The organism is Enterococcus devriesei, assembly GCF_001885905.1.
Lineage (GTDB): Bacteria > Bacillota > Bacilli > Lactobacillales > Enterococcaceae > Enterococcus_A > Enterococcus_A devriesei.
This window is the reverse complement of the sequence record NZ_JXKM01000006.1, coordinates 115,344-173,014: the sequence shown is the minus strand read 5'-3', so window position 1 is coordinate 173,014 and position 57,671 is coordinate 115,344. Positions and strand designations below refer to the sequence as shown.

The window sequence follows — 57,671 nt, the reverse complement described above, 5'->3', positions numbered from 1 at the left end:
TGAAAAGCCTTAATCCGACAATTCCTGTTTTACACATTGGCGTCTTTCGACGTTTCTGCGCAATAGCCTATGTTTGTTTAGGAGCCTCACCTAACAAGTTTACTTATATTTACTTTCACAATCATCCTACTTTTTTTGTCATAAAATAGCAAAAATTTATATATAAAATCCGATTATCTTTAAATTTACTTATGAAATCTTTTACCAAAAATTTACTAGACAATCCTTTTTTCAACCATAAAGCTAGTTAAACCAGCCACGCACTAAAAAAAACTCTCAGCCGATTAAGCTGAAAGTTTTTTATAGATTGGATGTTAACCACTGCTGATAGAAAGACAGCTGTGTAGGCGTGTGAAAGAAATGCTCACCAGTTGCAAAGATCGTCAAATCGATCATTGACGGACGAGCAAATTTTTCAATGGTCTTTCGGCTCGTCAACTGATCCTTACCGCCATATAAAATTTTTGTTGAAACAGTCCATTGAATTGGATGCTCGACAACATAGCAATAATACTCCCACGCCAAGGTATTAAAAGGTGTTTTTATTCGTTTTTCACGTCGTAAATCGGCCGGCGTCAGTCGTGACCAATCCAATATATTTTCGATTAATTCCCGCATATCCACGATGGGCGATAAAAAAAGACTTTGCTGGATATTCTTGGCTTGTCCTGCCAGCATCGCAAAATAAGCTCCGATGCTACAGCCGAATAAAGTGATCTGCTGCGCTTGCTGGTGTTCAAAAAGGATTTTTTCGACATCCGCTACTACATTTGGCGGATTCAAAGCGTAGGGTTGGCCTTTTCGCTCACCATGTTCCGGCAGATCAAAGCTCCACACTTGATAGCCTTTGGGGACAGCGGCTTCAGCCAACAATTGAATGACCGTGTCTTCTTTATGAGATTGATCGCCATGAAAAGCTAAAACTATTTTGTCACTCGTCTCACCCCACCGAAGAATTGGGATTCCTTCAATCATGTCTTTTGCTTTTTCCATTTAGCCCTCCACGATCTCCAAGCCTAACCCTGCCGCAATCACCAGCGCTTGATAGGAATCGACTTTTAAGCCCTTCAACTGTTCCATTGAACAAGCGATTTTACTGAAAGAATTGCTGGTAAAGTCCAGACCAGCTAATTTGGTTCGCTGCCAATTACTATTTTCCAAATTATTTTTTTCTAAAAATAAATGTTTCCACGTCACTTCAAAAAACTCGCCATCAGACAGTTGACAGTTCTCAAACCAGACATTCTTCAAATTCGTTGCACTAAAGGAACCAAAATTGATTAATGAATCTTTAAAATGACAATCTCTAAGATAGCTCTCGGCAAAATTGCAACCCGTTAATTTACAATTTTCAAATACCACTTGATGAAAGCTGCCACCAATCCATTCTAAATTGGAAAAATCACAATTCTTAAAGACGACGTTTCCCGCTTCAAAACGAATTAGTTTCGTCCGTTGCATCGTAACCTTTTCTAGAATTGAATGGCGGATGACTAGATTTTCGCAAGTCAAATAGCTGAAATCCATTTCAAGTCCATGAACGGCTTCAAAGCTTGCTTCATCCTCTAAATAAAAATCCGACGCAAATCGTTGCGGCAAGATAGGTGCTGCTGGATAATTCTTTTTCATTTCATTGCTCCTCTGATATTTGATTGTCTCTAGTGTCCCATAATTGAAAAAAATTCTCCAGCCCCCTATAATATAACTAATTTTTATTAAAGGAGAAGCTAAAAAGAGCTTTTTATTTAGAAGCATGATAAACTGTAACATTGTGAGGTGAACTATGAACAGCAAATTAAAAGAATGGCTTCCAGTCATTATTATTGTTCTCTTGATTTTTTTGGCGCGGGCGTTTGTTTTCTCGCCAGTTAAAGTCGAAGGACACTCAATGGACCCGACATTGCATGACGGGCAGCGCTTGATCTCATCGAAAGTATCCAGTATCGATAGACAAGACATCATTACTACCAAAGAACCTGATAATACCAATCTTTACGTCGTCAAGCGTGTGATTGGGTTACCCGGTGACAAGATTGAAATGCAAGATAATGTTTTAACGATTAATGGAAAAGAATACAAAGAATCCTATCTAACGGATTATCAAAAGAAATTTAAAGAAGATAAACTATTCGATACCTATTCTTATAATTCAGCTTTCCAAGAGCAAGCAGCCAATGCGGACAGCTTTACGAATAATTTTTCCGTGACGGTTCCTAAAAATAGTTATTTTGTTTTAGGGGATAATCGCTTGATCTCTAAAGACAGCCGCATCTTCGGCTTTGTCGATAAGTCCTTAGTTCAAGGAAAAGTCGTGTTGCGATTTTGGCCGTTAAATAAGATTCAGCTCTTCTAATTTTTAAAGCCTTGGCAGGCCTGCCAAGGCTTTATTTATTTTAATCTTTTGGTGTGAGAATTTTTTTAGGACCTAATAGTTCCACATGATGGATTTGTTCTAGCTCAAAGCGCAGGACTCCACGCTCTTCTTCATTTAAAAAAATCTGCTGCTCTTTCTGCCCGCTGATCTTTCCTACCAGATCAGGGAAAAATTGACCTTCACTGTCTAACGCTTCTAGCTGGATCGCGACACGTTTATTTTGCAGATAGGCTACTTGCAAAAGCTCACCAATGGCTTCCATACTCATTTGACCTTTATCAAAATAAAGCTGTTTTCGCTGCTTTGATTCCTTATTTAACACCGCTGTATGATCGGACAAATAAAAACCAATCCACTTCATCATTCCGCGATCTTGATACACACGTTTTGCCTCCATAAAAAGTTGTTTCGCGCTTTCATCGTCATAAGACATCTCAATCCATTCCTTCCATCCCACCTGCGTGTCCACCAACAAGACCAGCTCGTTTAATCGCTGTTGCCCCTTCACTCAAGGAATGGGCCCGGACAATCGAAGTAAACTTGTAGCGATTCCGAATTTGGGCGATCACGTCATCGATTTGATCTTCTTTGATCGTCTGCCGCGGATCTTCAAACAGATTCAACTGTAAACTGCCGGCTGACTTCAGTGACGAAACGGTGATGGAAATATTACGGACCTCTGATTGATCCCAATATTTTTCAAATAGTAAACTTGCGGTACGGGTCAATGCTCGTCCTTGATTGGTGGGCGGTATCTTTAACTGATGATGAAAACCGCCCTTTCCCCCGCCGCGAAAAGCATAGCCGATCCCTAAGTGCAATGTACCGCCTAAAACACCCGCTTTTCTTAGTCGTTGCGCCACTTGTTCGCAGATCTCCGCAACCACTGTTAAGATTTCCCCTTTACGCGCGTAATTTTTCGGCAAGACTTGGGAATTGCCGATAGATTTTTCCTTGCTTGGATATAACTCTTTCTCCGCTAGAATCGAGCGATCAATGCCCCAAGCATGCATGTAATGCTGCATCCCCATCACACCAAAATGATTTTTCAACACAAAAGGATCATTATGGGCCAAATCCCCCATCGTTTGCATTCCCATCAATTGATAACGCCGCTCCATTCGACGACCGATCCCACAAAAATCACTAAGCTTGATTGGCCAAATTTTTTCCGGTACGTCCTGATAATGCCATTGGGCAAAACGATTTTTTTCATGCTTGGCTTCAATATCCATCGCGATTTTGGCCTGCAAGGGATTGTCCCCCATTCCCAAAGAAGTATAAATCCCCAGGTTCTCAATGACCTCTTTTTGGATCATCTGCCCGACTTCAGCTGAGCTATTGCCGAATAATTTCCAACTATGAGTTAGATCACCAAATTGTTCATCGATGCTATATGTATGAATATCTTCCTCCGCCATGTATTGCCGGAAAATCTCTTGGATGCGCATATGATACTGAATGTAAAGTGTCATTCGTGGCGGTACGATCTTCAAATCCGGATGATTGGGAATTTCAAATCCGCGGCTGACATTGCTGATCCCTAAAACTTTTTTTGCCATCGGACTGGCAGCTAACACTAAGCCCGCATTTTCACGATCACCGCTCATGACTACCAACAATGTTTTTAATGGATGCCAGCCATGCTCCACGCATTCAACGCTAGCGTAAAAACTTTTTGAGTCCATACAAAAAACATCTCTGACTGGCTCTCCTTCGTAAATATTCATCAAAATCACCTCTCTAAAAAACAAACATATGTTCGTTTTTAGTTTAAGTTGCTTTCTATTTTTTGTCAATGATTTACGTATAAAGATTGCATGAGAAACGAGCCTCCGAGATTTCTTTACTAAACCAATGAGGTTCGCTAAAATAAAAGATAGAAAGACTGTCCGTCCCTTGTTTTTAACACAATCGATTAGGAGGATTTCTCATGGCTCGACCTAAAAACAAAAATGAACTCATGGATGCAAGCAACTAATCCTATACCAAAATGATGGATCTATTAAACACGATTCCAGCAGAAAAATTAAATCAGACCTTTACATTCGATGTTGAAAAAGAAAAGCAAGCCCACTGGAAGCGAGATAAAAATTTAAGAGACGTATTGATCCATCTATACGAATGGCATCAATTACTGTTAGATTGGATCGAAGCAAATCAAGCAGGTACGCCTAAACAGTTTTTAAAAGAAGGCTATAATTGGAAAACTTACGGCGCGATGAATGTAGAATTCTGGGAAAAACATCAAGCTACCAGCTATGACGAAGCCTTGAAACTTCTTCAAACGACCCATGAAAAAGTAATCGACTTAGCCCAACAATTTTCAAATGATGAATTGTTTTCTAAAGGTGCCTTTTCGTGGGTCGGCGGAAGTACACTAGGCAGCTACTTTGTGTCAGCCACTTCCAGCCACTATGAATGGGCCATAAAAAAGATCAAGAAGTTTAATAAGAGCTTATAAATACGCAAAAAAAATTAGTTTTCTCCCTTCAAAACGTTAGTGGGAAAACTAATTTTTTTATTCGCAGCCGAATCCGAAATATTAGTCAAAAAACTAAGTAACTTGCGAAAAGCATAACTGAAAAAAATCCCGCAGCTAGCTGCTGCGAGATCACGTGTATAGCCTATGCTACTTTTTTATGAAGATGGCCTCCACGACACTGTAAAAAATTCCAGCCATGACAAAAATCATCCAGCTATAGCCCCACGAATGAGTCAAAAAGGACCAGCCAAAATAAATCATCGTAACCAGCGGCCAATAAATTCGTTCAAGGACATGTTTGGTGCGAGCTGAATCGCCATACTTTTCATACATCGCGTTAGGACCTGGTTTGTCCTCATCAACGACAAAATATTTTGCTGTGATGAACTTGTCAAAACTGGTGTAATTGATACTGCCGTAAATGATCAAGAAGACACCGACTGCCAAAAAGAGAAACATCATCGGAATGCCGTACTCCGCATAGGTAAACATCTGGAAAAAAAGGACCGGAGCCACGCATAAAACACAGATACAAATACCAAAGACCAAACTAATTTGAAAACTTTTCTGATAGCCTTGCTTCATGCGATTGGCTTCTTCGTTTAACGACGCCGATACATAGCGATCACTTAACTGAGCGCCGATTTTTGCAAACTGCATCCCATTATAAATAATCACACCCACACTCGCAGCTAAAATAATGAAAAAGAGCAGTACACCAAAGACCTGTGACCCAGTAACACTCAGTCCAATCAACGTTCCAACCGCCAACAAGCAGCCACTGATCCCCAGACTCAGTCCCAAAGCGATTTTTTTGCGCTCCGTAAGGTAATAATACATTTCCTCTTCTTCAATCCCATTTTCCGGTTCCCGTTCTCGCGTAGTGAACTGTAGCTCTTCTCGCAGTTCATCTACCGAGCCGAACTCACTGATCACTTGCCCAATCGCTTCATGTTCACTTTTTCCTTCGTCAAGCAACGCCAAATAATGGTCTTCCATAATAGATAGAATTTCCTGCTTCGCGCGCTGCACTTCTTGTGTATTGGGAAACTCAAGGAACAACGTCTCTATATAATTTCTAATCGTCTCCATTTTTTACCCTTCTTTCATAAATCGGTTCACAACTTTTTTAGTCTGCTGCCATTCCTCGCGCTTTTCCGCTAAAAAAGTCAGCCCTTTATCTGTGATTTGATAATACGTTCTCTTTTTCCCGTGGGTCACTTCTCCCGGATAGGAACGGATATAATCATTTTTTTCTAGCCGGTTGAAGGCGGAGTATAAAGTGGTTTCCTTAATGACGTAGATTGCTTGACTGATCTCGCGAATTTTTTGAGAGACCGCATACCCATAAGAATCCCCTTCCTTCAATACGGACAAAATGATTACATCATTGTAACCGCGAATCCCATCGCTTGAAATCATTTTGCCACCTCCTAAAGATTACTTCATCTGTCGTTGTAATCATTGTACGTCAATTACTACGACAGGTAAAGTAAAATATATCAGATTATTTGAAAAATTTTTTTTCTTATGGCAGAATCAACAGCAGAAAGAAGTGAAGTACGTGGAAAGAATCGCAATCATCGGCGGCGGCATCATCGGGATGACGCTGGCAAATTATTTAGACTTGAATAAATTTGACGTGACCTTATTTGACGAAGGCATTGGGCAAGCAACTTCTGCCAGTGCAGGGATTATTTCACCTTGGCTGTCTAAGCGCCGCAATCAAAAGTGGTATCAATTAGCTAAAGACGGAGCAGCCTTTTTTCCAAAACTCCGGCAAGACTATCAACTAGATCAAACGATTTATCAGCAAGCCGGCACGCTGATTATCCGACCAGAAAAACAGTTAGAAGAATTATTGGCCTTAGCTGCTGAACGAAAAAAAGACGCGCCAGAAATCGGCACGATTGAAAAATTATTACCGGAACAAACCAAAGCGGCCCTGCCACTATTAAAACCGGTACCAGCCATCAAAATCAGTGGCGGTGGTCGTCTAGACGGCAAGGCCTATTTGAAACGCTTGAAACAAACTGCCGAGGCAAAGGGCGTAAATTTTATCGCTAAACGAGTCACCCTAAGTGATTCTCAGACTATTTTGTTGGATAACCAATCGATCGCTTTCGATCAAATCATTATTACGGCAGGCCCCCACTTAAAAGAGTTATTAGCTCCTTTAGGCTACCAAGTGGATTTACGACCACAAAAAGGCCAGCTTCTAGTGTTTCAAACGATGATTGCTGACAGTGGGACTTTTCCTGTAGCGATGTTGGATGGTGAGGCGGATTTGATTCCCTTCATGGATGGCAAAATTTTACTTGGTGCTACCCATGAGAATGAGGCTGGCTGGGATTTAGCAGCAACACAGGAAGCTTTCCAACAGCTTACTTCCAGTGCCCACAAATTTTTAGCCGATCCACAGCAAATTTTTTCCGCACCAATGCAGTATCGCGTGGGAACTCGTGCTTATACATCAGACTTCGCGCCCTTTTTTGGTCGGTTAAGTCCGGAGCTATTGGTCGCTAGTGGGCTTGGTTCTTCCGGTTTGACGACAGGACCTTATATCGGCTATTTATTGGCCCAGCAGCTAAATACCGGTAATGAAAATGGCACGATCTATCAAAAGTCGCTTCAGCATTATATCAGTCATTAATTGATCGAAGATAAAAATGGACAGTCCTAGCAAGGACTGTCCATTTGCATTTACATCGGTTTTAAGTTCTGCTCTGTTCGTTCCATGATCCAAGTCAACCGTTTTTCTTTGCCCGCGGCTGTTTTTGCATCAAAATAAGCTCGAGTATAGGTTTTTTGGATCGAAGGCGACATTTCTTGAAAATTTTTATAGGCCGCTTGATTGACTTCAAGTAATTTTGCCAGTTGCGCGATTTGGTCTGGTGTGATATCTGACGGTCGCGTCGCTTTGTCCCATTGACCATTCTCCTTGGCTTCAACGATTTTTTCCCGACCCAACTCAGTCATCAATCCGGCTTTTTCCAGTTTTGCGACGAGGGTTTTATTTTTCTGGGACCATTTGCTGTTTTTGCGGCGCAGCGAAAAATATTTAAGATAAGAATCTTTATCAACTTTTTTCATCAAACCGTCGATCCAACCAAAGCAAAGTGCTTCTTCTAATGCTTCACTAGCTTTTAAAGTTTTAAGGCGTTTGGTCTTGCTAAAAGTCAGCCAAACCCCTTTACTGGTGGTCGCGTTTTTCCTCAACCACTTTCTAAAGGCCGCTCGTGTTTCAAAAATCAACGCTTCTTCCATTGCTATTGGTCCAATCCTAAGACAACAGGGGTTGATTTAAAGCCGATGCCCATCCGATCAATGCCTAGATCAATTAGTTCTAGAAAATGCTCTCGTGTGCGAATCCCACCGCTGCCTTTGATCTTGATCCGGCCTTGGCACTGATCCATCATCAGCTTGATGACCTCTGTCGTAGCCCCTTTGCTTTCATAGCCCGTAATAAAGCCGGTACTGGTTTTAACAAAGTCAGCCTCTGCCGCAATCGCGCATTCACAGGCTTGGCGAATTTGTTCTTCGTTTAACGTATCCGTTTCAAAAATAACCTTCACGGCAGTCCCATGAGCGTGGCACGCTTCCACTACGATCTTCAGCTCTCGCGTCACATCATCGTATTTTCCACTGCGTAGCCAACCAAAATTAGCCACGATATCTAATTCGTAAATATCTTCCCGCTGACAATAAGTCTCCGCCTGCAACACTTTAGAAGCGGTCGTACTCGTACCAAACGGAAAATCACAAACGACACAAATCTTCGTATTTGTCCCTTTTAGCATTTCCGCGGCAATATCCAAAGAAGCGGGATTGATACACACCGTCGCACAATGATAATCGATCCCTTCCTGGATATATTGGCGAATCTCTGTTTCCGTGAAATCTGGCTTCAACACCGACTGATCAATATAAGCCCCTAGTTCTTCGACCGTCATTTCGCTCGCTTTTTTCATGGGAGGTTCCTCCTAACTCATTCTAATTTAAGTATAGGGTATCCAAAAAACTTTGTAAACGCTCACTTTCCTAAGTGGCCCGGTTCACGAAGGCTTGTTGCTTTAATCGTTTCTTTATCTCATTTAAGGAGACATTAGTGAACTCATCATTTTCCATTCGTTTACGATATGCCGTGGCGGTCTCGCCAGTCATCTTTTTAAACATACGGCTAAAGACCACCAGACTATTGAAGCCCACTTCCTCCGCGATCTGCTCCACCGATCTGTCTGTCTGGGACAATAAAAACGCCCCACGATTAATCCGTACACCCAGAATATATTCTTTCAAGCTAATCGCCATATGATTGCGAAAAACGCGCGACAGGTGACTGCGATTGATTGCTAAGTGCTGGGCAATTCCTTCGACCGTTAAGGCCTCCCCATAATGAGCATCAATGTATTCCACCGCTTCCACTGCCAGTGGTGAATAATTTTTTTGCTCGCCTACTTGAATTTTTCCGCCATCTGCTAATAATACCCCTAGAAAACGGTAAGCCAGCTCACTCAAATGCACCTCATTTTCAATCGTCTCAGCTGCATAAGGAAAACAAGCCAAAATCACCTCAATGTATTTTTGAATGTCGGAAGAAACCATCGTATACTGATCCTCTTTAAACAGCGAATGGGAAACAAGCTCTGCGGCATCTGCCCCACTAAAAGAAAGCCAGCAATACATCCACGGATCTTCTCCATCCGCTAAATAAAACGTCGAATCACCGGGACGAATCAAAAAGAGATCCCCTTTTTTTAAGTGAAACTGCTGATTCTTGACTTGATAGGTTCCTTTGCCCTCCATCACGATATGTAAGATGTACTGTTGCCGAATCGCCGGACCAAAAGAATGGAAGGGCAGTGATTTCGAGAATCCGCAAAAATTAAATTGCAACCCATTTTTCAACTGATGCTGCTCCTTTTTTAAAAAAAGCGCCTGCTCCATTGGGACTCACTCCTTTTATTTTCAACTTTTATTATACAATAACTTCATCATAATACCTCCGCTGAATCAAAGACAATTTACTCAAGAGCCCAAATTTTTTTGCCGCTGGAAAATTTATTGATAAATCCAAAATTTCTTTTTTTTACGTGCTATGCTTAGCTTATCAAACACAAAGGATGCGAGGAATCATGAAGAATCGGCTCAAGCAAGCTGTGCAAACACTTCTAATTTGTTTAATCGTTCCCAGTACCTTACTGCTCCAGGAAAAACTTCCTTATCTCGATTTAAAAATACCCAATCATATAATTTTTCAACAAATTTTTTTCATTACACTTTTGGTAGCGACAATCTGGGTGTTAAAAGAACTCTGGTTTTTCTTTCATAAAAAATAGCTTTATCAACAGAGAATCGAGACGCGACTTTGTCTCGATTCTCTGTTTGGTATCCTATAACTGTCAATGATATTTTTAGAGGAGGCATCATACCTGATGGACCTTTATACGTTGCGACTGACCGGGTTTGTTGCTCTCCTATTTTGTTGCTTGATTATTTTGGACAACCACTTAATAAAATGCAACAAAAAGTTAAATAGTCGTCACAGAAATATATGTTTTCGAAAACGGTTTCTTGTTAGAGTAAGGATAGTGAACATGTTCTTTAACAGGCAGTCGGTTTTTTTCGATTCCCAGCTGAAATGAAAGCGGTGCGCTTGTCACTTTGGTTATTAATCGATAAACTGATATCAGGTATTATTTCCAGAAAAAACTGGTATAAAAGAACAATAAGAGAGGTTTTACACATGAAAATTAGCGAAAAAGATTTTGGAAAAGGGTATCACTTGATTACACTTGAAAATGAACACGGTTTCCGCCTATCTGTCTCTGACTTAGGTGCACGGATTGTTCGCCTAGGCAAGGATACTGAATTGATCCTAGGCTTTGATTCTGCTGAAGAATATTTGGAAAAAGATCCTTATATCGGCGCCTCAATCGGGCGGACAGCCGGCCGTATCCAGCATGGTCATTTCACACTTGCGGGAAAAAATTATCAAGTTGAGACGGACCCGGCGACTGGCCACACCTTACACGGCGGTCCAGCAAGTTTTGAAGCAAAGAAATGGGAATATACGATCGAAGACGGTGAAGAGGAAGCCTCAGTACTTTTCAAAACCCTCAGTCCTGATGGTGAGTATGGTTTTCCTGGCAATTTGACCGTTGAAGTTCGTTATACCTTGACGAAGGACAATGTTTGGCGTTTAACAACCAAAGGCACGACTGATCAGCTGACGCTCTTCAACCCAACCAATCATGTCTATTTCAATCTAACTGGTGATCCAGCTCAGTCCATCGACGAGCATACCCTTTGGTTAAACAGCGATCACTTTGCCCCTGTTGGCACCGATGTTTTGCCGACAGGAGAAATCGCAAAGAGCACAGGAAGCGCTTTTGATTTTCAAACGCCGCGAAAATTAGGCGATGCTTTTGCTGCTTCTGATGAACAAAAAGATCAATTCGGCGGCTTCGACCATCCCTTCTTCTTGAAAGAGCATACCTTAGAAAATCCTGCCGCAAAACTTACCAGCCCCGACGGTTCAGTGGAGGTTGAAATGAGTACGGATGCCCCAAGCGTGGTTATTTTCTCCGCTAATTTTGGTGAAGACGGCCCTGAAATGCGTGGCTCTAAGCTCGTTAATCATGGCGGAATCACCTTTGAAACACAGGTCGCACCAGGGGCCGAGCAGTTTCCTGACTTTGGCTCAATCGCGATAGCGCCGATGCAGCCTTTTGAATCAGCGACCGAATTTAAAATTAAATTGAAAGAAGCGAACTAAGATGGAAATCAAACAAGCGTTAAACACAAAATTTGCTGAAATTTTCGGCCCTAAAACAACGACTCATTATTTTTCTCCAGGCCGGATCAACTTGATCGGCGAACATACCGATTACAATGGTGGACACGTTTTCCCAGCCTCAATCACTTACGGAACATATGGCTTGGCAGCTCCTCGCGAAGACAACAAAGTCTTGGTTTATTCAACCAACTTCGATGAAATCGGCGTCATCACCTTTACACTGGATGACCTGACTTTCGATAAAAAAGACAACTGGGCAAACTACGTGAAAGGCATGGTTCTAAAATTGAAAGAAGCCGGTCATACGATCGACCACGGTTTTGAATTATTAGTTGAAGGAACGATTCCGAATGGAGCAGGGCTTTCTAGCAGTGCTTCGTTGGAATTATTAGTTGGCGTCATGCTTGAAGACATCTTCGCTTTAGATACTGATCGTCTTGAACTGGTGCAAACAGGGAAAAAAGTGGAAAATGAGTTTATCGGCGTCAATTCAGGCATTATGGATCAATTTGCCATCGGCTTTGGTGAAGTAGATAAAGCGATCTTATTAGATACCAATACATTGAAATATGAAATGGTACCAGTGAAATTAGGCGACTACGCAGTAGTGATCATGAATACTAACAAACGCCGTGAATTGGCTGATTCAAAATACAACGAACGCCGTAGCGAATGTGAAGAAGCCTTGGCTCGCTTGCAAAAGAAATTAGACATCCAAGCCTTAGGCGAATTGGATGAAGCAACCTTTGAAGCCAATACTGCTTTGATTGGTGATGATACCTTGATCCGTCGCGCTCGCCATGCCGTTACAGAAAATCAACGGACCTTGATCGCCAAAACAGAGTTAGAAAAAGGCAATTTAGCCGCCTTCGGAAAATTGCTGAACGCTTCTCATCATTCGCTACGATACGACTATGAAGTGACTGGCATCGAGTTAGATACACTGGTTGATGCTGCGCAAAAACAAGATGGCGTATTAGGCGCCCGAATGACTGGTGCCGGTTTTGGTGGCTGTGCGATCGCCTTAGTCAAAGAAGAAACCATTCCAGCTTTCAAAAATAATGTTTACGATGAATACCTTAACGTGGTTGGCTACGCGCCTGACTTTTACGTTGCCCATATCGGTAGCGGCACCACTAAAATCGACTAAAAATTGTTCTCGCAACTTCTCTGTCACTTACGGCAGAGAAGTTTTTATTTTGCTCAAAGAGAGAATCCATTTATGTTAGAATGAACACACGACATTGAATATAGTGCATGGCATTCATGCTTGAAGGAGGGCAAAATGAAAAAAGATTCGGGATTGTTATATGGCTTCAGCGCTTATATCATTTGGGGCATCCTACCCCTTTATTGGAAATTATTAGGCGAAGTCGGTTCGGTGGATGTGTTGTTTTATCGGATTTTTTGGTCATTGATTTTTATGACGCTCTACTTAATCGCTTTAAAAAAAATTCCGCTATTCATTCAAGAAGTCAAAGAGTTGCTAAAAAGTCGGCGCCACACCATCGCGATTATTTCAGCCGCTTTTCTGATTTCAATCAACTGGGGTGTCTTTATTTACACCGTATCCATCGGTCAAGTCCAGCAAGCCAGCCTAGGCTATTACATCAATCCGTTGTTAAATGTTTTAGCCGGCGCCTTTTATCTGAAAGAACCTTTATCAAGACAAGCCAAGCTAGCGAGTCTGGCCGCATTGACCGGCGTCGTTTTACTAACGATTCAAACTGGCGTCTTCCCTATCAACTCGCTGCTGCTAGCTACGAGCTTTTGTCTCTACGGCTTAACTAAGAAACAGCTGAATTTAAGTGCGGCGACCAGCATCACCTTAGAGACATTGATCATTGCACCAATCGGCTTAATCTATTTATTTTTCTTGTCAGATGTAGGCTTCATGAATTATTCATTGACGACAAATCTGCTGCTGATGGGGGCTGGGATCGTAACAGCGATTCCCTTATTACTATTCGCTACCGCGGTAAAAAAATTATCCTATATCACGATCGGCTTTTTACAATACATCAACCCTACGATTATGCTAATTATGGCGATCTTCCTATTTCATGAACCTTATCAGTTACCGCAATTTATTGCTTTCGCCTTTATTTGGCTAGGAATCATTATTTTTGTCGTTGGCAACCTAATTGACACACGCCATAAAAAAAGGATTCGCTCGTAAGCGGATCCTTTTTTATTAATAATTAAATTCGTTGACTAATTCGCCCAACTTTAAAATCTTACTCATTTTGACCCGTTCGTAATTGGTCGCACAGCACAATGCTTCGCGATAGGTCTTGAAATATTCTTCTATCCGCTCTCCCACCAATGTTTCTACCTGCACGATATAACGATACTCCAGTGCTTTCCCCATTTCTTTTTAATCGACGTGTTCTCATACATAGCAGCTTTTTTTAATCATAGCGGGTCTCAATTAAAAAAGCAATAACACATGTAAGGTTATATTACACGGAATAAAAATAATTTTGAAAAAGAAACAAAGTGTGTAACATCTCATAACATTTAGTTGGGAACTCAATTGAATTATTTATCCTTTAGTTTGAAAGACTTCGATGTTTTTTATTACTTTTTGCGCCAACCGCACTTTAGCCAGTGACGTCAAGCCCGCGTTGATTTTCCCCGTGAAAGCATTTGGTAAATCAATCACTTCTGCACCTAACCCAGCTTCCGTATCGCTGAAAGCAAAATTTCCCGGTTGCGCTAACCAGTTTTTCAAAGCTGATACCTCATGTGAAGGCGCGATCGAGACATTCATCAAAATTTTTCCATTACCGAATGTTGCAAAAGCCGCTTCATCAAGTAGCACCACATTTTTATTCAAACAAGTAATCAATATATCAACGTTTCCTAATAACTCAGCTAGCGGCAAATAATCCATGCCCAATTCCTTTTCAAGCTCAGGTTTGCGAGTTCGGCTGAAATAATTCACATCCATTCCAAAAAAATCCATTGTTCTGGCAAGTAAGCTGCCTACCGTTCCCATACCAATAATCCCAACTTTGACATCCGTCAATTCCAACGGCTCCTCTTTCCACATCGCGGGCCCCCGTCCTTGCAGCAGACGGACCAGCTCACTAATCGCATATTCCTTGACGCCTTCATCACCATAATCCCGCACGCCGGTCACTACGATACCCTTTTCATTGGCATACAAAATATCGACGTTGGCATTTTCCGGCGCATACAAACTGGCGCAAATTCCAATGTAGCGAATATTCGGACAAGCATCCAACACTTGACGATCAATAAAACTAGTAAAGCTCAGCATCACGCAATCCGTGTCGCCAATCCGCTCGATGATCGTTTGAGCATCTTGCGGGATATCAGTGTAAAAAATCGCTTCTTCCGCATACTCTTTCAATTTTTGATCCCACTCTGGCAGCAGCTTCGTTGGTTCGATCGCCACCATCTTCTTAAATTTTTTCATTTTGTCCTCCTAAAACTAGTTCTTTTTTTATGATAAGTTTTGTGAGATACGACGTCAATAACGATTATTGGCTAAAAAAGATGCTTGCAAAATTCTAGTAAGCATCTTTTTCAAATGTTTAATCTAAGAACAAATCATCATCCAAAATCGTGCCGGCAGCCACCATATTGGTATCACCGATCAAATAAAGTTCTTCAGCCACGACTTCAACTTGCAATGCACCGCCTAGTACTTCGATGGTGACTGGGTTTACTTGAGTCAATTCTTTTTTGTTTAAGACATAAGCAGTCGAGCCTGTTCCAGTTCCACAAGCTAAGGTGAAATCCTCCACTCCTCGCTCATACGTCCGTTCCACGACCGTTTGATCAGAAAGGATGTCATAAAAATTGACATTTGCCCCCTTTTCAAACGCTGGATGGTTACGTAGCTTCCGGGCTAAATCAAAAATGGTTTCGAGCTCCGTCATGGCTAAGTCCGGCTGATGGACAACTAGATGAGGAATTCCAGGGTCGCCTAGTTCGACATAATCAACGGTTAGCTCTTTGCCATCGACTTGGATTTTTTTATCCGCTTCAAAAACCGTTGGCGAATTTAGCTGTACGCGATATGTTCTAGTATTGATTCGCTCTGCTGGGACATTGCCGGCAATCGTTTCAATCACCATTTTTTCATCAGCCAAGCCTTGTTCATAGGCATAGCGGGCGACACAGCGAGCGCCGTTCCCGCACATTTCTGCCTCAGATCCGTCAGCGTTGAAGAAGCGAGCATAAAAATCCCCCGTCCCGCGTGATGCTTCAATCACGATCACGGTATCCGCACCGACTGAGACGCGACGAGTACAGACGCGAGCAGCAAATTTAGTTAGTACTTCCGTAGAAAATTGCAAAGCTTGATTGTCGATTAAAATGAAATCATTGCCTGCTCCTTGCATTTTATAAAAAGGAATCTCCATTTCATACCCTCATTTCAATTTTTACTGTAAAAAATCCGGGATCACTTCATTTTGGATGATTTGATCTAAACTTTGACGTTTGACGATGACTTCCGCCTTACCGGCTTTGGTTAAAACCACCGCTGGAATCGCCAATTTATTATAGTTATTGGCCATTGAATAGCCGTATGCTCCCGTTGAGAAGGTAGCGAAAATATCCCCCGCTTCAACCTTAGGCAGCTGGATATCTTTGACTAAAATATCGGTACTTTCACAGGCTTTGCCGGAAACAGTGACCGTTTCTGTCGCTGGTTGATCGGCTTGATTGGCTAAAACGCCGGTATACTCCGCTTGGTACAAGCCCGGTCGAATATTATCCGTCATCCCGCCGTCGATACTGACATATTTCCGCAAGCCCGGCAGTTCTTTGATTGCACCGATAGTATGCAAACTGATTCCCGCTTCAGCCACAATACTGCGGCCCGGCTCGATCACCACTGCCGGTTGAGGATAACTTTCTTTTTCGCAAAAAGCTAAGACAACCTTCATCATTGGATCCGTGAAATAGCTGAACGGCTTCGGCTGATCCGCATCGGTATAACGCACCCCAAAGCCGCCACCGAAATTCAGCTCCTCAATCACATAGTTATAACGTTCTTTGACCATTTTGACTAAATCCAGAGCAATCCCCACCGCCGCCAAGTGAGCTTGATTATCAAACAGCTGGCTGCCTACGTGAAAATGAAAGCCTAAAAAATTCACTTCGGGTGTGTCGATTGCTTTTTTTATTTGCGGAAATAAAATTTCTTCGTCAATTGGAATCCCGAATTTGGAATCCTTTTGGCCGGTGGAAATAAAAGAATGAGTGGTAACATTGACTTCGGGTGTGATCCGAAACAAAATGTTGACGACTTTTTGCTTTTCTTTGGCGATCGCCGCAATCAAATCTACTTCCTGCAAACTGTCGACAATGATTCGTCCAACGCCGTAATCGATCGCCATTTCTAATTCTTCAATCGATTTATTATTGCCATTCATCTCGATCTGCTCCGCTGGGAAATCTGCTTTGATCGCGGTATACAATTCGCCATCTGACACGACATCTAACGAAAACCCTTGCTGCTGAATGATCTTCAGCATGGCCAAAGTCGAGAAGGCTTTACTAGCAAAGGCCACACGAACCTTGTCATACTTTTCAACAAAGTCACGTTGCAGCTCCTGACATTTCTCTTCGATCATTGTTTGGGAAAAAACATACAGCGGTGTGCCGAATTTTTCTGCTAAAGCGACGGTATCGCAGCCATCCCAGATCAAGTGCCCATTCTTTGTTTCAAATTCCATAATTAGCCCCCTCTATTTTCGTTCAAACCAGCAATCAGATTGACATAGGTTTGGATGCCTAATAATAAATTCACTTCATCAAATTTCATTTTTCCACTATGAAGTGGATAAGTGTAGCCCTTAGCTTCATCGCGAATTCCTAAGAAGAAAAACATGCCAGGGATTTCTTGCTGATACCAAGAAAAGTCTTCCGCAATCAAATACGGTGGTGTCTCGTCATAATAATCAGCAGCGACCTGTTCCAAGACAGTGACCATTTCAGCGTCATTATCTACGACCCGATACATATGATTGAAGATGACTTCTGCTTCACAGCCGTAGCCTTTAGCAATTTCACCGGCTAATAATTCCACCCGCCGTACGACCTCATCATATACCTTGTCATCAAAAGCCCGCATCGTGCCATGCAAAACGACCTCTTTGGCGACGATATTCATCGCTTCGCCACCGTGGATCGTACCAAAGGTTAAAACGACATTGTCTAATGGGCTAATGTTTCTAGCTAAAATACTATTTAATCCAGAGATCACACCGCCGGCCGCCACGATGGCATCTTCGCCTAATTGCGGCTGAGCCCCATGTGTGCTGACGCCTTTGATCGTGATCGTTACTTCCGCATTTCGAGCCATCATTGGGCCCGGCCGACAAGCAATTTTCCCCGTTGGTAAATCAGGAAAGACGTGGAGTCCGACGATTTCTTCAACCCCTAGTTTTTGTAAAATGCCAGCCTTCATAATCAGCTCCGCCCCACCCGGACCTTCTTCCGCCGGTTGGAAAACAAAGACCAACGTCCCTTGAAGCGCTTCAGGATGTCGATGAAGATACGCGATAAAGCCAAGCAAGGTCGCCATGTGACCATCGTGCCCGCAGGCGTGCATTTTTCCCGGTGTCTTTGAGGCAAAATCATACCCTGTTTGTTCCTCTACCGGCAATGCATCGATGTCTGTGCGAAAGGCCAACGTCTTCCCAGCCTTTTCGCCCCGGAGAACGGCAATCGTGCCAGTTCCTAACACCTCATAAGTCTCGGTGACACCGAATGATCGTAATTTTTCGCGAATATAAGCCGCTGTCCGCACTTCCTCTAAACCTAATTCCGGCATCTGATGTAGCTCACGACGCATCGTCGTGACTAATTCTTCCAACTCTTTGACCTTCGTATCAATCATCGTCTCACTCATTTCCAGCTTATAATTATGTTCATTTGATTAAAAAACCATTGATAGTTTCTCATATTATAGTACAGAAAGTCGCTGAGGTCATTAATTTGTTTTCATAATTATTTGTCGAATTTCAGAAAATCGAACAGGAAGTTCTTTTCCTTTTTAATCTGCCTTAACAGCAGTACACTTTAAGTGAAATTCTTTTGGAGGGACATACGATGAAACTTTATAAAAACCAACAAACCGGTCTGATCTTATCCGAAGCCGATTTGAAAACCAACTTCACTCGCGAAGCACTCACGTTATGGGAAGATGATCGCAACGATTTTCCTGAGTACTATGAAACCTTTGAAACATTTTTGATCGACTATCAAAATCAGCAGCAAGCCAATTACCGATCCTTTGAGAAAGAAAACTTGGATAAATAGTAAAACAAACGGCGAAGACAATCAAAAGGTTGCCTTCGCCGTTTGTTTTTCTATTCTTCTATTATAAACCCATTATTATCAGCAACCGTTTTAAACCAATGACCTGATTTTTTGATGGTTCGTTTGCCTTCATTTTTGATATCCACAGAGATAAAGCCATAGCGATTTTTGTAAGCATTGGTCCACGACCAGTTATCCATGCAAGTCCACATATGATAGCCCAAACAGTTGGTGCCTTCTTGGATCGCTTGGTGGACATATTTCAGATGCTCGGTTACGAACTCGATTCGGTAATCATCATCGATCTGACCCTCAGCATTGATGTAGCGTTCTTCCCCTTCAACCCCCATCCCATTTTCGGAAATAAAGCAGCGAATGTTTCCATAATTTTCCCGCGTATTGGTTAAAATATCATAGATGCCCTTTTCATAGATTTCCCACCCGCGATAAGGATTGATTTTCTTGCCTGGCAGATCATAATAATCGAAATAATCATCTGGCATTGGTCCGTGAGTATGATCGATCGGTGTTTCTTTGGCCTTGATCCGGCGCGGCTGGTAATAATTGATGCCTAAGAGATCCACGGTATTATTTTTGATCAGCTCCAGATCGCCCTCTTGGATATCTGGTAAAATGTCCAATTCCTTGACTACCTCAATTAATGCTTGGGGAAATTCACCTTTGATGGCCGGGTCTAAAAAAGAACGATTAAAAAAGACATCGGCCATTTCTGCGGCCTTGACGTCCGCCGAATTTTGCTCATCTCGCGGATAGCTTGGTGTCAAATTTAAAATAATTCCAATCTCGCCGCCTAAGTTCATTTCATGATAGGCTTTGATCGCCTTTGCACTGGCCATATTTTCGTGATAGCCCACTGCGACCGCTTCTTTAAAGCTAATCTGATTTGGGTAATGGAATTGATACAAATAGCCGCCTTCAACTGGCACAATCGGTTCATTATGGGTGAACCATTTTTTTACGCGGTCGCCGAATAATTTGAAGCAGGTCTTAGCATAGCTCACATATGCATCGACTGTCTTACGATTGGTCCAACCGCCGATTTCTTGCAAAGCCATCGGCATATCAAAATGATAGAGATTCAAAAAAGGTTCGATATCATTAGCGAGCAGTTCATCGATATAATCGTTGTAAAATGTGACAGCTTTAGGATTCACCTCGCCTGTTCCATCGGGAATCAGTCGGCTCCACTGGATTGAGCTGCGAAAAGAATTATGCCCAATCTGTTTCATTAATTGAATATCTTCTTGATACTTCTGATAGACCCGTGAAGTTTTGTCTGGACCTACTTGGTCAAAGAATTTTTCCGGTTCTTCATGGTACCAATGATCCCAAATATTTTCTCCTTTACCGTCATCGTCGAAGCGACCTTCTGTTTGCGGCCCGCTTGCAGAAGAGCCCCACCAAAAATTTTCTGGAAATGTATACTTCATTTTTCTCATCCTCCTATTCTTTCATCACCATGATAAACAATTTAAAAATAAAAATCAATCATTAAAAATAAATGACTAGACATAGTTAAAAAATCGTGCTAAATTAAACTCGTAATCGATTACAAAAAAATATAGAGGTGAAGAAAATGAATGGGTTTATGGATAAACTAGCGGAAAAAATCATGCCTTTAGCCAATAAGCTTGGGCAAAATCGTTACTTGATGGTACTTAGAGACGCTTTCATGTTATCATTCCCGCTGACCATGTTTGGTTCGATCGTTGTTGTTATTAATAATCTGCCCTTTTTCAATGATGCGACGAAAGGCATTTTAACGAATCTTTTCGGTAATGGACAAAATGCTACGATGAGCATCATGTCCGTATTCGTCACATTTGGCATTGGCTATTATTTATCTGAATCGTATGAAGTAGAAGGAATTTTCGGTGGCGCTGTATCATTGGCCAGTTTCTTGATCTTGACGCCCTTCGTCATGACTTTAGAAAATGGCGAAGACATCAGCGGAGTCTTATCTTTAGACCGCTTAGGGGCTAAAGGGATGTTCATCGGAATGATCGCCGCCTTTATAGCTGCGGAAATTTATTGTCGCGTCACTAAAAAAGGATGGCAGATTAAAATGCCGGACGGAGTTCCGCCAGCAGTTACAAAATCATTTGCGGCTTTGATTCCTGCTGTGTTGACTTTGACTGTTTTCTTATTGATTAATGCACTTATGACCGGGGTTTTCCACGTCAATCTACATGATGTAATCTATGAAGTGATCCAAAAACCTTTGACTGGTCTTGGCAGTGGCTTGCCAGCAACCTTATTAGCGCTCTTTTTTGTTCAATTTCTATGGTTCTTTGGACTTCATGGTCAAATCATCGTCAATTCTGTAATGGACCCGATTTGGAATACCTTGATGCTAGATAACTTAGAAGCTTATAAAGCCGGAAACCCATTGCCTCATATTATTACAAAACCTTTTATGGAAACGTTCACAGTCGGTCTAGGCGGTTCCGGCATGACCTTGGCTGTTGTGTTGTTGATGGCTTTTGTTTTGAAGAAAAAACAATACCGCGATGTTGGTCGGTTAGCTTTAGCGCCGGGGATCTTCAACGTCAATGAACCGGCGATCTTTGGCTTACCGATCGTTTTGAACGCGACGATTATGATTCCATGGATCATCGCGCCCTTAGTTGTCACCACCTTGAATTATTTAGTTATGGCAGCCGGCATCGTGCCGCCGCCAACCGGAGTCTCCGTTCCTTGGACGGTTCCGATTATCGCCAGTGGTATTTTAGCGACCAACTCTTGGCTAGGCGGTGCGTTACAAGTCATTGATTTCATTATCGTTGGCTTGATTTGGTACCCATTCTTGCGGGTCCTTGATCGTCAACCAAATTTCGATGTAGAATAATAAAAAAGTTAAGGCAAACCCAAAAAGTTTGTCTTAACTTTTTTAGTCATTGTATAGACATTTAAACTTAGGTATAATCATATTGAGGTGGTCGAATTGCCAAAATACGAAGAAATTGCACATACCCTAAGAAATCGCATTAAAAGTGAGGCTTACCCTGCTGGCTCGCTTTTGCCAAAACAGATTGATCTCGTAAAAGAATTCTCTGTTAGCCGGATGACCGTTCAAAAAGCCTTAGAGATTCTAACGCTAGAAGGCTTGATTCTATCTAAAAAAGGTGTGGGAACGACGGTACTACCTCATCCCTTTTTAACGAAAGATACGTCCGTCCTATCCTATTACGAAGGCCTAAGCATGGAAATGAAAAAAGCCAAGCGAAAATTAGAAAGTCAGATTATTGAATTCAATGTCGAATTTCCCGACGAAACAATCCAAGAAAAACTGCATCTGACAGCGGAAGACCCGGTTTATAAAATCATTCGTCTACGTATTTTAGAAGATAAGCCTTTCATTTTAGAGCATACCTACATGCCGATCCAATCCGTTCCTAATTTGAAAAAAGAAGTTATTGAATCTTCCATCTATCAATATATTAAAAATGATTTAGGGATCAAAATCACTGGTGCCTATCGTACCATTCGCGCGGATAGAAGCTCAGAATATGATCAAACCTATTTGAATTGTTCAGAAAATGATCCCGTTTTAGAGATACGTCAGATTGCCTATCAGCAAGATGGGACGCCAATCGAGTATTCTCGCAGTCGCAATCGATTTGATGTCAGGGATTATTCTTATCTGGATATGAAAGGCTAAAAGATAATGAATCAAGAGCAATGGCTACGGTCATTGCTTCTTTTCTTTTATTGACTAAAATTTACATTAGATTTACATTGGCAGATACTCATAATTGAGCTATAATTCTACTATTAAGGACCTTTCCCGGTAGAAATCGTCTTTGAACGAAAATAAAAAATGAATGAAGGAGTTGTTTCTTTTGAGAATATTTGAAGGATCTGCAGTTGCGTTAATCACCCCAATGAAGGCCGATGGTGCGGTTGATTTCAAGAAGATCGACGAACTGGTCGAATGGCATATCAATGAAGGAACCGACGCGATCGTTGCTTGCGGAACGACAGGTGAAGCCTCTACTTTGGCAAACGCGGAACACATTGCCGTAATCGAAGCTGTAGTCAAAAAAGTCGCTAATCGGGTGCCGGTCATCGCCGGAACTGGTGTCAACGATACTCAACATGCCATCGAATTATCCACGGGTGCCGAAAAAGTCGGTGCTGACGCTCTATTGATCGTGACTCCTTATTACAATAAAGCTTCTGATGAAGGACTATTTTTACATTATCAAGAAATTGCGAAAAGCGTGAAACTGCCAATTATTTTATACTCAGTCGCCTCGCGAACCAACATGAATATTGAGCCATTGATGGTGAAACGTTTAGCGCAAATTCCGAATGTCGTTGCTATCAAAGAAGCCAGTGGCAATATTTCGCAAATCGCTGAAATTGCCCGTCTCTTACCGGAAGATTTTACGATCTACTCCGGCAACGACGATCAAGTCTTACCAATCATGGCGTTAGGTGGACGCGGCTCCATTTCGACAGTCGCCAACATCGCGCCAAAACAGACACACGAATTAACCCAAGCTGTTTTAGCTGGTGATTTTGCGCTTGCCAAAGAATTACAGTTGGCACAACTGCCTTTAATCCATGCGATTTTCTGTGAAGTCAACCCGATTCCAGTCAAAACCGCGGTAGGTTTATTAGGTAAGATTGAGCCAAATTTCCGTCTCCCGCTTTCTGCTGCTAAAGGCGAAACCGTTGAACGATTGAAAAAAGAAATGACTGCTTACGGATTGGAGGTCAACTAATGATCGACATCCTTTTAAGTGGCGCTAACGGTCGGATGGGTCAAGTTTTACAGACTATGATCGCTCAGCAATCAACTATGCAAGTCGTTGCCGGTGTGGATCGTGAAGCTTTTGAAGCCGACTTTCCCACCTATCAAGCCATTGCTGATTGTCAGGTGGCTGTTGATGTGATCATTGATTTCTCACACTACACCGCCGTACCAGCCGTTTTAGATTACGCCGTTGAAAAAAAAGTTCCCGTGGTGATCGCAACGACTGGTTTAACCGACGAAGTAAAGAATCAATTATTCGCTGCCAGTGAAAAAACCGCCGTCTTCTTCTCTGCTAATATGTCTTTAGGCATCAACTTGTTAGCCAAAGCAATCCGCGAGATCACACCCGTCTTAGAAGATGAATTCAATATCGAGATCGTGGAAAAACACCACAATCAGAAAAAAGATTCTCCTAGCGGAACGGCTTTATTGTTAGCAGATGCTGTCAACGATGCCGTAAGCGAAAAGAAAACGTATATCTATGGCCGTCACGGCAATGATCTAGAAAATCCTTTATCAGAACTTGGTATTCACGCCGTTCGCGGTGGAACCATCCTCGGAGAACACACTGTGATTTACGCAGGACCAGATGAAGTGATCGAATTAAATCACTTGGCCCTCTCTCGTAATGTTTTTGCCAGCGGTGCCGTTAAAGCCGCGAAATATGTCAGTACCAAAAATACTGGCTTATACGATATGGAAAAATTAATTGACGAGAAATAAAATGATTAAGTGATGAAACAATAGGTGCCATAATATGAGATAGGATCTCAGTCCAGCTTTTCGTAGTACCTCAGAAATAAAACGCAGAATCGATAGTTGTGCCAATCAATGAGCAAGCTGTTTAGCTGGATGATATACGTAACGAAAATAAAATCTATTTTTTCTGGGCTCTGAAAAAATAGTTACATTATTATGAGATAGGATCTCAGTCCAGCTTTTCGTAGTACCTCAGAAATAAAACGCAGAATCGATAGTTGTGCCAATCAATGAGCAAGCTGTTTAGCTGGATGATATACGTAACGAAAATAAAATCTATTTTTTCTGGGCTCTGAAAAAATAGTTACATTATTATGAGATAGGAGTAATTCAATGACTTTAACTGATCCTTATGAAATTGCAAAATATATTAAAAATGCCGAAAAAAAAACACCGGTCAAAGCCTATGTTCAAGGTGATCTGACAGGTATCACGAAAACGAATGTTCAATTTTTTGGCCAAGAAAAGACTTGGATCTTAATTGGTGAAAGTCAGGCAGTAGCAGAAGTTTTAAACGAACAACAAGACAAAATCAGTGCTGTACACCTTGAAAATGATCGGCGTAACTCAGCGATTCCGATGCTGGATATTACTTCAATCAACGCCCGAATCGAGCCAGGAGCGCTGATTCGTGAACGCGTGGAAATTGGCGACAAAGCGGTCATTATGATGGGCGCAATCATCAATATTGGCGCATCCATCGGAGAAAGTACCATGATCGACATGGGAGCAATTTTAGGCGCTCGCGCCACCGTCGGCAAGCATGCCCACATTGGAGCCGGTGCTGTTTTGGCTGGTGTTCTTGAACCGCCTAGTGCCTCCCCTGTGGTTGTTGAGGATAATGTTTTAGTAGGGGCAAACGCCGTAGTGCTAGAAGGGGTTCATATCGGCAAGGATGCCGTAGTCGCTGCTGGTGCGATCGTGACAAAAGATGTTCCCGCTGGTGCAGTCGTCGCAGGTGCTCCCGCTAAAATAATAAAGACAAAAGATGAAGTCGCTGCAAGTAAGACCGAATTTTTAGATGATTTAAGATAAACAGATGCTGTTACGAAAAACCGTTATAATTTTCGTAACAGCTTTTTTGTCTTTAAAATCGGCACTCTACTTCAAACCTGTCCGTCTTTTTATCATTCAAAAAATAAGAATTCAGCCCTCGACATCACGTCTTTTTTCTTATTCCTACTGCACTTTTCATGAAGTATGCTATAATACTAACGATTATAACAACTCTAAAATGAAAGTGACTGAAAAAATACTCGTGAATTTGAAAAGTATCAAGAAATCAATTAAAACTCGTAACAAACAAATCAGTAAAGCTTTTGCTCAAGTAGAAACTACTTTAGCTGACCACATTCATAGTGATGTTAAGCTTTATTTTGATAAGGCCGACAACTATCGGATTCATCTCGATGAAAAAACTCCTGAAGGTCAAGTCCGCCATGTTGAAAGCGCAGAGGGCGATCATTCTTTCAAAAATTTGATGGATACGTATTTGCAAAAACCTCAAACGGATACACTGAATCAGTTGACCAATAGCATTTATAATCTTTGGTCTGAGAGCTTCAAGAATACGGCGGTCAAAGTCAGCGCTGAAACAGAAAAAGCTAGCGAACTAGCACAAGATATTTTAGCTGACGTTGTGAAACAACCCGCCAACCCAGAAGTGGCTCCCGAACAAGCAGAAGCATTGAATCAAGCCTTAAAGGGCAAAGCAAACTACTCAGCTGAATGGTCAGATGTCGATCACGCCATTGAAGTTTTCTACAACCCACCAAAAAAAGACCGTCAATTATTAGCCACTATCGCTAAAGATCAAACGGTCACTTATACTGATGCCTTAAACACTAAGCGGGTCATGAAAAAGGAATTACCTGACATGATCGCAGCGGTATTAGCATAACTCAAAAACGACTTAGACGAGCTATTGTTCGTCTAAGTCGTCTTTTTATTTTTCCAAGATTCCGTAAAAAAAGAGTTCCATCGTTTTTTTCAAACTTGCGACTTTGATGGCTTCCGGCAGATCAAGATTGGCTGAAATCAATATGAACAGCTGCCGGACGGCGAAATCTGGTTCAACCGTTGCACGAATCCGTTGCTCTTGCGTAAATAATCCAAGAAACGGCTGCTTATAGGAATTCTCCCATAAACCAAATAATTTGTTCGCAATCTCTGGCTGAAGTGTGTGTTGAAGGTCGTGCATCATCATGAATAAACTGAAGGGATGGCGTTTTTGCAAATAAAAAGCCATCTGCAACAGCTTCTCATCAAAATCCCGTGTTTCGTCTGCAGCGATTTGGTTCAGGTTTTCCCCGACTTCTTTAGCTAGCCGTTGCATAACTTGGTAATAAATCTCTTCCTTATTTTTAAAATGATAATAAATATTTGGTTGCGTAATGTTTAAGATATTGGCGATCTGCCGTGTCGAAGTATCGTTATATCCTTGTTTCATAAACAATTCTTCCGCGGTATCTAAAATTTCTTCATACATTCGAAGGCCCCATTTTTATCGATTTGATTTCCAAATCCATTATACCTTGATTTCCAAGCTAAAAGCACGGCTCAACCAAGTAATTTATTCCGCCAGCTCCTCGGGATTTTCTTCTTCTTTCAAAGTACCATCTTTCATGACTAAGACGCGGTCACAATATTTCACCAGTCGGGTATCGTGGGTCACCATGATGGTCGCCTTATTTTTCTCTTTCGTTTCTTTGGCAAGGATCTTAACAACCTCATAGGCCTTCTCAGAATCCAGACTAGCGGTCGGTTCATCCGCTAAAATAATCGTTGGATCATGATACAGCGCACGGGCGATCGCCACCCGCTGCCGTTCGCCACCGGAAAGTTCTTCGGGGTATTTATTCTCCAAACGATCGATCCCTAGCTGTTGAAAAAGCGATACCGCAACTTCGTCATTATTTTTTTTACTGACTTTGTCTACTAGTTTCAATTGTTTCTTTACCGTTAAAAAAGGTACTAAATTCGATGCTTGTAAAATAAACCCAATTTCTTTAAAACGTAATTTAGCCCGTTCCTTTTCCTTTTTCTCACTGAAGGGTTCACCGTTGATCTTCACTTCTCCCTCAGAAGGAGCTTGTAAGCCACCAGCAATCGTTAAAAAAGTACTCTTGCCGGAGCCGGAAGGGCCGATAATGGCTACAAATTCGCCTTTACTAACGGAAAAATTGGTTTCCTTCAAGGCTTCAATGATAGAGTCGCCATCTTTAAATGATTTCTTTACTGCTTTAAATTCAATCGCACTCACGTTTTTTCCTCCTAAATTTCAGATTCCTACATTCTTAGCCAATCGCTTTCAACGGATCGATCTTCACAATCGTCCGTACCGAGAAGAAGGCGCCCACCAATGCCACTAGGATCATCAAGACACTGATTCCCGCAAAGAAAATACCGTTGACTTGGAATGGTACGGCATCCGGCAGAACCAGCGCGGTGCCTAATGTCGCAAGCAAACCGATACTAACACCGACGGTCGCCAGTAAAAAGGTCTGAGCAATCACTGAAGAGGAAATGTAGCTGCTGGAAATTCCTTGCGCCTTCATGACGCCAAAAATTTCTGATTTTTGCATCGTTAGCACATAAATAAAAATACCAATCACGATCGCCGCAATCACGATCAGGAACCCGATCATAAAGCCGAAGGTCAAGACTTGCGCGCTATAGCCTGGCAATTCATTGATAAAAGATTTGATACTGGTCTCTTCCAGATCGTCAGGAACCGTTTGGACCTTGCCGCGAGTAATGATCGCATTGATGCGAGTATTCTCCGTACTCCCTTGCGTTTCAAAACGAATCTCTTGGTAAGCGCCGATCGTAGTGTAGAGCACCGGTGCCACATTGAATTTTGCGTTGTCGGTAAAGCCGACGATTTTCAGCGTTTTATCATTTCCCGCCATTTTAACCGTCTCGCCAAGTTTGATCTGGTATTGATCCTTCAAGGTACTGTCGGCCACGGCTTCGTCATCATTAGAAAACATTTTTCCTTCAGTGAGCTTCGGCGCTAAAAATTGATCTTTGTCGATTCCAAAAAAGCTGACATCAATTTTTTCTCCGCCATCGCCTTTTATGACGCCTGCCGTTTGAGCAAGATAAGCTTTTTCATCCGCCTTCACGTCATCGAAAGTTTTCAGCGGAATCATAGACATATTCAAATTGTTGTTCGCCTCTTCTGTCAGCAGAATATTGTCGGCATTCCATTTGTCTACCGCTGTCCGATTGTCTTGTGCCAGCCCATAGGCTAGTCCCGTTAGAAAGAATACTAAATACGCGATCAAAAACATCACACCCATAACAAGGGTATAACGTAACTTTGAATGGCGAATTTCATTGATTGCCAAAAACATAATTAAAACCTCCACTTATCACTTGATAAAATTACCGTAACATGATTATTTTAAGAAGGAAAATGAAATGCTTGAAGAATGAAACCGACTCAAAAAATGAATGCTCAACTTTAGCGATTGTCTATTTTTGTTAAAAGGCCTTTTACACTTAATAAATTACAAAAAAATAGCCTACAATGAATGTAAGCTACGTTACTTCTATATTACTGCCAAGTCAGGCTCACCATTTTCTAAAATAAAATGGAACGGCCCTTCATGGATAAAGGGTCTCCGACCTCCACGATAACTGTCATCTGTAAACGTCATAAAGCTTTTCACGAAATGATTGACCGTGTCTAACGTATAAGAAACACACAAACCAGTTTCCTCGACCCAATCAATCGAAAAAATCCCGCTAGGATAAGACTCAATGTGAATCGTTTCGACATCGGTAGCCCCGGCATCAGCTTCCCGCGTCGAGGTCCAGCGCATTTTATGATCCGCTAAGAAATCCAGCCGAAATTCTAACCCGGAATCAAATTTTACTGTTGCTATCTTGCCTTCTAATGGATGGTTTTTCATCTATACACCTGCTTTATCTGGAATAGTACTGCTTACTATTTAGCATACAGGGTTCCTCACTAAATTACATAATTTTTAGAAAGATTTCATTTAATTAATCCGCTTACACGGCGATTTTACTCAGCTTTTAACCCGCAAAAAAGTCCGAAATTCTTCACCGATCGTCGCTAAGTGCGCATCACTAAAATTTTGAGCCAAACGATAGCCCACGAAATAAGGCGAATCAACAAAGCGGGGCACGATTTTGGCAATTAGTTTCCCTGCTCGTTCAAAGAAAAAAAGATTAAAACTGTCACAACGGCCATGGTGATAACGATTCAAGACAAACGCAACAATTTTTTGCAGATAATCCGCAAAAGCATCCGTATCTTGTCCTGATTCCATCAGCAAATTGATCTCTAGAAAGCCCATTGTCGGAAATTTGGAGAAATTGATCGTTACATCAGCATCCTTTAAAACCCTAATCCCTACAAAATTCTTTGCTTGAACATTGCGCTCGCCATCCATTTCTTCCAAGCCAACGATCTGCATATGTGGATGCTTCAAGGAGCCACCAGACAAAGGGCCGTGATTTTTATAAAATAAGACCGAACGGTAACGGTGATCAGCTTTCATTTGCTGCCAACAGCTTAGGGCGAAACGGATCAAATCACGATTTTCTTGCTGTTTATAAGTGGAAATATCGCCGTTATGATCCTTGCTTTCAATAATCAACGTTTGATTGGTATGTTTCAGCGTTGGAAATTTATTTTTGATCCACAGAAAGTCGCCTTCCTGCTTCAAAACATTCTCCGTCTCCTGATAATCACAAAATGGGCAGCCGACTGTTTCTGCCTGCATATGCATTGGCTTGCCTTGTGCCGCCACATGAGAAAAAATCAGCGGTGCCTCGTTCTCTTCCATCATTACAAAACTCCTTCATTCAGACCTTATTTATCCAGTATAACAAAAAGAAGACCGCTCGCCGTCTTCTTCTGTTCGTATTTGAATTTTGATCTACTCTTATGTCAAATCCTTCTTAAAAAAGACCGTATCCACATCCATCAAATGATAGTCCTGAGGCATTTCTGCTTTTTCCCACAGTTCAAAGCCATTCTTCTTATAAAATTTTTGCGCGGCTTTCAAGACATCGACCGTCCCTAAATATAACCGTTCATATCCTTGCTCCTTACAATAGAAAATCAATGTGTCTAATAATTTTTTACCGACTTGTTTTTCTCCCCGATATTCTTTAGCCGCGAACATTTTTTTAATCGCGCCGTTATGATCTTGCAAGGCGACTAAAGCAATTGTCCCAACGACTTTGCCATCTGCCAGCGCGATCCAGAAATTACCACCGGTCTCGATATATTCTTCCTTAATGTTTAATAAATCTGGTTGATCTTTGATACTGATGTCGATCCCGAATTCTTCCTGTTGGATCGGTAAAATCAACTCAACTACCTGTGAAGTATACTGCTCTTCAAAGGGAATGATCGTTACTTCTGACATTTCCACTCACTCCTGTTCTTCATCGACCTCTAATTCATTGGGAACGACTTTGTACAAAACTTTCTCGACAGTCGCCATCGCTACCACTAATGCTTCAAAATCTTCCTTGCCCAAGGGATCTAAAAGCTCGATCACTTTTCTATCCGACTGCTCTTCCACATATTCGTTCAATTTCTGTCCTGACTCGGTTAAATAAAGACACATACTACGGCTGTCCTCGGGATTTTTTTCCTTGAAAACATATTGCTCACGTTCTAATTTACTCAATTTACGACTTAAATAACTTTTTTTGATGTTCAAATATTTAGTCAGCATATTGGCAGTGATACTAGGGTGCCGACCGATTTCCCCTAAGATTCGCATTTCAATCATGGAATAATCCAAATCAAAGACTGTTTGATCAAAAACACCCATGATCCTCGTGTAATAGCGATTGAACCGTCTAACATCTTGGGTATCCACCAAAACTCGCGTCCTTTCAAAATAGTTTACTTTATCAACTAAACTGAGTATAAAACCGGTAGTTTACTTTGTCAACTAAATCAGTTGCAAAAAAGCCTAACAATAAATCGTTAGGCTTTTTTCATAGTTTAATGACTCAAATGATAATATTCGTCTTCCATCTTCTGCATTCTTGCCCGTTCTTTCTTGTTGTACCAAGGCGAAACGGTAAAGGCTAAGACATCATTGATCAGATAGACCGAGCTGTTGACGAACATCGCCAGACTAGCTGAGCCGTGGGTAAATGAAATATACCAAAGGACCATTTGCGCCAGGCCAGACGCCAACCACCAATAATATTGATTGTTGTAGCGCAAGAAGCTGATGATGCCCGCACTTAGGCTGATTGAAAAGGCGATGGCATCGATCCAAGGCCGAGGATCATCCGTGAAGCGTTGGATCAAATAACCCGAAACAAAGTACATCAGAACGGTGCAAATAATAGCGACGATCCATGTTTTACCAGTAAACTTGCGAATTTTTGACGCCATGTTGCTGTTCCATTCTTTACTTAATAGAACCGGAATATCCAATGTGATCATGTAAGCAATTTGTTCGCCAATACTTAGATAGTTTTTAGCTGAAAAACCGACATAGATAAAACAAATCGCAGAGATAATCCCTAACACACCGTTCACTGATTTCGCAGCATTGATAGAAAGAATACAGAGCACACCTAAAGTAGTTCCAATAAAAGTAATCACTGTCAGTAAATTGATCGGTTGATTGACTAAGGTCATGATCTGACAACCGAGGCTGAAGAAAAATAAATAATAATTTTGCTGTGGCCAGCCTTTTAGTTGATGCAATAAAAATTTGAAATAATTTAACATAATTAGCTCCTTCTAAAAACGGTCGTTCTTTTAAATTTCATAAAAAGAGAAATACTAAAAAATCCCTTTTTCAATATTTCTGTGTGAATAATAACTTGACTCTTTCAATCCCGCTTGATTTAATTTGTCTGTTTCTTCTTTGATCTGTTGGATCACCAGCTCCGCCGCCTGCGGATCAGCGACAAAATCATAGCGGTCACCATCGATTTGAATCTTGGGACAAAGATCAAAGCTGTCGTACCATTCTTCGTAACGATCGTTAACCATTTTATAATAGTCATACAGCTCCGGCTTAGCCGAGATTTGTTCGTAATCTCGCCCGCGTTTTTCGATCCGTTCCAGCATCACATCAAAAGATACTTTGATATGAACCAATAGATCCGGACGTTTTTTGGGTGCCATCAACTCCAGTTCCTTCAACATCGTATCCAAGAGATTGTCGTATTGTAACACTTCCTCTTGGCTGACCCGTCCAAGGTCGGCGTTCAAATGAAAGAGCAGGCTATCTTCGTAGATCGAACGATCCAAAACATTATCCGCCTGCTTCAAGGCGTCTTTCATCGCCAAAAAGCGTTTATTTAAAAAGAAAATTTGTAATAGAAACGTATATTTTTCCGGATTCGAGTAAAAAAGCGGCAGAACTTCGTTATCATCCACATTTTCATAAAATGGCTTCGAATTCATTTCCTGCGACAGCATATCTGTCAGACTGCTTTTCCCGGCACCGATCGTACCAGCGATCAATAACATCGTTTCATCCATCCCTTCTCACTAAGATTGTTCTTTCAAATCCTTGATTATAGTACTCCTAAATTTTTTTGAAGTAAAGACTAGATTTTGTGTATTTTTAGTGTTATGAAAAAAAACAACACAATATATAGTGTTGTTGGAGTACGAAGAATGAAGGTGCTTTCGTAATTAATTTGTTCTTTTTTCAAATGGCTATTCTCTCTTCGATTTTTTAAACGGAGATCATATAAACCTACTAAAAATTGGAATGCTCAAAAAACTATTTCTTAATATCACGTTTCCAAATATAAAAAGAGTCTTTCACTACTAGCTCAGTGAAAGACTCAATACGATTATGATTGATTTTTTCATTAACAACTAATCAACTTGAATATTTTGCAACAATTTAACATTTCTGTCATATAGCTAAACACAAAAAAGGAATATTCTTTATCAAGCCAATCTTCAGCTCTAATTCATTATGCGACTTTATCTCACCACAACGGCAGATTTTCGTAAATTGTAGCTAGATTCAAATTTGGCAGCTGAAACCCAATACTTTCCTTCATTTGGATCTGAAATATGATACGTATTATTTGATTGATTGAATCCATCAAGTGTTACGATGTGGGCATTATCAATACCCGTACCCCACCAATACTTTTCATACTGAGGAGCTGCGTAATACAACGTTACGTAGACAACTACTGAATTACCTTTACGTAATTCATCCTTTAATGTATTAACGGAAGCGCCCGTAATGTCTGCTGCTTTTCCATATTTGGTCCCCCATTGCGCCAATGGTTTAGCAAAAATGGATTGATAAATATCTGGCTTAACAATGTCCGGTCTACCAGAAAATCCATTATTAGGATTGTTGTTGGGAGACAACGGCATCTCCTTAATGAAGCTCCTCAAATTATAGTTTTTAGCATATCCTTTTAACTGTAAAGCTTGCAATAGCGAGGCAGCCTCACATCCCATTGGAAAACCAGAACTATTTTGATTGATATATGGTGCATCTAGTAAAACATAGGAAGAAACTCCTTTGGTTCCTTCTTCATTCAAATAACCTTGCCAAGTTCCTTTATTGTCGTAAATAGATAAATATTTACTTCCATTAAAGTGACGATACCAACCCGTTACTCGATACGTTCGTTGATATAAATTCTTTGTGGAGCTACCACTGTTGAAGTTGAAATCTTTCCAGATTGTCCAATCATTTTTAGTGACCGTTATATATTGATTGGTACCGTTCCATTTCCCACCTTGTCCATTTATTACTTGTGCAGCGCCTTCATTCAAATAGCCTTGCCAAGTTCCTTTATTGTCATAAACAGATAAGTATTTACTTCCATTAAAGTGACGATACCAACCCGTTACTCGATACGTTCGTTGATATAAATTCTTTGTGGAGCTACCACTGTTGAAGTTGAAATCTTTCCAGATTGTCCAATCATTTTTAGTGACCGTTATATATTGATTGGTACCGTTCCATTTCCCACCTTGCCCATTTATTACTTGTGTAGCGCCTTCATTCAAATAGCCTTGCCAAGTTCCTTTATTGTCATAAACAGATAAGTATTTACTTCCATTAAAATGACGATACCAACCCGTTACTCGATATGTTCGTTGATATAAATTCTTTGTGGAGTTGCCACTATTAAAGTTGAAATCTTTCCAGATTGTCCAATCATTTTTGGTGACCGTTATATATTGATTGGTGCCGTTCCATTTTCCACCTTGATTAGTAGTTTTTTGGAGTGCCTTTGCCTCAACAATACTTGCTGGTTGGTTATCACTATTTTTAAGTAAATAAAATTTGGTCCCATTATAGTGATTATAAAACCCTACAATTTTTAAAGTTTGGTCTTTTAATATACCAACTGTACCATTTTCCTGGAATTCTGGAGTATATAATTTTGCACTAGCATCTATTACATTCGCGTAAGAATTGTCCTCTAAAAATAGTTTCCCTTCTTGCCCTGTAGTTTTTTCAACACTTGTTGCTTTAATATATCCTAGTTTCTTTGTAGGTGTTGATAATGAATAGTACTCTATTCCATCGTTACTCGTGATCTTCTCCGCAATAAATGTCTTTTGAAAATTTTCCTTATGGTCATTTATAGCTTCACCGTTTAGCTCTCTTAACAATATATAATTTTTATCCGTGATGGTGATAAAAAATTGCTCACTAACTGTTTTTTCTTTAATACTCGAATTTTGTCTTGCTATATCGGGTTCGTCACTACTCTCAATCACTGGTTCCTGTGTACTCGATGTCTCCGTTGTAGATAAGCTAGATTCAGTGATCCCTGTTGATTTTTCTGTCGTTTGTTTACTCTCACTTACTGCGGTTAACGTCGAGCTCAACTCTGTTTGTGTGTCATTCGTTACTGTTTCACCTTCAGAATATTTGAAACCAAACAGCGCTAGACAAAGAATAGCTATTGGCAACAACCTCAGAACTATTTTCCCATTTTTCATAAATAAACATTGGATAATCTGTTTTAATTATCCAATTCCTCCTTCCAAAAAAGTCCAAGTTTATTATAATGATTCTATCATACTAACTATAATTAAAACAAAAGATTATTAGTTAGTACTCTTGAAAGAATGGAAGATTAATTCTTCGACTAAAAATTATTTAGTATTTCTGTTCTGAAAAAAATTTGGAAATTTTTACTTAACAATATATATTCTCATGATTTTTCTGATAATCTACCTGCCAAACTTTCTCTTTGACATAAAAAAAGGAGTGGATTTACTCCACCCTCCTTAATACCACCTTATTCTAAGTTTGTTTTTTTATTTCCAGCTCCCCAACAGCTTGCTTACTATCTTTCGTTCGTATACTCAATGAGACAATCCCCGCTAAAACAAATACAAATGCGATAAAGCTGAAGGCTCCACCATATGAACCGCTAGTTTGTACCAACCAACCAATGATCATGGGAGCAAAAAAACCACCGGAGACGCCGATCGCGTTGATGATCGAATATTTCGTGGAGACTTCTCGTTCGGCGAATAATTTTACTGGTAAACTCATCAATGTTGCAAATCCGATGCTTGCAGCAGCGACAGCGATTGCTAAAAACAACATACTTAAAACTAATGAGTGACTACGCGCTAGTAAAAAGGCTACCACTCCGCCACTGACAGAAGCGACTAAAATCACTTGCTTTTCTCGATCTTTAAAATAGCGTCCCATCATTGAGCCGGCAAACATGGCGCTGGCCATCATTACTAAGCCAATCAATGCGCTCATCATTGCCATCGTGTTCATCGTTAACTGAAATTCGTCCACCAAATAAGAAGCAATCCAGCCCGTCATACCATAGACTGCGGCATTGATAAAGAAAGCTGCCAATACCATGATCCAAACATTCCGATCCTTGATGACTTCAGTAAAAGAAATGTTAGCTTGATTGGCGGTGACTAGTGGTTTTCCTTTGGACTTTGGAATCCCTTTGACCATTAGTAAACCAATCGCTAAAACGATCCCACCGTAAATAAAATAGGTCATTTTCCAACCAACGAGTGTTAGCAGCGGGGCCACTAACAGCGGTCCCACGATCCCGGCAAAGCCAGAAGAAGCGATCATGGAAGACTGGACCGAGCCTCGCTTAGTTGGCTCCACTTCTTTTGTGACAAAGGCACTTACCGCTGAAGGATAACCAGCATGAGCAAATGACCCGGCGACAAAACGAATCACTAATAAATAAAGCAATGAAAAACCTAAGCCTAAGAAGATCATTAAGCAACCAATCAAAAGAATCGCAAAGGTCATGATCTTGCGACTACCGACCCGATTGCCTAAGAAGCCAAAGGGAATCTGAAACAAAGTATAGCCTAAGAAAAAGGCACTCAAGATCAAGCCCTTCTGCCCCGCGTCGATTCCTAAATCTTGCGCAATCGGGATGACGGACAAACTGATAATGTTTTTATCTAAATAAACACAGGTATAGCCTAGAAAAATTAGAATCAATGACCGATCCGTTTTTTGTTTGCCCATCGGCTAATTCCTTTCTAAATAAGCGAGAGCGGCTTCGACATAAACCTTGGCACCCAATTCCATAATATTCTCATCTAAGACGATTTTAGGATTATGCAGCATCAGCTCTGTATCGGCTGCGGTGATCAATAAAGTCGTCGTCGGAATTTGATGGCTGATTTCACCAAAATCTTCACTACCCATTAACGGTGGCGCCACAATCGTTTCAGGGGCTTGATCCTCCGGAAAGACTTGTGCTAGCCGCTCTTTAACGATCTCTGTCACGGTTGGATCGATCTCATTACTGCAGCAGCCATTCGTGAAATCAACCGAGACCTTTGCGCCAAAGGCTTGGCCGATTGCTTCGGAAATTTCTACCATTCTTTTTTTAATTTGTTGACGAACGTCCTCTTTCAAGGTCCGTAATGTCCCTTTCATATAGGCAGAGTTAGGAATCACATTGGAAGAACCAGGCGTGCCGCCGACAAATTCACCGATGGTTAACACAAAGCGTTCGGCTGAACTGATTTCTCGTGCTGAAAGAGTCTGCAATGCATCGTAAATTTTAGTCGCGACATTAATCGGATCGATCGAATACTCTGGCATCGAACCGTGACTACCGACGCCTTCCACCTTAATTTCATACCAATCTGCGCTAGCCATAAAGGTTCCCGCAGGAGCAGTAAAGATCTTGTTCACTGGTTGTCCTTTAAACGGAAAAACGTGCATCATCGCGCCCGCGTCGACTTTGGGGTTTTCCAATAAACCATCTGCTAAACAGTCTTTGGCTTCTTGTAAAATTTCTTCACCAGGTTGGAAAAGCAATTTGACGACACCAGTCAGATCAGCTTCTTGCGCTTTTAATAATTTAGCGGCTCCCAGCAACATGGTAGTATGCATATCGTGCCCGCAGGCGTGCATTGCGCCATTTTCCGAGCGAAACGGCAAGTCTGTATCCTCAACCAATGGAAGCGCATCCATATCTCCGCGTAATAAAAAAACTTTTTCGCCTTGCCCTACAGTACAGGTGATTCCCATTGAACCACAAGCTTGCGGTTCATAACCATATTCTACTAACTTATCCCACACAAATTTTTTCGTGGCTGGTAATTCCATGCCGACCTCAGGATTTTGGTGTAAATGCCGACGAATTGCTACCAGCTCTCCTTGTAACGTTCTTTCTTTGATCATTTCCATTCTGATTCCCCCTTTTAAAAAAAGCATAGCACAACTAGGAATTTAAAGTTGTTTATCTTTTGAAATGAAATATATAAAAAATGAAATTTTTTCGAATTTCTATTATTATAACGCAGAAAAAACGAGAAACCAGTTGATTTACAACTGACTCCTCGTTCTGTTAAAAAAATTCAAATACAACCAACGTGTTATTATTTAACTTTCAAACTGGCTAATTGTTCCTCAATCATTTTTTCATCTGCATCTGCTGCTAACAAGGCACAAGCGGTATAGGCACTTTCAACAAAAGCAGTATCGAATAAAGTAACTTTTTTATCGGTCATTTCCATCGCCATTTCAAGATTCATTTTGGCACTGCCAAGATCATAAAAAGCTAAAAGCTCATCGGCGGTATTTTCTTCAATCGCTTTCGAGATACGTTCCATCGACGTACCGATGCCGCCATCCTCTAAACCGCCTGCGGTCGTAACTGGTACGTTCTTCGCCACTTCGCCGATCAAACGCTTTAAACCCTCGGGCATTTCTTTGGTGTGTGATACTAAAATTACGCCTCTAGCCATTGATCACACCTGCCTCTAATAACGATTCAAAGAAATATGCAGACGACATCGCACCAGGATCAATATGTCCAATTGAGCGATCCCCGACATAAGATGCCCGGCCTTTTGTTGCTTTAATGTCTTTGGTTTTTTCAACTAAAATTTCGATCGTTGCTGGATTTAATGTCCCATTATTTAAATTTTCCACCGCTGGAACCCAGAGATCCAACATCGTTTTTTCACCTTCTGTTGAATTTCCTCGCTTTTTAATACCTTCAATCGCTGCCTTCAGCAGAATCTCAGGATCATTCGATTCTTTGCTGGCTTTCATCATTTCCATCATCGCGGTACCGTAAAGTGGCCCTGAAGCGCCGCCAACTTTACTAATTAAAGCCATCGCCGTTGCCTTGAAAATATCCGGTAAGTCTCCAGAGAGGTCTGCCGCCATTACAGCATCCATGCCGCGGGCCATATTATTCCCGTGGTCGCCGTCACCAATTGGTGTATCTAATTCACTTAGATAGTCTTTCTTGTCTTGAATTTTTTGATTAAATAGTTCTAAGGTCTTTCGTAAATTATCTGGTGTAAACATAGTGCTCCTCCTTGAATACTTTTTTTGACAAACGATTGCTTTTAATTAGCGAACTGTTTGATTACAAAATAGATTACCAAGCAATCGTATGAACAGGTTCGTTTAACAAACGTAACCGTTCGTCATCTAGTTTGATCATCGTAATGGATGCTCCCGCCATTTCAAGCGAGGTCATGTAATTACCGACTTTACTGAAGGTTATTTCGACACCTTCATCAGCCAATATCTTTTTCGCGTCATTATAATAGATAAACAATTCCATTAATGGTGTCGCTCCCATACCATTAACGAACAAGCCATATTTATCGCCAGCTTGCCAGTTAAATTCACCTTTCAGCTTAGCGATGATCTCTTTAGCGATCTCTGCTGATGGTTTGATTTTTTCCCGACGGTAGCCAGGTTCGCCGTGGATACCGACACCAAACTCCATCTCATCCTCTGCCAATGTAAATCCCGGTTTGCCGACTTCCGGCACGGTCGCACCTGATAAAGCGATCCCCACTGTCTTAATATCTTCTACCAAAGACTTGCCATAGCTTGCCAACTCGGAAACAGATTTTCCTTCACGAGCCATACCACCTAAGATCTTGTGGACTAAAACTGTTCCCGCCACCCCGCGGCGACCTTGCGTATACGTACTATCTTCGACTGCAATATCGTCATCTACTAAAACAGAATCCACTTCAATGTCGTCCATTGCCGCCAGATCCTTCGCCATATCAAAGTTCATCACGTCACCGGAATAGTTTTTGACGATCATTAAAGTTCCTTTGCCTTTGTTCGTCGCTTTGATGGCTTCATAGATTTGATCTGGTGTTGGCGAAGTAAAGACTTGGCCGCAGACTGCCGCACTCAACATCCCATCTCCGACAAAACCTGCATGAGAAGGCTCATGTCCGCTACCACCTCCGCTGACTAAAGCCACTTGATCATAGTCATCATTTCGTGCGACTACGAGGGTTTCGGGAACTTGCTTCACATAGTCTGGATATGCGTCGACTAATCCGCTGACCATTTCTTCCACGACATTCTTTGGATCATTGATAATTTTTTTCACTGATTCTTCCTCCCGCCATTTTTTTTGGAAAATATACGAGGGTAATGGAAGCTTCCATCACCCTCAAAGGTTTAGATAGGCAATGCCATAAACAATAATGCTGCGATAATCCCACCGATAATTGGACCAACTACTGGTACCCAAGAATACCCCCAGTCGGAATCACCTTTACCAGGGATTGGAAGGAAGGCATGAGCGATCCGCGGTCCTAAGTCCCGAGCCGGGTTGATCGCATATCCAGTCGTACCACCAAGGGACAACCCGATAACTAAAATCAGGATACCTACTGCCATTGGGTTCAAACCATCGCCAAATTTACTCATACCGAAAGTCAATAACGCGAAAACTAATACAAAGGTTCCAATAATTTCACTGATTAAGTTAGCTCCTAAGCTACGAATCGCAGGACCAGTAGAGAACACGCCAAGAATCGCTGCTTGATCTTTGGTTTCTTTCCAATGTGGGTAGTAATGAATAAAGACTAAAATTGCTCCGATGATGGCACCAATCATTTGACCTAAAATGTACGGAACTACCATATCCCAACCTATTTTTCCGGCAATCGCCATACCGATAGTCACCGCTGGATTCAAGTGAGCAAACGACATATAGCCTGCTGCATAGGCACCGATCGTTACTGCCGCACCCCAGCCTAATGTGATCGCGATCCAGCCGGCGCCTTCCGCCTTGGTTTTCCGTAAACTAACACCTGCAACGACTCCATCCCCTAATAGAACTAAGACCATCGTCCCAATAATTTCTCCAACTACTTGCGTCATCATGCTTGTATCCATTGACATCTCCTCCTGTATTCTTTTTATTGTATGTCAGTAGGCACAGTAAATAACTGCTTTATCTTCACTGCACCACTGACTTTCACTACTTTTTCCGCAAAGTCGCGGACAATTGTTTAAATCTAGGAGTTCACTTATTCTTTTTCTTTGGGTTGATGTTTGTATTGCATCGTTGCTTGGACTGCTTCTTGCCAACCAGCATAAAGATCTTCAGTGATTTCTTCATCCATTTCTGGATCGAAGCGTTGCCCGTCTGCAGCGAATTTTTTAATTTCGTCAATGTCTTTCCAATATCCAACAGCTAAACCAGCAAGGTAAGCTGCGCCTAGGGCAGTTGTTTCTAAATATGGTGCTCGTTCGACTGGTGTTTGCAAAATATCCGCTTGGAATTGCATCAACAAATCATTTTTTGAAGCACCGCCGTCTACTCTCAATAATTTGATTTCTGTGTCAGAATCTTTCACCATCGTTTTAACAACATCGGCTGTTTGATAAGCCAATGATTCTAAGGTTGCCCGAATGAAATGTTCTTTGGTCGTTCCACGTGTCAATCCAAAGATTGCGCCGCGAGCTTCTTGATCCCAATAAGGCGCTCCTAAGCCAGTAAAGGCTGGAACCATATAAACATTTTCAGAGCTGTCGACCCGTTTTGCATACTTTTCTGAATCTGGAGCATTTGTAAACATCCGTAACCCGTCACGCAGCCATTGGATCGCAGAACCTGCCACAAAAATACTTCCTTCTAATGCGTAAGTTACTTTCCCATCGATACCATAGCCGATTGTTGTCAATAACCCATTCTCGGAAAGAATTGGTTTTTCACCAGTATTCATCACGATAAAGGCCCCGGTTCCATAGGTATTTTTTACCATCCCTTTGTCAAAGGCTAATTGTCCAACTAAGGCCGCTTGCTGATCCCCGGCCATGCCGGCGATTGGTACGTTGTTTCCATAGAAGTGATAGTCTTCGGTTTTGCCATAAACCTCGGAGTTTGATTTTACTTCTGGTAAAAGTTCTTTTGGAATATCTAATAAATCCAGAATTTCTTGATCCCATTCCAAATCATAAATATTGAACATCATCGTCCGACTGGCATTGGTATAATCCGTTACGTGAACTTTGCCGCCGGTTAATTTCCAAACTAACCATGTATCGATCGTTCCAAATAACAGCTCACCTTTTTTAGCTTTTTCGCGAGACCCTTCCACTTTATCTAAGATCCATTTCACTTTCGTTGCTGAGAAATAGGAATCAATCAGTAGACCGGTTTTTTTCTGGATCATGTCTTGATGACCTTGTTTTTTCAAGTCATTGGCAATATCGTTGGTCTGTTTCGATTGCCAGACAATCGCGTTATAGATTGGATGACCGGATTCCTTTTCCCAAATGACGGTCGTTTCACGTTGATTGGTAATCCCGATTCCTTCGATTTGGCTAGGTTTCAATCCACTTTCGATCAAAGCACCTGCAATAACCGATTGAACGGAGTTCCAGATTTCATTGGCATCGTGTTCGACCCAGCCTGGTTTTGGAAAGTGCTGTGTAAATTCCTTTTGTGATGAGCTGACTTCTTTGCCGGCTTTGTTAAAGATGATCGCCCTTGATGAAGTCGTTCCTTGATCGATTGACATGATGTATGATTCCATGTTTCCACTCCCTTTATACATTTATTTTTTTTGCTGCTCTTTTAAATCCGTCAATTGGGTTTCACGAATCTGCTGATCCAATTCTTTTTGATATTGCTCTTTTAAATGGTCGTCCCAGTCAAGGAACTTCGCCATCGCTTCAACCACCGCATCTTTAATTTCCATCAAGCGATGACTGATAAACAGCATATAATTCGTCCGACGCAATAAGTAATCCACCGGCGTCAAAGTCATCTCCGCCTCCATCGCGTAGCGCAGTGACATTGATTCGGCTAATGACAAGTCGTCGAAGCTGCCTTGATCTTTAAAATCAAAAACTTTTTCTGCATTTGAGCCATATAGCTCCGCGATAAAGTTTGCATCGACCTGATTTAATCCGATTTCCTGTCCCTTTTTCGCAATTTTTTCCAATTCGCTTTCGACATTGGCTGGATCGAGCTTACCGCCAGAGACTGCGTAATGTTTTGAATCTACCAGCTCCACATCACGATCTAAGATAGAAGCAATTTTTTTCATGGCTTCCGCCGACATCAAGCGATAATCCGTCAGCTTACCACCGGATAAGATCAGCAAACCATCTTCGGCAACGGTTAGATCACTGCCACGGGAGACGGCAGAAGGATTGTCCTTCGGCTCTTCTTTAGCTGCTTGAGTAATGGTTTTTTCTACGGCTGGCCGTGATTGCTTACCATTTTTATAATCGTTTGCCGCCTGAATGATCTTCTCAAAGTTTTCGTCGCTGATTTTTTCTTTTTTCGTTCCATTGTAATCACCGGAAGCATCACTGATTAACGGTCGCAAGCCGGCCCAAGAAGCTTCAATATCGTCAATAGTCAAATCCACCTCAGGATAACGATGATTGACCACTTTCAATAAGTAATCGACATCTGCCTGTTCCACTGTCGGATGATCAAAATCACCTTGATAATCAGTATCAGTCGTTCCAAAATATGTTTTGCTTTCCCGTGGAATTACAAAAATCATTCGACCATCTTGTTCACCAGTATCAAAATAAGTCGGCTGCGGCACTTTTAGTTTTTCACCATCTACTACTAGATGCACTCCTTTAGTCGGTCGCATGTGTGGTTTGTGGTCGATTTTTTTGTCTAATTTTTTGACGATATCCGACCAGGGTCCCGCTGTATTAATGACTAATTGACTATCGATAGAAAAACTCTCTTCAGACAAAAGATCTTTTACTTTGACACCGGAAACTTTTCCTTGATCATCATGTAAAATCTCTTCTACTTTGATGCGGCTGACCGCAATTGCGCCATCCTCTACTGCTCGTTTGATATTCTCAATCACTAACCGCGCATCGTTGTTGCGATAATCTAAATAAACTCCGCCGCCCAGTAACCCTTGTGCTGCTAATTGCGGCTCCCGCTCTAAGATTTCTTCCTTGCTTAACATGTAGTTCGCGTACTTCCCAGTCACATTAGCTAACTGATCGTAAAGATCCATCGCCACTTTGACTGAGAACATATTAAAAGTCGAACCCGGCTCATCGTAAATCGGTAAAATCATCGGATCTGCTTTGGGAATATGTGGCGCGATGCCTTGAATAATTGCTCGTTCACTGACTGTATCTGACACCACTTCCACATCGAAAGTTTTCAGATAGCGGATACCGCCATGAACCAATTTAGTTGAACGTGACGACGTTCCTTCCGCAAAATCCTGCATTTCCAATAACGCAACGGAAAGTCCTGAAGCAGCTGCCTGTAACGCTACGCCGGCTCCTGTGATTCCGCCACCGATGATTACTAAATCAAATGAATCATTGCTTAACTTTTCCATCATTTTGGATCGTTCTTTAAAAGAAAACACTTTTACGCACCTCACTTTTTACTTTAAAGGGTTCCTAAAACATTCAAATAAAAATTTTAAACGAACGCTTCTGGTTAAAACTTCCTCCTTCTTTCTAAACTTGTGATTATTTTTAAAGAGTACAGAATAAGTGTATCACAACGAAAAACGCTTTCAAACGATTTAGATTTAAAATAAAAATTACCTATTTTGACGAAACATTCCTGTTTTGCATGTGAAAAAGATTCCTAATCGCTCATTTTTATATTCCTTCCAAATTTTTTAATACGGAACTAATTATTCGCTGTTTTTGAATAATCTGTTCGCCTTTCTTCTTCAATTTAGCCTATGTGAGGAAGCGTTTTAATAAAGAAATCACATTTGGCTACACAACTTGTTGCTTAATGCCTTCATAAAATATTACGGAATCTAGTCTGAAAATCTTTGACAGAAAAAGAGGTTGGAACAAAAGTATTCAGCTTCGAGAACCGAGTAGGTACTGTTCCACATCAGCTCTGCTGAAGCAATCGCTGTGTCTCACCGCAATAAAACGGGATTTCTGAAAATTATTCCACCAATTTTTGTGAAATTTCGGCTTATTTCCGAAGAAGCTACTTCTGGATAACCGTTTATCCGTAAATAGGGAGTTGGGATTATATTAATATCCCAGCTCCCTAGAATCATTCTTAAATTAACGATCCTTTCGCGCCCTTAACGCCGATAAAATTGAGATGGTATCAATGACTTCTTGCAGGGCGGCACCAAGTAATGCCGGGATGGCTCCTGTACTGGCAATCAACATTAGAATGACACAAATTACGATACCTATCAAAACAGATTGCTGGGCAATTCGCATGGTATCTTGTGATAAATGAACAGCCGTGGAGACTCGGCTCAGATCGTCCTTTAGAATCACAGCGTCGGCACTTTCACTGGCCGCCGATGAGCCGTGAGCCCCCATTGCGATACCAACATCCGCCACAGCCAACGCTGGCGCATCATTGACCCCATCACCTACCATGATTGCTGGACGATCCACTTCTTTCAATTCATTCAAGACTTGAATTTTTTCTTCCGGCAAACATTCTCCATGGACCTCTGAGATACCTACTTCTTTGGCAATTGTATTTGCGATAGAGGCGTGATCGCCGGTCAACATAATTGTTTTTTGAATTCCCAGTGTGTTTAGTTCCTTGATCGTCGCAGCTGACTCTTTCCGCACAATATCAGCGAAAGTGATCGAGCCAATGTAGTGATGGTCGATAGCAACATACACGGCGGTTTGTTTAGTCCTTAACTCAGTGGCTGATCCCGCAAAAGCTGCTTTCCCGACGCGAACATTTTTGCCGTTGACTTGTGCCTCAATCCCTTGCCCGGTAATTTCTTCCAAGTTCGTCACTGGATACAACGAAAGCTGTTGTTTTTTTGCATAACTAACTAACGACCGAGCCAAAATATGACTTGATTCTTGTTCTCCACTAGCCGCATACTTCATTAGTTCATCTTCAGAATAATGAGAAGCTATTACTTGAATTTTTTCAACAGAAAGCTTGCCTTCAGTCAATGTCCCAGTCTTATCAAAGGCGATGCTCTTCGCTCGCGCCAGCTTCTCAATTGTCGTACCCGTTTTTACCACGATTCCATTCCGACTTGAACGACTCATTCCCGCAACCAATGCGACCGGAGCTGCTAAAATCAATGGACAAGGAGACGCTACGACTAATACTTCAGCGAATCGAACGGGATCTTTTGAAACAAACCAAGCGACTCCGCCAATCACATATGCAATCGCTGTAAAGGGGACTGCGTAACGATCAGCCAAACGTACAAAATGGGCTGGCTTAGCTTCTGATTCTTTGACTAATTTCACCAATGTCTGATACTGACTGTCCTTTGCGGCTTTGATTACTTTTAGTCGCAATGCGCCATCACCATTGACAGAGCCCGACATAAGCTCATCACTAAGCTTCTTTTCGACCGGTCTTGATTCTCCTGTCAGTGAGGATTCATCCACCAAAGATTCCCCAGCAATCACCCGACCATCCACCGGAACTAATTCTCCGGGTTTTACTAAAATGAGATCACCCACATGAACCGCATCTACTTCAAGATCCTTAATCGTCTCTTGATCAATGCGATGAGCGATTTGCGGTGAATGATCCAAAAGAGCACGCAATTCGCGACTGGCTTGATGACCGGCATAATCTTCCAGACTATCTCCGCCGGTCAACATGATCAAAACCATCAAGCTAGCCCAATACTCTCCGACTAATAAGGTAGCGATAATCGCCGTGATGGCTAATATATCAACTCCATATTTTCCCGAACGTAAGGTTTTTACCATTCCCATCAGCATGGTGATCGTCATAACGCCACCAACGATTGCGACCAGCCAATAAGCCAGACGATTTTGCTGGAAGCCAAATTCCAGAATCAACGCGACTAGCCCGATTATCATAGTTAACAAAAATTTTTTTACATTACTCATTCCAACGCCTCCACCTTGCTTCAAACTTAGCGTAGCACTGGAATTCCTTTAATGAAAACAAGAACCTTCAAACGAGAAAGAGAATCATTAACGAAGCCAGAATAAGCTTTTAGTCTCTTGAATTAATTTTATTTAACGAGATTTTGCTTAAAGAGAACTTTCAAGTTCTAATAAAAAGACTTTAGTTGTTTTTTTAGAAAAACAAGTATAAAATTACTTAGGTAACCGGTTTCCAAATTTGAATTTAAATTAAATAATTGGAGGAATCTATATGTATCAAGCAAATGAACATCGCTATGAAAAAATGAGTTATCGCAGAGTCGCCAATACTGGCTTGGTTCTCCCTGCTGTTTCTTTAGGTTTGTGGCGTGGATTTGGTGATGAACGTCCTTTAAGCAATACCCGAAAAGTTCTTTTAGATGCTTTTGATAGCGGTATCAATCATTTTGATTTAGCGAATAATTATGGTCCCAAGCCTGGGAGTGCCGAATCTTCTTTTGGAGCAGTCTTTCAATCAGATTTGAAACCTTATCGCGATGAAATGATTGTCTCTTCTAAGGCAGGCTTTGATATGTGGCAAGGCCCTTATGGTTCTATGAGTTCAAAAAAACATTTAGTCGCTAGCATGGATCAAAGTTTAACGCGAACCGGCTTGGATTATTTCGATATTTTTTATACTCATCGTCCCGATGAACAGACAAGTTTTGAAGAAACAGCTGATACACTTGATTTATTTGTAAAACAAGGAAAAGCCTTATATATCGGTATTTCAAACTATTCAAAAGAACAAACAGAAAAAATGATCAAACTCTTCAAGGAGCGTCATACACCCTTTGTCATTCATCAAGTTTCTTATAACATGCTAAATCGAGAGGCTGAAGAAGGATTATTAGATGTTCTGCAGGAAAATAAATTAGGTGCGATCGCTTATGGGCCACTGGCGGAAGGCCTTTTGACTGATCGTAGCAGCCAGGAAATTCCCGCTGATTTCCCTGCTCATCGGACAAACAGCAGCCTGCTTGCTCCAGAAAATATCGCCTCAACTCAACAGAAATTACGTTCATTGAAAAAAATCGCGGATACACGTGAACAAACACTTTCGCAGCTGGCCTTAGCCTGGTTGTTAAAAGATCCAACCGTTGCCAGTGTAGTCATCGGTTCGACCAACATCGATCACGTCCACGATAATTTAGCGGCATTACAGCATTTAGAGTTTAGTCAAAGTGAATTAAACGAAATCAAAACCATTCTGCATAGTTAAACCACAAAAAGGTGTACTGACAATTTTCAGTACACCTTTTTTGCTAACCGATTATTTAGTTCGTTTCAATAATAAAATTGCCCCTAATAAACTAATCAATCCACCGGCGATCATAAATAAGCTTGTATCGCTTTCTCCGGTCTTTGGCAGTAAACTATAGCCGGATTTTCTAGCTTGTGAGCTAACTTTTTTTGACTTATTTACTGAAGAGCGCGGCGGTCTTGACTGATTTTCAGATCGTTTTTGGCCAGGCATGGAAGAGCTTTTAGCATCCTTTCGAGAGCTACTATTTGAATTTTCTCCGGTATTGCTACTTGATTCTGTAGTTGATTTCTGACTCGTATCTGTGCTTGTTCTCGTGCTTGTGTCTGTACTTGACTCCGTACTTGTGTCTGTGCTTGTGTCTGTACTTGTGTCTGTACTTGGCTCAGTGCTTGTGTCTGTACTTGGCTCAGTGCTTGTGTCTGTACTTGGCTCAGTGCTTGTGTCTGTACTTGGCTCAGTGCTTGTGTCTGTACTTGGCTCAGTGCTTGTGTCTGTACTTGGCTCAGTGCTTGTGTCTGTACTTGGCTCAGTGCTTGTGTCTGTACTTGGCTCAGTGCTTGTGTCTGTACTTGGCTCAGTGCTTGTGTCTGTACTTGGCTCAGTGCTTGTGTCTGTACTTGGCTCAGTGCTTGTGTCTGTACTTGGCTCAGTGCTTGTGTCTGTACTTGGCTCAGTGCTTGTGTCTGTACTTGGCTCAGTGCTTGTGTCTGTACTTGGCTCAGTGCTTGTGTCTGTACTTGGCTCAGTGCTTGTGTCTGTACTTGGCTCAGTGCTTGTGTCTGTACTTGGCTCTGCACTGGTGTCTGTCCGATGATCTCCGCTAGAATCGGTACTGCTGGTTGATCCGCCATCATCTCCTTGAATGATCGTTTGACGCTGGCTATACGGCGTCAAGTGATTTTTATCGGTAGGGTTGTTGTCGGAAACTTTTACTGTAAACAAGCGTGACCCGCCTGCTGGAATTGGCTCCGTCAAAGTAACCGTAAATTTAAAACGCGCTTGCTTAGAGTCTGGATCGAAATAAATCGTATGATTATAATCAATCTGAATTCCTTGATCGACATTCTCAAAACTTACGACTGCTTGCTGGATTGCGGCATAATCACCTGAAAACGAAATCGTAGCCGAAACTTCGACTGGCGTTCCTACAGTCAATTTGGCTATACCTGAATTAAACTGCGAAAAATTATCGGTAAAATGAATGTTATTAACATTCCCCCAGCTTGCTTCACTTGCAATGACAGAGGGCTGGTTGATAGCATTTGCCTCAATCATACGGTAAGACACGGGCGTGACGGACAACAGTAAAGAGGCGGCAAGTAAATGTGATAATTTCAAAATGATTCTCCTTTTCATCTATGATCGTTTCAAGGATAAATCAAATAACAGTTACTATATTATGATTTTCTCGTGAAAAACGAATGTGTTTTAAATAATTTGGGAGCATATTTCTTTCTAAAAATCGCTTTCCTTCACTATACTAAGCAGTGAATAGATTGGTTAGGAGGATTTTGATGCAGACAAAGGAAGCAATCAAAACTTATTTATTAAGTCGAAAGGTTGGCAGTAAGCTGGCAGTATTCCAATATTTATTGAAATATCCCGCTTACCTTAGTCACAGCTATTTGATCAAAAATTGTCATATATCAGAGAATACGTTGACACTTTATTTAAAAGAATTAAATCAAGATCTGCAGCAAAAAGTCGCTCCTACAATCCGAGTTATTAGCCGACATGGTTTTACTGCCCTTGATCTATCTGGATTGGACAGCGCAGAATGCTATTACAAACTTTTAGGTGCTTATTGTAAAGAAGCAACGAATTATCGGATCGTGACTTCGTTGCTTAATCGCAAAGTGAATTCGATTGTCGCGCTCAGCCACGAAACCAATTTTAGTGTTCCATATCTTTATTCACGCATGAAGGAAATCGACCAATTTTTAGCACTCTTTGGGCTGGCGATTTCTTTTACTAAATCTGGGGAACGAAAGATTGTCGGAACAGAAATTCAGATTCAATATTGTTTAATCGATGTTTACTGGCGAATTTTTGCGAATACTGAACTGCCTTTTAGAGAAAAGGAAACATTGAATACTTTTCAGTTAGTTGACCACTATCTTGATTTTCATCTAGCTGATCGCTTAACCAGCGGCCAATTAGATAAAGTCGCCTTAGTGTTGATGTTGTGTACGGATAATTTTCCTTTTACGTCTTTTGAGACCGTAAAAACGGATATCGCAAAATACCCAAGTAATCGAATTTTTCTGCAGCCAGAGCTGGACTTCTTAAAATCTGATTTAGACCTCTGCGATGAGCAACGGATTATTTTAAATATCCTTCTGCGTTTGACTACCGCAAAAGTTGGGACGGATGAAGAAAATTATCGACATTACATCATCTTTCAAGAGAATCACTCACCCTTCTTCGATACTGCCAAAGATCTGGTCGATGCTTTAATGAAGCAATTTGATTTAGCGATTCCAGAAAACAAACAAGTCTTAGCGATTTTGAATATTTGCAGAAATCGTTTATTCAACACCTACCTCCATCCGGCTCAGCCGAATATGGTATTACCAAGTGTATCGATGCAGCAAGATGATTCAACCTTTCGTTCGTTTATGAAGCGGCTGCGGAAATTTTATCAAAAATTTGATCAAGAAAACCCACAATACTCAGCCGATTTGGAAAAGGAAAATGTCGATTGGATCATGGAAGATTTATTCCATCTTTATGACTGTTATCGCCAAATTGAACCTTTGCGGATCGGTGTTAACTGTACCAGCAACTACTATGTCAGCGATGATATTATTGGGAAGATCCAACAAGTGTTTACTGATGATTTACAGCTGCAAAAAAGTCAGATGGCGGAGTGTGACATCGTCATCAGTGATTGTCCTTTGCCGGATCTTGCTCCTGAAATCAAAAAAATCTACTTCATCGATGGTCTAGCAAATCGTGATAGTTTACAGCTGTTGATGGAAAGACTTGCTCAAGAAATCTTCGCTTTGAAAAATCAGCTGCCTACTGAAGTGACATCAAAAAACCGTTTGAAGCACTAGGCCTCAAACGGTTTTTCTCGCATCCTCAACGAGCTCATCCTGATTTTCTTTGAAAAAGATAGTTGGTCTTTTTCTTTTTACAAGCGAAACTTTCAGGGAATTCGGTTAATTCTGCGTACTTCTCATAATATTTCTTCGTTGGGGAAGTAAATTCTTTACTCCAGGGCTTGATATGACCAGAGTAGTGAATAATCTTCGGTTGTTTCCGAGTCTCAACATAGGCACGCTCCCCTTCTGGCCGAGGATTTTTGACTTCCTTTTGCATGATATAGCTTTGGGCATTCCATTTTGGATGAATCGGTAACCATTGATCATGCAAAATCGCGTTTAACGCATCTTGATCATGGAAACGCAATTTTTCAGGGTTTTCTTGAATGAATTTCAAGACACGGTTCGTCACGTCTTGTTCCAGCCATTTGTTGACATCAATCAACATCAAGCCGGAATTGAAGTAACGATAGGACTCGGTTTTGATTTTCATTTTTTCCAAACGATGGTGGAAACCGGCATCCTCTACCGCAGCTAAAATATTTCCCTTTAAATCCAATTGCCATAATTTAGAAACATCCGTCAAGGCAATCATGTCACAATCTAAATACAACAAACGCTCGACACCTTTGCCGCGGAATAGCTGCGGAATCGCGATCCGGAAATAAGCTGTTTGCGGAATCCGGTCACTTTCGACAACATTTTCAAAATATTTTTTATCGATCGTCAAGAAATGCACAGAGGAATCAAAATCCTGTAATGTCTCTCGCATCAATTTTTTATTAGCCATACTAATTTCATCATCGATCACGTAAAAATCATACTGACTCGCGTGTTTTGACCCATTTTCTAAGATCGATACAAACAGCGCCGAAACGTGAGGTGCGAATCCATCATTACAACTAGAAACGATGGTCATTTTATCTTGTTTACTCATCGTACATTCACCACTTTCTCGAAAACACTCTCTTGTAACACTTTCATGTAGGCATCTTGGAAAGGATGTCCAGTCAGTGTGTTCCACGGTTTATCGTGGCCGGTAAAATGAACGATTGCCGGATTTGCTCGACCTTCTGCGTATAATTTTTTATGATAAAGCGTTGGTGCGGGATGCTTATCGGTAATCAATGAGCTTTGCATATTCCAACGTGGATGGATTTGCGTCCAATCTTCGTACAATACAGCATTTAATGCATCTTGATCATGAAAAATAATTTTATCACTATTATTTTTTAAATAATCAATAGTCTTTTCTGTAATTTTTCGTTGGTTCCAACGTTTGATATCGATTACCATCACGCCGGAATTAAAATAATAATCTTTCGAGTCAATCCCCAATCGAGCCAAGGCTTTCGTTTGACCAGGATCAATGATCGCTCCTATTGTTTTATTGTTCAAATCAGTTTGATAAAGTTTTGTGACGTCATCTAAAATAAACGTATCGGCATCAATATAGAGGATTCTTTCGTAACCAGAATTTTTGAACGTCTTCGGCAACGAAATACGATAATAGGCGGTAGTCGTGATGTGGTCGCTCACTAAAAAGTCTTTGTAAGTTTCTTTGTTAACGGTCATAAATTCAATGACCGCTTTAGTCGAATATAGTTGCACCGTTTGTTCCAATTTTCTTTTACTTTCCATTGATAAGTCATCATCAATGATATAAAAATGAATTGGGGTCATCTTATTGGTGTGCTCTAGCAACGTTCGGATCATTACGCTTAAGAAAGGAGCATAATTCTCATCAGATGCTGTCACGATTGGTAACTCTTTTTGGTTAGAAAACATACTATCTGCACTCCCTTATTTAGTTTTGTTCGTTTTCTTACTGTTTCTGAAACCAACATACGCCCCTGATTATGAATTTCCAAAGAAATTGCTTAAAGGTCTAGATATTTTTTAATAAAAATGATTAAAAAGCTTGATATACTTAACTTTTTTTGATAAATTCCAATTTTTTCTCTCAATCAGAAAAAATTGATGCTGTCTTGTCATCTACTTTTTCTAAGCGTATTAGTTTAAAAAGAGCTCCATTTGTTCTATGGTTAAATTAGAATACTTAATAAAGGAAGGGTTTCAATGAAACTGGCAGCAATTGATTTAGATGGAACACTATTAAATTCGCAAGGAGAAATTCCAGAGGAAAATCTCCAAGCATTACGGAAATTTGACGCTCAAGGTGGAATCGTCGTATTAGCCACCGGCCGTTCGATCCATTCAGCCACTGAAGCCTTTGCCAAACTGGCTATTAATGGCTACACTCTAGCCTCTAATGGCGCTTATGTCGCTCGAATCGAGCAAGGCGAGATTGCTGAAGTATTGAATGGTTTCACGATCCCTACAGCAATCGTCGAAACAACATTCGCCATAGCAAAAGCAGAAAAAGTAACGGTCGTTGCTAGCCGGGCTGAAAAAGACGACCGGATCGTCTTTGATCCAGCTAGTGCTGAGGTCAACAGCCCTTACTATGCGCAATTCAAATTAGCGGATACTTCTCCAAAAGAACTGATTGGGCATTTGAAAAATGCCGACATCAGCTATTTCAAACTGGCTTTTAATAGTCCCGACGTCAAAAAGTTAGCCGCCTTACGTTCGGCTTTTAATGTCAAAAAGATCACTAGCACTTACTCCGCCAAATATTGGCTGGAAGTCATGGCTGATGGCGTGAATAAAGGCGCAGCGTTGAAATTTTTATTGGACTATTTAAAGATCGCAAAATCCGAAATTATCGCTTTCGGTGATCAGGAGAATGATTTGGAAATGCTGCAATTTGCAGGTACTAGCATCGCCATGGAAAATGCGGTCACGTTGATTAGACAAACAGCTGCAAAAACTACTAGCAGTAATGATGAAGCCGGAGTAGCGGCAGTTATCAATACGTATCTTTAATCGTTGAAACGCAAAAAAGGAGCTGAGGCAAAGTTTTGCCCAACTCCTTTTTTCTTAGCCTAATTCTAAACCAGCTTTAGTCGAAGCTTCTTCCACGACTTTCATGACTGCCAAGCTATGATCCAGTTGCTCCGCGGCAAAAGCAAGATTCTTTTCGCGGATCACCGTATCAAATTTTTTGAACTCATCATACATCCGGTGATGTGTTGATTTTTCGGAGATCTTCTGCTCACTGCCTTTGTGCTGCAGCACGGTTTCAATAATGGTGCTGCTAGGGCTTTTCACAATAATCGTGCCGTCTTCTCCTTGGATCGTCGCGTGACTTTCCGTGAAGGAATCTTTGGCTCCGATACACGCCGCCTTGAAAGAACCATAATCCAGCATCAAGATACCGGAAGTATCGACCCCTTTTTGAATGTTCCCATAATACTCAACGCCTTTTGGCAGACCGAATAACCCTAAGACAAAATGGATATTATAAATATTGATATCCATCAACGCGCCGCCGCCAAATTTTGGATTGAAGGCCGGTAAGACCTCGCCTTTACGAAACGCATCATAGCGAGAAGAATATTGAGAATAGTTGCATTCGATCAAACGAACTTGACCGATCTCCGGCAACGCTTCTTTGATTTTTTGATAATTCGGTAAATATTGATTGGTAACAGCTTCGATCAAAATTAATTGTTTTTCCTCGGCGATTTCTTTCAATTCAGCCAGTTCGCCGTATTTCAAAGTAAAGGGCTTCTCACAAATCACATGTTTGCCAGCCAGCAGCGCTTGTTTGGCAAATCCGTAATGCAAATGGTTTGGCACGGCGACATAAACTGTGTCGATCTCAGACGTTAAAAAGTCTTCCGTCTTTGAAAACGTCGCGCCGATCTTGTATTCTTCTTGCAATTTTTCGGCCTTAGGCACACTTCGTTCAGTGGATAAAATCGCTGATAACTGGATTTCCGGAAGCTCCGCGGTCATTTTTAAAAATTCATTGACGATCATACCTGTTCCAATAATCCCTAGTTTCATCGTTTTCCCTCCATTATTTCGCTTCTAATGTAGCAATTCCCGTTTCTAAGATCTGCAGCTGCAAAATCGTTTCTTCGTCCTTGACGATTTTTTCCTGTCCATTGACGATGGCATCATAAACCCCTTGATAGATGCGGCTGTAATCGCCCACTTCGGAAACTACCTTCTCTTCATGATAGCCCGCCTCATCGACATAGGTCAAGAGCCCATAATGCTCAGGCAAATCAATCCCAAAATCCGGATGGTTCGGTAAGTAGAACAACTTCAAATGTTCTTCCTGACGGTCTTTCGTCTGCTTCGTGAAAACACCTTTTTTACCGTAAACGACAAAACTTGGTCGTTCTTTCAATCGGAAATAACTAGATTTCACCGACACCTTCAGCTTGCCATAATAAAAATCCAAGTCAAAATAATCATTCATCCGATCCTCACCCAGTAATTGCCGCACATCATAACGAATCTCATCCGGCTCACCAAAATAACTCAAGACTTGGTCGATCGTATGACAACCATGTCCATACAAATAGCTGTCCTCTTTCGAAAAATGGGTCACATTTTCTGGTACTTCTGGACGAAAATAATCATAGTGCATCTCGATTTCGATCAAATCTCCCAGTTTGCCGCTTTCGATGATTTTTTGAACCGTTAGAAAATCCGAGTCAAAGCGACGATTCTGGTAGCATTGTAGAAACAAATTTTTGCTTTTGGCCAATTCAAAGAGTTCGACAGCTTCTTCAGACGTTTCAGTGAAAGGCTTTTCCACTAGGACATGTTTTCCTGCTTCCAACACTTTTTTGGTATACTCATAATGAAACTTCAAAGGTGTGGTGATCACCACTAAATCGACCGCTGGATCGTCCAAAATATCAGCTAGCTCTGTCGTATACTTAATTGCGGGTAAAGGGGCCCAATTTTGCCGGCCAGATGGCGAATAAATCGTTTTGATCTTGATTTTATCTGCTAGTTTAGTAGCAAATGGGATGTGGTAGCGATTGGTGCTTTTGCCGTTGCCTAGATATGCGATAGTTAACATGAATTCGCCTGCTTTCTTCTATTTGATAGCTTCATTATAGCGAGAAAGCCCGGTGCGAAGGTTTGTTTCAACAAATAAAAAAATAATGTTTACAAAAAAAGGCCGTTAGCCCTCTTTTTGTAAACATCATGTTCAGGAGGAAACCATGCTCATCGAAAAGCTCACTCAACAAGAAAATTTCAGCCTCGCAGAAAAACGGATCGCCGATTATATTTTGGCACATCTCGCAGCTATTCCCACGATTTTTATTCAAGAACTGGCGGAAAAAACCTTTTCCTCCCATTCCACGATCATTCGTCTATGTAAAAAAATAGGCTGTAGCGGTTTCCGTGAATTCAAAGAAACGATCGCCGAAATCGTTTATACCCAGCGCCGTGACAGCGCAGCGGTCAATGTAAATTTCCCCTTTGAGCCCTCAGACACCGCCAGTGAGATTGCGCAAAAAATGGCGGATCTGACCATCAATACGCTCCAAAAAGCCAGTCGCCAAATTGACGCGAACCTTTTGGATCAAGTCGCTGACCAGCTGCTGCAGGCTGAACGAATTTTTCTCTTTGCCCAAGGTGACACTCAGCTGAGGGCCCGCAGCTTTCAAAATAAATTAATCAAAATCAATAAATTCGCGATCCTGGCGGAAGAGTACGTCGATACCCAGTGGAACGCGGTAAACCTGACAGATCAAGACTGCACCCTTTTTATTTCCTACGGTGGCAGCAATCCCGGCTATGAAAAAATCATGCGCTATCTAACAGAAAAATCCGTGCCACTAATCCTGCTAACTGGAAATCCCAATTCTACCCTTGTTCCTTTAGCCACCAAGACACTTTTAACAATCCAAGAGGAATATGATTTCGCCAAGATCGCGACCTTCTCTTCTCAAACCGCCTTTGAATATATTTTAAACAGTCTTTTTTCCATTATGTATACCCGCGATTACGAAAAAAATATCCGCACGCTGCGAGAAAACCAGATCGCCATGCAGGACGGACTATTGGCAGACGAATAAAAAACAATGCTCGAAATTCGAGCATTGTTTTTTTTTCTATTTAATCAATCGGTTGATACGTGACCGCCAAACCTCTTTTTACCGCTGGCCGTTCCGCGATTTTCTGCGACCATGCCATTAAATGAGGGTACTCCTCGACACTTAGGAATTCAGCGGAACCCGAATAGCTTCTGCCCAGCATGATTTCACCATACCAAGACCAGATCGCGATATCCGCGATCGAGTAGTTATCACCAGCGATGTAGGCGCGATTCGCTAAGGTTTGGTCCA

At 41.4% G+C, this 57,671-nt stretch carries 57 protein-coding genes and 1 riboswitch (2 of these 58 cut by a window edge); of the genes, 17 read left to right on the top strand and 40 right to left on the bottom strand.

The annotated features are described in order from the left end of the window. Positions 1-105, bottom strand: a riboswitch (M-box (ykoK) riboswitch); it reaches 63 nt to the left of the window's first position. 195 nt (positions 106-300) lie between these two features. Together RV00_RS10380 and RV00_RS10375 are read right to left on the bottom strand one after the other, a co-directional pair. Next, positions 301-993, bottom strand: coding sequence for an alpha/beta hydrolase (locus RV00_RS10380; RefSeq protein ID WP_071862534.1), 693 nt, complete (start codon positions 991-993; stop codon positions 301-303). Then, positions 994-1,629, bottom strand: coding sequence for a pentapeptide repeat-containing protein (locus tag RV00_RS10375; RefSeq protein ID WP_071862533.1), 636 nt, complete (start codon positions 1,627-1,629; stop codon positions 994-996). Between the two features lie 154 nt (positions 1,630-1,783). On the opposite strand from RV00_RS10375, the gene lepB reads away from it, so the two are divergent. After that, on the top strand, positions 1,784-2,353 hold the full coding sequence (lepB, locus tag RV00_RS10370; protein ID WP_071862532.1) for a signal peptidase I: 570 nt from the start codon (positions 1,784-1,786) through the stop codon (positions 2,351-2,353). A 40-nt stretch (positions 2,354-2,393) separates the two neighbouring features. Here lepB and RV00_RS10365 read toward each other — a convergent pair whose 3' ends face one another. After that, positions 2,394-2,831 (bottom strand): hypothetical protein, encoded by a 438-nt coding sequence (locus RV00_RS10365; protein ID WP_249024090.1) that lies wholly within the window; start codon positions 2,829-2,831, stop codon positions 2,394-2,396. Continuing rightward, entirely contained in the window at positions 2,809-4,104 is a 1,296-nt protein-coding gene (locus RV00_RS10360; protein ID WP_071862530.1) for a Y-family DNA polymerase, read from the bottom strand. Before RV00_RS10360 ends, RV00_RS10365 begins: the two co-directional genes overlap by 23 nt. Positions 4,105-4,367: 263 nt before the next feature. Between RV00_RS10360 and RV00_RS10355 the strand changes: the two genes are divergently transcribed. Beyond that, positions 4,368-4,838: a ClbS/DfsB family four-helix bundle protein gene (locus RV00_RS10355; RefSeq protein WP_249024089.1), complete on the top strand. Its 471-nt coding sequence runs from the start codon at positions 4,368-4,370 to the stop codon at positions 4,836-4,838. A 168-nt stretch (positions 4,839-5,006) separates the two neighbouring features. Here the strand turns inward: RV00_RS10355 and RV00_RS10350 are convergent, their stop codons facing one another. Together RV00_RS10350 and RV00_RS10345 are read right to left on the bottom strand one after the other, a co-directional pair. Then, the gene (locus RV00_RS10350) at positions 5,007-5,951 is read right to left on the bottom strand and encodes a permease prefix domain 1-containing protein (RefSeq protein WP_071862529.1); all 945 of its coding nucleotides are present in this window, start codon (positions 5,949-5,951) and stop codon (positions 5,007-5,009) included. Positions 5,952-5,954: 3 nt separating this feature from the next. Further along, entirely contained in the window at positions 5,955-6,281 is a 327-nt protein-coding gene (locus RV00_RS10345; RefSeq protein WP_071862528.1) for a PadR family transcriptional regulator, read from the bottom strand. Positions 6,282-6,423: 142 nt separating this feature from the next. On the opposite strand from RV00_RS10345, the gene RV00_RS10340 reads away from it, so the two are divergent. Next, positions 6,424-7,512 carry an NAD(P)/FAD-dependent oxidoreductase gene (locus RV00_RS10340; RefSeq protein ID WP_071862527.1) on the top strand — a complete coding sequence of 363 codons (1,089 nt, stop codon included), beginning with the start codon at positions 6,424-6,426 and terminating at the stop codon, positions 7,510-7,512. Positions 7,513-7,562: 50 nt separating this feature from the next. Here RV00_RS10340 and RV00_RS10335 read toward each other — a convergent pair whose 3' ends face one another. The 3 genes from RV00_RS10335 to RV00_RS10325 form a co-directional block, all read right to left on the bottom strand. Then, on the bottom strand, positions 7,563-8,126 hold the full coding sequence (locus tag RV00_RS10335; RefSeq protein WP_071862526.1) for a YdeI/OmpD-associated family protein: 564 nt from the start codon (positions 8,124-8,126) through the stop codon (positions 7,563-7,565). Between the two features lie 2 nt (positions 8,127-8,128). After that, on the bottom strand, positions 8,129-8,830 hold the full coding sequence (gene deoC / locus RV00_RS10330; protein ID WP_071862525.1) for a deoxyribose-phosphate aldolase: 702 nt from the start codon (positions 8,828-8,830) through the stop codon (positions 8,129-8,131). A gap of 70 nt (positions 8,831-8,900) precedes the next feature. Next, positions 8,901-9,806, bottom strand: a complete 906-nt coding sequence (locus tag RV00_RS10325) for an AraC family transcriptional regulator (protein WP_071862524.1) — start codon at positions 9,804-9,806, stop codon at positions 8,901-8,903. A gap of 799 nt (positions 9,807-10,605) precedes the next feature. Here RV00_RS10325 and RV00_RS10315 point away from each other — a divergent pair. The 3 genes from RV00_RS10315 to rarD all read left to right on the top strand — a co-directional run bounded on the left by RV00_RS10315 (position 10,606) and on the right by rarD (position 13,837). Continuing rightward, on the top strand, positions 10,606-11,637 hold the full coding sequence (locus tag RV00_RS10315; RefSeq protein WP_071862522.1) for an aldose epimerase family protein: 1,032 nt from the start codon (positions 10,606-10,608) through the stop codon (positions 11,635-11,637). Between the two features lies 1 nt (position 11,638). Then, the gene (locus tag RV00_RS10310) at positions 11,639-12,808 is read left to right on the top strand and encodes a galactokinase (protein WP_071862521.1); all 1,170 of its coding nucleotides are present in this window, start codon (positions 11,639-11,641) and stop codon (positions 12,806-12,808) included. Positions 12,809-12,943: 135 nt separating this feature from the next. Beyond that, complete coding sequence (gene rarD, locus RV00_RS10305) at positions 12,944-13,837, top strand: EamA family transporter RarD (protein ID WP_071862520.1); 894 nt, start codon at positions 12,944-12,946, stop codon at positions 13,835-13,837. 15 nt (positions 13,838-13,852) lie between these two features. Here rarD and RV00_RS16430 read toward each other — a convergent pair whose 3' ends face one another. The 5 genes from RV00_RS16430 to RV00_RS10285 all read right to left on the bottom strand — a co-directional run bounded on the left by RV00_RS16430 (position 13,853) and on the right by RV00_RS10285 (position 18,541). After that, a complete protein-coding gene (locus tag RV00_RS16430) occupies positions 13,853-14,029 on the bottom strand; it encodes a hypothetical protein (protein ID WP_169818942.1) in 177 nt (58 codons plus the stop codon). 174 nt (positions 14,030-14,203) lie between these two features. Continuing rightward, positions 14,204-15,103: an NAD(P)-dependent oxidoreductase gene (locus tag RV00_RS10300; RefSeq protein WP_071862519.1), complete on the bottom strand. Its 900-nt coding sequence runs from the start codon at positions 15,101-15,103 to the stop codon at positions 14,204-14,206. A gap of 118 nt (positions 15,104-15,221) precedes the next feature. Then, the gene (dapF, locus tag RV00_RS10295; protein WP_071862518.1) at positions 15,222-16,055 is read right to left on the bottom strand and encodes a diaminopimelate epimerase; all 834 of its coding nucleotides are present in this window, start codon (positions 16,053-16,055) and stop codon (positions 15,222-15,224) included. 21 nt (positions 16,056-16,076) lie between these two features. Further along, a complete protein-coding gene (lysA, locus tag RV00_RS10290; protein ID WP_071862517.1) occupies positions 16,077-17,375 on the bottom strand; it encodes a diaminopimelate decarboxylase in 1,299 nt (432 codons plus the stop codon). Between the two features lie 2 nt (positions 17,376-17,377). Continuing rightward, positions 17,378-18,541: a M20 metallopeptidase family protein gene (locus RV00_RS10285; RefSeq protein WP_071862516.1), complete on the bottom strand. Its 1,164-nt coding sequence runs from the start codon at positions 18,539-18,541 to the stop codon at positions 17,378-17,380. A gap of 212 nt (positions 18,542-18,753) precedes the next feature. Between RV00_RS10285 and RV00_RS10280 the strand changes: the two genes are divergently transcribed. Next, positions 18,754-18,963: a hypothetical protein gene (locus RV00_RS10280; protein WP_071862515.1), complete on the top strand. Its 210-nt coding sequence runs from the start codon at positions 18,754-18,756 to the stop codon at positions 18,961-18,963. A 50-nt stretch (positions 18,964-19,013) separates the two neighbouring features. On the opposite strand, the gene RV00_RS10275 is transcribed toward RV00_RS10280, so the two are convergent. Next, on the bottom strand, positions 19,014-20,414 hold the full coding sequence (locus tag RV00_RS10275) for a glycoside hydrolase family 1 protein (RefSeq protein WP_071862514.1): 1,401 nt from the start codon (positions 20,412-20,414) through the stop codon (positions 19,014-19,016). Positions 20,415-20,560: 146 nt separating this feature from the next. On the opposite strand from RV00_RS10275, the gene celB reads away from it, so the two are divergent. The 6 genes from celB (at position 20,561) to RV00_RS10245 (ending at position 26,405) form a co-directional block, all read left to right on the top strand. Then, entirely contained in the window at positions 20,561-21,832 is a 1,272-nt protein-coding gene (celB, locus tag RV00_RS10270; protein ID WP_071862513.1) for a PTS cellobiose transporter subunit IIC, read from the top strand. A gap of 96 nt (positions 21,833-21,928) precedes the next feature. After that, a complete protein-coding gene (locus RV00_RS10265) occupies positions 21,929-22,645 on the top strand; it encodes a GntR family transcriptional regulator (protein WP_071862512.1) in 717 nt (238 codons plus the stop codon). A 181-nt stretch (positions 22,646-22,826) separates the two neighbouring features. Further along, positions 22,827-23,714 (top strand): 4-hydroxy-tetrahydrodipicolinate synthase, encoded by an 888-nt coding sequence (dapA, locus tag RV00_RS10260; protein WP_071862511.1) that lies wholly within the window; start codon positions 22,827-22,829, stop codon positions 23,712-23,714. Continuing rightward, entirely contained in the window at positions 23,714-24,469 is a 756-nt protein-coding gene (gene dapB, locus RV00_RS10255; protein WP_071862510.1) for a 4-hydroxy-tetrahydrodipicolinate reductase, read from the top strand. Before dapA ends, dapB begins: the two co-directional genes overlap by 1 nt. Before the next feature lie 369 nt (positions 24,470-24,838). Next, positions 24,839-25,540, top strand: a complete 702-nt coding sequence (gene dapD / locus RV00_RS10250) for a 2,3,4,5-tetrahydropyridine-2,6-dicarboxylate N-acetyltransferase (protein WP_071862509.1) — start codon at positions 24,839-24,841, stop codon at positions 25,538-25,540. A 223-nt stretch (positions 25,541-25,763) separates the two neighbouring features. Further along, on the top strand, positions 25,764-26,405 hold the full coding sequence (locus RV00_RS10245; RefSeq protein WP_071862569.1) for a hypothetical protein: 642 nt from the start codon (positions 25,764-25,766) through the stop codon (positions 26,403-26,405). Positions 26,406-26,450: 45 nt separating this feature from the next. Here the strand turns inward: RV00_RS10245 and RV00_RS10240 are convergent, their stop codons facing one another. From RV00_RS10240 to RV00_RS10150, 19 genes are all read right to left on the bottom strand, one after another. Continuing rightward, positions 26,451-26,993 carry a TetR/AcrR family transcriptional regulator gene (locus tag RV00_RS10240; protein ID WP_071862508.1) on the bottom strand — a complete coding sequence of 181 codons (543 nt, stop codon included), beginning with the start codon at positions 26,991-26,993 and terminating at the stop codon, positions 26,451-26,453. 84 nt (positions 26,994-27,077) lie between these two features. Next, positions 27,078-27,767: an ABC transporter ATP-binding protein gene (locus RV00_RS10235; RefSeq protein WP_071862507.1), complete on the bottom strand. Its 690-nt coding sequence runs from the start codon at positions 27,765-27,767 to the stop codon at positions 27,078-27,080. A 34-nt stretch (positions 27,768-27,801) separates the two neighbouring features. Then, positions 27,802-28,863: an FtsX-like permease family protein gene (locus tag RV00_RS10230; protein WP_071862506.1), complete on the bottom strand. Its 1,062-nt coding sequence runs from the start codon at positions 28,861-28,863 to the stop codon at positions 27,802-27,804. A 198-nt stretch (positions 28,864-29,061) separates the two neighbouring features. Then, complete coding sequence (locus RV00_RS10225; protein WP_071862505.1) at positions 29,062-29,424, bottom strand: MoaF-related domain-containing protein; 363 nt, start codon at positions 29,422-29,424, stop codon at positions 29,062-29,064. A 120-nt stretch (positions 29,425-29,544) separates the two neighbouring features. Continuing rightward, positions 29,545-30,330 carry a DUF4931 domain-containing protein gene (locus tag RV00_RS10220; RefSeq protein ID WP_071862504.1) on the bottom strand — a complete coding sequence of 262 codons (786 nt, stop codon included), beginning with the start codon at positions 30,328-30,330 and terminating at the stop codon, positions 29,545-29,547. Positions 30,331-30,426: 96 nt separating this feature from the next. Then, complete coding sequence (locus RV00_RS10215; protein ID WP_071862503.1) at positions 30,427-30,915, bottom strand: GNAT family N-acetyltransferase; 489 nt, start codon at positions 30,913-30,915, stop codon at positions 30,427-30,429. A gap of 6 nt (positions 30,916-30,921) precedes the next feature. Next, positions 30,922-31,377, bottom strand: a complete 456-nt coding sequence (locus tag RV00_RS10210; RefSeq protein ID WP_071862502.1) for a MarR family winged helix-turn-helix transcriptional regulator — start codon at positions 31,375-31,377, stop codon at positions 30,922-30,924. 128 nt (positions 31,378-31,505) lie between these two features. Beyond that, on the bottom strand, positions 31,506-32,249 hold the full coding sequence (pnuC, locus tag RV00_RS10205; RefSeq protein ID WP_071862501.1) for a nicotinamide riboside transporter PnuC: 744 nt from the start codon (positions 32,247-32,249) through the stop codon (positions 31,506-31,508). 54 nt (positions 32,250-32,303) lie between these two features. Beyond that, complete coding sequence (locus tag RV00_RS10200) at positions 32,304-33,011, bottom strand: deoxynucleoside kinase (RefSeq protein WP_071862500.1); 708 nt, start codon at positions 33,009-33,011, stop codon at positions 32,304-32,306. 456 nt (positions 33,012-33,467) lie between these two features. Next, positions 33,468-35,465 (bottom strand): C39 family peptidase, encoded by a 1,998-nt coding sequence (locus RV00_RS16130; protein WP_084133284.1) that lies wholly within the window; start codon positions 35,463-35,465, stop codon positions 33,468-33,470. 307 nt (positions 35,466-35,772) lie between these two features. Further along, complete coding sequence (locus RV00_RS10190) at positions 35,773-36,993, bottom strand: MFS transporter (protein ID WP_071862499.1); 1,221 nt, start codon at positions 36,991-36,993, stop codon at positions 35,773-35,775. Between the two features lie 3 nt (positions 36,994-36,996). Further along, positions 36,997-38,169 (bottom strand): M20 metallopeptidase family protein, encoded by a 1,173-nt coding sequence (locus RV00_RS10185; RefSeq protein ID WP_071862498.1) that lies wholly within the window; start codon positions 38,167-38,169, stop codon positions 36,997-36,999. A 191-nt stretch (positions 38,170-38,360) separates the two neighbouring features. Then, complete coding sequence (dhaM, locus tag RV00_RS10180; RefSeq protein ID WP_071862497.1) at positions 38,361-38,729, bottom strand: dihydroxyacetone kinase phosphoryl donor subunit DhaM; 369 nt, start codon at positions 38,727-38,729, stop codon at positions 38,361-38,363. Beyond that, positions 38,722-39,300 (bottom strand): dihydroxyacetone kinase subunit DhaL, encoded by a 579-nt coding sequence (gene dhaL, locus RV00_RS10175; RefSeq protein ID WP_071862496.1) that lies wholly within the window; start codon positions 39,298-39,300, stop codon positions 38,722-38,724. The genes dhaM and dhaL overlap by 8 nt, the downstream gene beginning before the upstream one ends. A 73-nt stretch (positions 39,301-39,373) precedes the next feature. Then, entirely contained in the window at positions 39,374-40,357 is a 984-nt protein-coding gene (gene dhaK, locus RV00_RS10170; RefSeq protein ID WP_071862495.1) for a dihydroxyacetone kinase subunit DhaK, read from the bottom strand. Positions 40,358-40,428: 71 nt separating this feature from the next. Then, on the bottom strand, positions 40,429-41,151 hold the full coding sequence (locus RV00_RS10165; RefSeq protein WP_071862494.1) for an MIP/aquaporin family protein: 723 nt from the start codon (positions 41,149-41,151) through the stop codon (positions 40,429-40,431). Positions 41,152-41,285: 134 nt separating this feature from the next. Further along, complete coding sequence (gene glpK, locus RV00_RS10160; protein ID WP_071862493.1) at positions 41,286-42,797, bottom strand: glycerol kinase GlpK; 1,512 nt, start codon at positions 42,795-42,797, stop codon at positions 41,286-41,288. A 21-nt stretch (positions 42,798-42,818) separates the two neighbouring features. Then, positions 42,819-44,627, bottom strand: a complete 1,809-nt coding sequence (gene glpO, locus RV00_RS10155; protein ID WP_084133283.1) for a type 1 glycerol-3-phosphate oxidase — start codon at positions 44,625-44,627, stop codon at positions 42,819-42,821. A 670-nt stretch (positions 44,628-45,297) separates the two neighbouring features. Beyond that, positions 45,298-47,094 carry a heavy metal translocating P-type ATPase gene (locus tag RV00_RS10150; RefSeq protein WP_071862492.1) on the bottom strand — a complete coding sequence of 599 codons (1,797 nt, stop codon included), beginning with the start codon at positions 47,092-47,094 and terminating at the stop codon, positions 45,298-45,300. A gap of 271 nt (positions 47,095-47,365) precedes the next feature. Between RV00_RS10150 and RV00_RS10145 the strand changes: the two genes are divergently transcribed. Further along, positions 47,366-48,355 carry an aldo/keto reductase gene (locus RV00_RS10145; protein ID WP_071862491.1) on the top strand — a complete coding sequence of 330 codons (990 nt, stop codon included), beginning with the start codon at positions 47,366-47,368 and terminating at the stop codon, positions 48,353-48,355. Between the two features lie 51 nt (positions 48,356-48,406). On the opposite strand, the gene RV00_RS10140 is transcribed toward RV00_RS10145, so the two are convergent. After that, entirely contained in the window at positions 48,407-49,738 is a 1,332-nt protein-coding gene (locus RV00_RS10140) for an LPXTG cell wall anchor domain-containing protein (RefSeq protein ID WP_071862490.1), read from the bottom strand. 176 nt (positions 49,739-49,914) lie between these two features. Here RV00_RS10140 and RV00_RS10135 point away from each other — a divergent pair, with 176 nt between their 5' ends. Then, positions 49,915-51,459 carry a helix-turn-helix domain-containing protein gene (locus RV00_RS10135; RefSeq protein WP_071862489.1) on the top strand — a complete coding sequence of 515 codons (1,545 nt, stop codon included), beginning with the start codon at positions 49,915-49,917 and terminating at the stop codon, positions 51,457-51,459. A gap of 34 nt (positions 51,460-51,493) precedes the next feature. On the opposite strand, the gene RV00_RS10130 is transcribed toward RV00_RS10135, so the two are convergent. Together RV00_RS10130 and RV00_RS10125 are read right to left on the bottom strand one after the other, a co-directional pair. Next, positions 51,494-52,384, bottom strand: a complete 891-nt coding sequence (locus tag RV00_RS10130) for a glycosyltransferase family 8 protein (RefSeq protein ID WP_071862488.1) — start codon at positions 52,382-52,384, stop codon at positions 51,494-51,496. After that, on the bottom strand, positions 52,381-53,235 hold the full coding sequence (locus tag RV00_RS10125; protein WP_071862487.1) for a glycosyltransferase family 8 protein: 855 nt from the start codon (positions 53,233-53,235) through the stop codon (positions 52,381-52,383). Before RV00_RS10125 ends, RV00_RS10130 begins: the two co-directional genes overlap by 4 nt. A gap of 291 nt (positions 53,236-53,526) precedes the next feature. On the opposite strand from RV00_RS10125, the gene RV00_RS10120 reads away from it, so the two are divergent. Next, positions 53,527-54,336, top strand: coding sequence for a Cof-type HAD-IIB family hydrolase (locus tag RV00_RS10120; protein WP_071862486.1), 810 nt, complete (start codon positions 53,527-53,529; stop codon positions 54,334-54,336). A gap of 54 nt (positions 54,337-54,390) precedes the next feature. On the opposite strand, the gene RV00_RS10115 is transcribed toward RV00_RS10120, so the two are convergent. Together RV00_RS10115 and RV00_RS10110 are read right to left on the bottom strand one after the other, a co-directional pair. Next, positions 54,391-55,362 (bottom strand): Gfo/Idh/MocA family protein, encoded by a 972-nt coding sequence (locus tag RV00_RS10115; RefSeq protein WP_071862485.1) that lies wholly within the window; start codon positions 55,360-55,362, stop codon positions 54,391-54,393. Between the two features lie 13 nt (positions 55,363-55,375). Next, entirely contained in the window at positions 55,376-56,395 is a 1,020-nt protein-coding gene (locus RV00_RS10110) for a Gfo/Idh/MocA family oxidoreductase (RefSeq protein WP_071862484.1), read from the bottom strand. A 145-nt stretch (positions 56,396-56,540) separates the two neighbouring features. On the opposite strand from RV00_RS10110, the gene RV00_RS10105 reads away from it, so the two are divergent. Continuing rightward, positions 56,541-57,401, top strand: coding sequence for a MurR/RpiR family transcriptional regulator (locus RV00_RS10105; RefSeq protein ID WP_071862483.1), 861 nt, complete (start codon positions 56,541-56,543; stop codon positions 57,399-57,401). 40 nt (positions 57,402-57,441) lie between these two features. Here the strand turns inward: RV00_RS10105 and yghU are convergent, their stop codons facing one another. Next, positions 57,442-57,671, bottom strand: partial view of a glutathione-dependent disulfide-bond oxidoreductase gene (gene yghU / locus RV00_RS10100; protein WP_071862482.1) — the 3' end only. It continues 550 nt past the right edge of the window; 230 of the gene's 780 nt are visible here — the last part of the coding sequence; its start codon lies off the right edge, out of view; the stop codon is at positions 57,442-57,444.

What these genes read in the sequence shown, in the direction of transcription:
- RV00_RS10285 (WP_071862516.1), bottom strand. Translation starts at nt 18,541, where the DNA reads ATGATTGATACGAAGGTCAAAGAGTTGGAAGAATTAGTCACGACGATG.
- dapD (WP_071862509.1), top strand. Translation starts at nt 24,839, where the DNA reads ATGACTTTAACTGATCCTTATGAAATTGCAAAATATATTAAAAATGCC.
- RV00_RS10310 (WP_071862521.1), top strand. Translation starts at nt 11,639, where the DNA reads ATGGAAATCAAACAAGCGTTAAACACAAAATTTGCTGAAATTTTCGGC.
- RV00_RS10125 (WP_071862487.1), bottom strand. Translation starts at nt 53,235, where the DNA reads ATGTTTTCTAACCAAAAAGAGTTACCAATCGTGACAGCATCTGATGAG.
- RV00_RS10225 (WP_071862505.1), bottom strand. Translation starts at nt 29,424, where the DNA reads ATGAAAAACCATCCATTAGAAGGCAAGATAGCAACAGTAAAATTTGAT.
- RV00_RS10315 (WP_071862522.1), top strand. Translation starts at nt 10,606, where the DNA reads ATGAAAATTAGCGAAAAAGATTTTGGAAAAGGGTATCACTTGATTACA.
- RV00_RS10200 (WP_071862500.1), bottom strand. Translation starts at nt 33,011, where the DNA reads ATGGATGAAACGATGTTATTGATCGCTGGTACGATCGGTGCCGGGAAA.
- RV00_RS10115 (WP_071862485.1), bottom strand. Translation starts at nt 55,362, where the DNA reads ATGAAACTAGGGATTATTGGAACAGGTATGATCGTCAATGAATTTTTA.
- rarD (WP_071862520.1), top strand. Translation starts at nt 12,944, where the DNA reads ATGAAAAAAGATTCGGGATTGTTATATGGCTTCAGCGCTTATATCATT.
- deoC (WP_071862525.1), bottom strand. Translation starts at nt 8,830, where the DNA reads ATGAAAAAAGCGAGCGAAATGACGGTCGAAGAACTAGGGGCTTATATT.
- RV00_RS10350 (WP_071862529.1), bottom strand. Translation starts at nt 5,951, where the DNA reads ATGGAGACGATTAGAAATTATATAGAGACGTTGTTCCTTGAGTTTCCC.
- dhaM (WP_071862497.1), bottom strand. Translation starts at nt 38,729, where the DNA reads ATGGCTAGAGGCGTAATTTTAGTATCACACACCAAAGAAATGCCCGAG.
- RV00_RS10110 (WP_071862484.1), bottom strand. Translation starts at nt 56,395, where the DNA reads ATGTTAACTATCGCATATCTAGGCAACGGCAAAAGCACCAATCGCTAC.
- RV00_RS10150 (WP_071862492.1), bottom strand. Translation starts at nt 47,094, where the DNA reads ATGAGTAATGTAAAAAAATTTTTGTTAACTATGATAATCGGGCTAGTC.
- RV00_RS10120 (WP_071862486.1), top strand. Translation starts at nt 53,527, where the DNA reads ATGAAACTGGCAGCAATTGATTTAGATGGAACACTATTAAATTCGCAA.
- RV00_RS10240 (WP_071862508.1), bottom strand. Translation starts at nt 26,993, where the DNA reads ATGTATGAAGAAATTTTAGATACCGCGGAAGAATTGTTTATGAAACAA.
- RV00_RS10220 (WP_071862504.1), bottom strand. Translation starts at nt 30,330, where the DNA reads ATGATGGAAGAGAACGAGGCACCGCTGATTTTTTCTCATGTGGCGGCA.
- dapB (WP_071862510.1), top strand. Translation starts at nt 23,714, where the DNA reads ATGATCGACATCCTTTTAAGTGGCGCTAACGGTCGGATGGGTCAAGTT.
- RV00_RS16430 (WP_169818942.1), bottom strand. Translation starts at nt 14,029, where the DNA reads ATGGGGAAAGCACTGGAGTATCGTTATATCGTGCAGGTAGAAACATTG.
- RV00_RS10380 (WP_071862534.1), bottom strand. Translation starts at nt 993, where the DNA reads ATGGAAAAAGCAAAAGACATGATTGAAGGAATCCCAATTCTTCGGTGG.
- lepB (WP_071862532.1), top strand. Translation starts at nt 1,784, where the DNA reads ATGAACAGCAAATTAAAAGAATGGCTTCCAGTCATTATTATTGTTCTC.
- RV00_RS10190 (WP_071862499.1), bottom strand. Translation starts at nt 36,993, where the DNA reads ATGGGCAAACAAAAAACGGATCGGTCATTGATTCTAATTTTTCTAGGC.
- pnuC (WP_071862501.1), bottom strand. Translation starts at nt 32,249, where the DNA reads ATGTTAAATTATTTCAAATTTTTATTGCATCAACTAAAAGGCTGGCCA.
- RV00_RS10275 (WP_071862514.1), bottom strand. Translation starts at nt 20,414, where the DNA reads ATGAAGTATACATTTCCAGAAAATTTTTGGTGGGGCTCTTCTGCAAGC.
- RV00_RS10230 (WP_071862506.1), bottom strand. Translation starts at nt 28,863, where the DNA reads ATGTTTTTGGCAATCAATGAAATTCGCCATTCAAAGTTACGTTATACC.
- RV00_RS10375 (WP_071862533.1), bottom strand. Translation starts at nt 1,629, where the DNA reads ATGAAAAAGAATTATCCAGCAGCACCTATCTTGCCGCAACGATTTGCG.
- RV00_RS10105 (WP_071862483.1), top strand. Translation starts at nt 56,541, where the DNA reads ATGCTCATCGAAAAGCTCACTCAACAAGAAAATTTCAGCCTCGCAGAA.
- glpK (WP_071862493.1), bottom strand. Translation starts at nt 42,797, where the DNA reads ATGGAATCATACATCATGTCAATCGATCAAGGAACGACTTCATCAAGG.
- lysA (WP_071862517.1), bottom strand. Translation starts at nt 17,375, where the DNA reads ATGGAATTTGAAACAAAGAATGGGCACTTGATCTGGGATGGCTGCGAT.
- RV00_RS10165 (WP_071862494.1), bottom strand. Translation starts at nt 41,151, where the DNA reads ATGGATACAAGCATGATGACGCAAGTAGTTGGAGAAATTATTGGGACG.
- RV00_RS10215 (WP_071862503.1), bottom strand. Translation starts at nt 30,915, where the DNA reads ATGTCAGAAGTAACGATCATTCCCTTTGAAGAGCAGTATACTTCACAG.
- RV00_RS10280 (WP_071862515.1), top strand. Translation starts at nt 18,754, where the DNA reads ATGAAACTTTATAAAAACCAACAAACCGGTCTGATCTTATCCGAAGCC.
- RV00_RS10145 (WP_071862491.1), top strand. Translation starts at nt 47,366, where the DNA reads ATGTATCAAGCAAATGAACATCGCTATGAAAAAATGAGTTATCGCAGA.
- RV00_RS10300 (WP_071862519.1), bottom strand. Translation starts at nt 15,103, where the DNA reads ATGAAAAAATTTAAGAAGATGGTGGCGATCGAACCAACGAAGCTGCTG.
- RV00_RS10325 (WP_071862524.1), bottom strand. Translation starts at nt 9,806, where the DNA reads ATGGAGCAGGCGCTTTTTTTAAAAAAGGAGCAGCATCAGTTGAAAAAT.
- RV00_RS10360 (WP_071862530.1), bottom strand. Translation starts at nt 4,104, where the DNA reads ATGAATATTTACGAAGGAGAGCCAGTCAGAGATGTTTTTTGTATGGAC.
- RV00_RS10130 (WP_071862488.1), bottom strand. Translation starts at nt 52,384, where the DNA reads ATGAGTAAACAAGATAAAATGACCATCGTTTCTAGTTGTAATGATGGA.
- RV00_RS10335 (WP_071862526.1), bottom strand. Translation starts at nt 8,126, where the DNA reads ATGGAAGAAGCGTTGATTTTTGAAACACGAGCGGCCTTTAGAAAGTGG.
- dhaL (WP_071862496.1), bottom strand. Translation starts at nt 39,300, where the DNA reads ATGTTTACACCAGATAATTTACGAAAGACCTTAGAACTATTTAATCAA.
- dapF (WP_071862518.1), bottom strand. Translation starts at nt 16,055, where the DNA reads ATGGAGATTCCTTTTTATAAAATGCAAGGAGCAGGCAATGATTTCATT.
- RV00_RS10355 (WP_249024089.1), top strand. Translation starts at nt 4,368, where the DNA reads ATGATGGATCTATTAAACACGATTCCAGCAGAAAAATTAAATCAGACC.
- RV00_RS10135 (WP_071862489.1), top strand. Translation starts at nt 49,915, where the DNA reads ATGCAGACAAAGGAAGCAATCAAAACTTATTTATTAAGTCGAAAGGTT.
- celB (WP_071862513.1), top strand. Translation starts at nt 20,561, where the DNA reads ATGAATGGGTTTATGGATAAACTAGCGGAAAAAATCATGCCTTTAGCC.
- RV00_RS10345 (WP_071862528.1), bottom strand. Translation starts at nt 6,281, where the DNA reads ATGATTTCAAGCGATGGGATTCGCGGTTACAATGATGTAATCATTTTG.
- RV00_RS16130 (WP_084133284.1), bottom strand. Translation starts at nt 35,465, where the DNA reads ATGAAAAATGGGAAAATAGTTCTGAGGTTGTTGCCAATAGCTATTCTT.
- RV00_RS10185 (WP_071862498.1), bottom strand. Translation starts at nt 38,169, where the DNA reads ATGGAAATGATCAAAGAAAGAACGTTACAAGGAGAGCTGGTAGCAATT.